Here is a 56,382-nt window from a genome sequence, read left to right on the forward strand (position 1 = left end):
AACGCAACAAGCGCGGGGCGTTGAACAGGATGGGGCTTTTGCAGAATATGCGGTGCTTGAGGCCCGCTTTGCCTGCGAAATCCCCGATCAGATCGACCCCATCACAGGCGCACCGCTGCTGTGCGCAGGGCTTACTGCATGGAGCGCGCTGAAACGCTCCAAGCTTGAGGCAGGCCAAAATGTTCTGATCATCGGGGCAGGGGGTTTGGGGCAATACGCTGTCCTGATCGCCAAAGCCCGTGGCGCGCGGGTGATCGTCGTGGATCAGGACCCTGCCAAGTTGCAGACGGCGCAAAACCTGGGGGCGGACTTGGGTATCCTTGCCGGTCCCGAAGCAGGCGCGGCTGTACGGCAGGCCGGAGGTGCCGATGTGACGCTGAACTTTGCGCCAACCCCTCGGGTCTGGCAGACAATCAAGGACGCTGTGAACCCGCTGAGCGATATTGTGGCTGTGGCTCTAGTGGATGATCCGGTTGATCTGTCGATGCTGTGGCTGATCGACGGGGGGCACAGGGTTTACGGTTCCTCTGTTGGGACACGGCAGGATTTGTTGGACTTTCTGAACTTTGCGGCGCAAAACCCTTTGGCAGTGAATGTTGAAACTGTACCGTTGGATCAGGTAAACCATGCGCTGGATCGGCTGCAAGCGGGGGATGTAGCCGGCCGTTTGTGCGTGGATTTCAGTCTGTAGCCAAGTATGTCACGACCCCGTTGCAGATCGTTGCCGCAATGGCAGTGTCGCCTGCGTTGCTGTCCGTCAGCATCCGGTCCAGCACCACTATATCAGCCAGCAAGCCGGGCGCCAGACGCCCAAAATGATCATCGCGGCGGCAGGCATAGGCCCCTTCGCTGGTATAGGCGGCAAGGGTGTCTTCAAAACTCAGACGCTCGTCCTTTTGATCGGCGTCCCAGACCTGCCGGGTCAAGGCGATGTCGATCCCGGTCAAAGGTGGCAGGGCTGCAATCGGCCAATCGCTTGAAAAACAGACACGCGCGCCCGTCTCTTTAAGCGTCCGCCACGTGTAGGCGTCGGGCCATTGGTCCCTGCCGATGATCGAGGCCAGAGGCTCCAGCGGGAAATCCCCGCATCCCGGCGGATGCGGCGGCATGAACGAGGCGACCACATCAAGCGCGGCAAAGCGGGGCCGGTCTGCAGGGTCTAGCAACTCGATATGTTCTATCCGGTGCCGATTGCCCTGCGGGCCGTTGGCAGAGCGGGCGGCCTCATAACCATCCAACACCGCGCGTACGGCCCCATCCCCAATGGCATGAACCGCGATCTGGAACCCGCGCTTGTCCAGTTCCACCGCCAGATCGGAAAATCGGGCCGGGTCATGCAGCGGCGCACTTTTGTGGCCGGCTGTATCGGGGTAGTCCCGCACCCGGTATCCGGTGTGCGCATCCAGCGTGCCGTCCATGAAAAATTTGACCCGGTTGCACCACAGCATCGGGCTGTCCAGCTTACGCCGCATCTGCTCGGCAATCTCGATGTTTTCGACGGGTTCGCCGGGCGTGAAGTGATAGGGAAGCTCAAGCCGGCAACACAGATCGCCCTCGGCCTCGATCTCTTGTAAAAGACTGGCCTGATAAAGGTTGCCGTCCATATTGATGATTGTCGTGATACCGTGCTGGGCGCAGTATTTCAGCCCTTCGCGCATCAATGCCTTGTCGGCCTCGCGCTGAGCTTGCGTCACTTCTTGGGCCGGTTCGACCCCCTCTAGCCCCAGAACCTCGCGCCCACCATGGGGGCCACGCGCCTGTATTGTGGCAACGGCCGGAGGCTCAATCAGCGTGCCAGTGGCCATCCCGTCCGCGTCCAGTTCAATATGCGAACCCGGCCCCAGATCGCGCCCCCGTAGCACATCAGCAGCCTGCAGCGCTGCGGTATTTGCCCAGCCGTTGTGAAAATCCGCGCTTTGCAGCAACAGCGGGCGATCGGGGCATATCGCGTCAAGAATATGCCGGTCCGGATTTTGGCCACCGTCAAAACTCGCATAGGCCAGACCCTGTGCCACAAGCAGGTTGTAATCAGGGTTTTGTGCGGCAAATTCCTGAATGGCGCGGGTCAGTGCTGCAGTGCCCGTGATCGCCTCAAGCCGCAATACCTTCAGGGAATAGGCGCCGAAAAACAGATGCATATGGCTTTCGACAAAGCCCGGCAGAACCGTTGCGCCCTCGGCGTCGACGACCCGAGTGTCGACGGTACATAATGCCTTGATCTCTTCCGTTGATCCAACCGCTGCGACCCGATCCCCCGACACGAATATCGCCTGCTGTCGCGGGCCACCGGGCTCCATCGTGCGCAGATCGGCATTCACGATTGCAAGCGAAGAGGTCATGCGCGCGGCTTTCGACTAAGGGTGGGCTAGATTCAGTGCCACGGTGTCTGACAAATAGGGGTTCTCGTCGCGCGATTGGGCATAGGCATCTGGATCAATCGAGGCCGAGATCACCTGTCCGCCCTCAGTGGCAAAACCCAGTTGCTGACCGTCTGGGGCCACGATCGAGGACATGCCCTGATAGGCATAGCTTTCGTCAGAGCCTGCGTGATTGGCATAGACAACAAAAACCTGATTTTCGAAGGCGCGCACCGGTACAACCTGTTGCGTGATGAACGCTCCGGCTGGGCCTTCGGCCATCGCTGTTGGCACAATGATCACTTGCGCCCCGGCATGCGCCAACCGACGCACGTTTTCAGGAAATTCGATATCGTAGCAAATCAGAAAACCAAAGGTCAGACCGGCCATTGTGGTCATCACCAAGGACCGCTCGGGCGTCTGGAATATACCTTTTTCATAGGGGCCATACAGACAGTTTTTGCGATAGATCAGCGGACTATCAGGGTCATCACGGTCGATGATCATGGCGCTAATATAGCGGGCGTCGCCCTCGGCCTCTGGGAAACCGGCGACTAGGCTGACGCCGCTGTCGCGTACGGCTTGGGTCAACCGTTGCACCCATGGCCCATCTTTCGGTTGCGCCAGATCGCGCAGAACTGCACCGCGCCCGTATCCGGTGATGGCCAGTTCGGGCGCAACCAGCAGATCGGCATCCGAATCGTGCAGGGCCTGTTCGATTTGGGCTAACCGATCCTCGGTGCTGCCTCCGGCTTGCATCTGAAATGCGGCGATCTTCATGGCACACGTCCCTATGTTCCGGCGCGGTTCGATCAAATTTTCAGCGCCTGCAGCTGTGACGGTATTCAGCACGCCAGAATTTGCAAATAGTGCGTTGCAAAACGATACATTTCTCTGGCTCAATGCAAGGATGAAAATCACAGGCTCAGATATCCATCTTTTGACTGTTTTTGACAGTGTTGTTCGGAACCGGGGATTCTCGGCGGCGCAGGTTGAGCTGGGCCTTAGCCAGCCCACGATCTCGAACCACATCACCGCGCTCGAGGAACGTCTGGGCGTGCGTCTGTGCCAGCGTGGACGGCGCGGGTTTTTGCTGACTGAAAAAGGGCGGATGGTGCATCAGATCGGTCTTGCGCTGATGGACTCTCTGGATCAGCACTCGACCCATCTGGCCGAGTTAAAGGGCAACCTGGTAGGACGGCTGAAACTGGCCGTCGTGGACGCCACCACAACCGATGAGGCATTCAAACTGCCCCAAGCAATCAAGCAGTTCACCGAGGCCGCTCCCGCCGTGCGCATCGACCTTGCGATTTCCGAGCCGCAAGATATTCAGCAAGGCGTATTGGACGGTACGTACCATATCGGATTCGGAAGTTTTGATAATGTGAGCAACGGCTTGCATATAACCGATCTGTATTGCGAACATCATGCGCTTTATTGCTCGGACACCCATCCGTTGTTTTCGGCACCCGCGGACGCCCTTGGTGACGATGCTATTTCTCAGCACGCTTGGGTTCATCGCGGGTATTGGAACCAGCAAAGGCAAAAGACCCAGCATTCCTCGGATCGAGACCTTTTTGTGCAAGAAATTGAAGCGCAACTGATCCTGATCCTCAGCGGGGCCTATATCGGGTTATTGCCGCTGCATCTGGCCGCTGACTGGGAAGGTCGGGGGCGGTTGCGTCGCTTGCCCAACAGCAGCCGCGACTACTCTTGCGACATGCAGATTGTCACGCGATCCGGTGCGGCACCCAAGGTAAACACGCTATTCATCCAGATCCTTCGGCAGATGTACCAAGAGGATTACATTGCAAAATGAAAATGTAAGAGTTTGTGGAACGCTATTTTTTTGACCCAATTGGGCGGCGTACGATCCAAGAGACCCTTGTATGACTTCAGCCGCAGGACCCTCAATGCCAGACACGACCGCGCCGCGATACAATCAGCCTTTGGGTGGCAACGACATGCCCCGTTTCGGAGGCGGCACGACAATGATGCGCCTGCCAGCGCAGGAAACCGCCGCCGGGCTGGACGCTTGTTTCGTGGGTATTCCGATGGATATCGGCACCTCGAACCGGACGGGTACGCGTCACGGGCCACGTGCGATCCGGGCCGAAAGCTGCATGTTGCGGCCCTTCAACATGGCCACGGGCGCGGCTCCTTTTGCCAACATGCAGGTTGCCGATATTGGCGATGTGGCGATCAACACGTTTGATCTGAAGAAAACCATGGACATCATCACCGGCGCCTATGATCAGATTCTCAGCCACGATGTCGTTCCGGTCACACTGGGCGGAGATCACACGCTGACCTACCCGGTGCTGCGCGCGATCGCCCGCAAACATGGCCCGGTGGCCTTGATCCATGTGGACGCGCATTCAGATACGAATGACGAAATGTTTGGCGAAAAAATTGCCCATGGCACTCCGTTCCGCCGTGCGGTCGAAGATGGGCTGCTGCAGAATGACAAGGTGTTCCAGATTGGCCTGCGCGGGACGGGTTATGCGCCTGACGATTTTGACTGGGGCCGCAATCAGGGCTTTACTGTCATTCAGGCCGAGGAGTGCTGGCACAAATCCCTGACCCCCCTAATGCAGGATATCCGCGCGCGGATCGGGGATATGCCGACCTACCTGACCTTTGATATCGACAGTCTGGACCCGGCCTATGCGCCCGGAACCGGGACGGTCGAAATGGGCGGGCTGACCAATATTCAGGCGCTCGAAATCGTGCGCGGTTGTGCCGGGCTGAACCTTGTCGGAACCGATCTGGTCGAGGTCTCGCCGCAATATGATGTCAGCGGCTGCACTGCGCTGATCGGGGCCAACTTGGCCTATGAAATGCTTTGCGTCCTGCCCAAGAACCGGGCCAACTGAACAAAACCAACAGGAGATCACAATGCCAACCACCCTTTCACGCCGCCGATTTTTAGGTACCGCTGCCGCAACCGGGGCTGCCGCGCTGGCCGCACCCGCCATCGTGCAAGCCGCCCAGTCACTTAAGGTTGGAACCTATGGCGGGTTCTTTGAAGACAGCTTCAAGCAGTTCATCTTCCCCGAATTCACCAAGGCCACCGGGATCGAGGTGAACTCGGTCGCCGTACCTACCGGCGAGACATGGCTGGTGCAGATCAAGAACGCTGCCCGCGCCAAAACCGCCCCGGCGGATGTGTCGCTGATGGCGGGTATCCCGCGCAGCCATGGGGCGGATCAGAAAGTGTTCAAGGCGCTGGACGACTCCAAAATCCCGAACCTGTCGAACATGCCTGACAGGTTCAAGGACCGCTATGACGACGGTACCCTGTACGGTGTCGGCGCGGTGTCGTGGTACATCACGCTGTGCACGAATTCGGACGAAATCCCCGAAGCCCCGGACAGCTGGGCCGCGCTGTGGGATGAGACCTATAAGGATCAAATCGGTCTGCTGGGACTCGCGTCGAACTCGCATATGCTCGAGGTAACGGCGGCCACTTTCTTTGGTGGTACAGATATTCTGGACACCAAGGACGGTATCCAGCAGGTGTTCGACAAGCTGTCTGAACTCGTCCCTAATGTGCGGCTTTGGTACAAGGACGAAGGCGCGTTCCAGCAGGCGCTACAAGATGGTGAGATTCCGATGGGTCAGTACTATCACGATGTGGCGGGTCTTGCCGCTGCCGAAGGTTTCCCGGTGGTCTCGACCTTCCCGAAAGAAGGCGCGGTTGTGGATTCGGGCTATTGGATCGTGCCCGAACACGCCCAGCCGGTGGATGAGATTCACGAGTTCATCAACTTTATCTCGGCGGCCGAAACGCAGGCCCTGTTGTCGCGCAACGTGGGCACCGCTCCGGTCGTCGACCCTGCGCTGACAGATTTGACCGAAGAAGAACTGGCGGCCGTCAGCAGCCCCAAAGCGCCGATCGTGCCGCGCTATGACATTTACAAGGATCACGCGGACTGGATTTCCGACACCTGGAATCAGATGATCGCGGGATAACACCACTCACGACACTGGCCCGTCCCGCGGAGGTGGGGAGGGCCGCTTCCTTTGTTGAAAGAATAGACCCTTATGCCCGGTTTAAGCATCGAAAACGTCACCAAGAAATTCGGCACCGTGACGGCCGTCAAAGATGTGAACCTTCAGTTCAATACCGGCGAGATGATCTGTTTTCTTGGCCCGTCTGGCTGTGGCAAGACCACTCTGCTGCGGATGATCGCCGGGCTGGACGAACCCACGCAAGGCACGATCCGGTTCGAGGATCAGGACCTGACCGGCGTGCCCGTACATCAGCGCAATATCGGCATGGTATTTCAGTCTTTTGCGCTGTTTCCGCATCTGAATGTGGGCGAAAACATCAGCTATGCGATGCGCATTCGGGGTCATTCCCGGTCGGAATGCGAAGACCGCGCGCGGCAGTTGCTGGATATGGTTCACCTTCCGGGGCTTGAGGATCGCAAGATCTCGCAATTGTCGGGGGGTCAACGTCAGCGCGTGGCCATCGCGCGCGCCTTGGCACTGAACCCGCAGGTGTTCCTGCTGGATGAGCCGATGTCAGCGCTGGATGCCAATCTGCGCGAGGTCATGCAGATCGAGCTGCGCAAGCTGCAGCAAGAGCTAGGGATCACTACCGTCGTCGTCACCCATGACCAGACCGAGGCGATGACGATGGCCGATCAGATAGTGGTCATGGGCAAGGCGCAGGTGCTGCAGACCGGCACCCCGATGGAGATTTACAAGACTCCGGTCGACAAGTTCGTGGCCGGGTTCATCGGCACCAGCAACCTGCTGCCTGCCAAGATGTCAGGGCCTGACAGCGTGCATGTGAACGGGGCCGCTCTGAACGTGGGCGGCAACACAGGTCATTTTGCCCAAGGCGATGACGTTCTTCTGATGACCCGCCCGGAAGAGGTGTTCGTGCATCACCCCTCAGATGTGGATGTGGCCAATTCGGTCACCGGCACAGTGACGTTCGTGCGCGATATCGGCGCCACGATCGAGATTTTGGTGGATTGCGCCGGGCACGAGGTGATTTCGGTCTTGACGCCAAAGGACTGGCCCAATGTGAAAGTGGGCGATCAGGTCCATGTTGAAATGCCCGCTGCGGCCTGCAGCGTGCTGGCGGTTTAGGAGGGAGAAGATGCAATCGAGCGCGCTTTCCCGCTATATTGGGCTGATCCCATCCTCGGTGATGATCGGGGCGTTTTTTGTGATCCCCTTCGTCCTGATCTTGCTGACCAGCGTGTCCACGCCAACCGATGACGGAGGCTATGCCACCGGCTTTGACCTGCAGCATTTTGAACGCTTCCTGACGTGGTTCTACATCGAACGGGCGCTGTTCTCGGCAGGTCTGTGCGCGCTGATCGCGGTTCTGAGCCTGTTGATCGCGTATCCCTTCACCTATTTCCTGACCACGTTCCCACCGCGCTCGCAGACCTTTTGGTTGATCTACATTCTGGCGCAGCTGTCCCTGTCCGAAGTGCTGATCGCGTTTAGCTGGCAAATTCTGCTGTCCCGCACCGCAGGCGTGGCCAATATCCTTGTCTGGTTTAGCGTGATTGAGAAAAGCTTTGCCATGACCCCCTCCGCAGGCGCAGTGGTGGCCGCGCTGGTCTACCTGACCGTGCCGTTTTCGGTCCTGCTGCTGTTTCCCGCGCTCAGCCGGTTGGACAAAAGCTTGATCGAGGCATCGCGCACGTTGGGGGCCTCGCCTTTGCGGACGTTTTTCACGGTGATCATTCCCGTTACGCGGCCTGCGATCATCTCGGGCGGGGTCACGGTATTTGTGCTGACGCTGGGGGCCATCATCGTGCCGCAGGTTCTGGGCAAGCCCGAACACTGGACGCTGTCAGTGCTGATTACGGATCAGGCGATATTCAATTTCAATATGCCCTTTGCCTCAGCGCTGGCGGTGGTGTTGCTGGTTCTCAGCGCGACGGTGATCTGGCTGGTCACGAAATTCTCGGGGAAAAAGGCATGAGAGCGCTGCGCAGTATCTATCTGGCGCTGTTTGCGCTGTATCTGATCGGACCGATCCTTGTGATCGCGGCCGTGTCTTTCAACGCCAAAAAGTTTCTGGCCTTCCCGCCGCGCGGCTTTTCCTTCCGCTGGTATGCCGAGGTTTTCGTGGCGAATGACTGGTTCACGGCTTTGAAAAACTCTTTGTTCATCGCCTTTGCCTCGGCCAGTCTGTCGGTTCTGATCGCGATGCCGGTGGCATATTGCGCGTGGCGCTATGGCCTGCGCTATGCCAAGGCGCTGCTGGCGCTTGGGGTGGCACCGTTCATCCTGCCGCCTGTGATCATGGCGCTAGCCTTCCTGCTGTTTTTCACCGGGATTGGGCTGAACGGGTTGATGATCAACGTCATCATTGCCCATGCGGTCTTCCTGCTGGCGCTGCCTTTGGTCACGATCTCACTGGGGTTGGAAAGCGTCGATCACGCGCTGATCGAGGCCAGCCAGACCATGGGCGCCTCGAACGCCGTCGTCTTCCGCACGGTGATCCTGCCGATTGCTGCCCCTTTTGCTTTTGCGGGGTTTGCGTTCTGCTTTGTCCTCAGCCTGAATGAATACATCATCGCGCTCATGACCGTGGGCTTCTCGGTCGAGACGCTGCCGATCAAGATTTTCAACGCCCTGCGCTATGGGTACACGCCGGTTATTGCGTCGATTGCGGTGATCTTCATGGTGATCAATATCGTGATTTTTGCCCTGATCGCGCGGTTCTCGAACCTCGCTCGTATTCTCGGCGCGATGGAGTAACCGAGCCATGCCCCATGATCACGATCCACTGGAAGAAGGCCCCGCCTTGCGCGTGCGCGCGTTGGAAGAGTTGATGGTGGCCAAAGGCCTGGTCAAAGCGGAAACGCTGGACAGTATCGTTGAATATTATGAGCGCGAAACCGGCCCGCGCAACGGCGCGGCTGTGGTGGCGCGGGCGTGGACGGACCCAGAGTACAAAGACTGGTTGCTGCGCGACAGTTCTGCGGCGATCAATGCGATGGGGTTCAGCGGGTTCCAGGGCGAACATATCCGCGTGGTCGAAAACACGGATGCGGTTCACAACGTCATCGTTTGCACCTTGTGTTCCTGCTATCCGTGGCCGGTTTTGGGCCTGCCGCCCACATGGTACAAAAGCCCCGCCTACCGGTCGCGTGTGGTGCGCGAACCCCGTGCGGTTCTGGCGGAATTTGGTGTCAGCCTGCCCGATGAGGTGCAGATCAAGGTTTGGGACAGTACGGCCGAGATCCGCTATCTGGTTCTGCCACGCCGCCCCGACGGGACCGAAGGGCTTTCCACCGAAGAACTGGCTGATCTTGTCACCCGCAACGGCATGATCGGCACGGCTTTGGTTTAGGGGCAGGGGATGGACGGCATTCATGATATGGGCGGGATGCACGGGTTTGGCCCGGTGCCCTGCGATCAGGACCGGGCGTTTGACCACGACTGGCAAAAGCGCGCTTTCGCCCTGACAGAGGCTTTGGCGTGGTCCGTACCTTTCTGCGCCGATGAACACCGCGCCGCGATTGAACGTATCGCGCCGGAAGACTACTTGCGGCTGGACTACTTCGAAAAATGGACCGTGGCCGCCACCGCGCTGGTACAGGCGGCAGGTCTGGTTGATCCGCAGGAAGTCGCATCGGGCCGCAAACGGTTCGACATTGCATTGGTCGACCACCCAGCGGTTGGCCCGGCTGACATACTGGCGGCCACCAAAGCAGGGGCTGAGATGACATTTCCCCCAACCACCGCCGCGCCACGCTTTACCGTTGGCCAGTCGGTGCGCGTTCTAGCCAATAGCCCCGCCGGCCATACGCGGGTGCCGCGCTATGTGCGCAACCACGTGGGACAGATCACCTTGAATGCCGGAGTTTTCCAGTTTGCCGACACCATGGCCGTAGGGCAGGGACCTAGCCCACAGCATTGCTACTGTGTTGAGTTCTTGGCGACCGACCTATGGGGCAATGACGCGGACCCGAAGGGTCGTGTCTGCCTGGATCTTTGGGAGAACTACCTTGAACCCGCTTGACGCGCATCAACAGGCAGCAGCCCAGCTACGCAGCTCTATTCCGGGGCTAAGTGAAGATAACCCGTTGTTCAGGGCTCCCTGGCAGACAAGGGTCTTCGCCCTTGTTGTGGCTCTGGTCCAACAGGGGCACTTTTCCTGGACCACTTTTCAATCCCGATTGGCAGCGTTGGTGACAAAGACCGAAAAGCAGAAACATGCAACCTCGGCCGCGGCGGTGGAAGGCCTCTATTTCAATTGCTGGCTGCAGGCGATTGAAGAAACGCTGGAAAGTCAGGGGATGTTGAGTGCCCGAGACATCGACCAAAGGATTGCAGTAGTGCGTGAAACCGTCAAAGAAATCAGAGCTGCGCAATCTGGATCCTAAGGCCCCAAGACAACCACACCTGCTCAATATCGAGGGTACCGGGGTAAACCGGTCGATTTCGGTACCCGCCTCAAAAGACCGGTTGGTAAAGTCACTAATTCCGGGCTAAAGCGCAGCTTCGGGTTTCGCCGAAATCTGCCCCTCCTGCACCACGAGTATCAGTGAAAATCTTTTCGCTATTGGTTTCAACTGAATGTCAGGTCACGGTTTCCGGCCAGCACGGACTGTAGAACCCGGGTGACTTGTGACCGCCGCATGACACGCGGAACGGCATAGGATGAGCGCGCTTCGGCCAGCGCATCGCTGGAAATTACACCGAAGTCCTTTGATTGGAGGTCGGTCAGGCTGGCGGGAATTCCAACGCGGTCCGCCAGGGCATCGACACGGGAAATGAACTGCTCGGCCAACAGATCTGTGTCGTTTGAAGCGCTGGCAGTCAGTATTTGTTCCAGCTGAGCAAACCGCGCGGCGCAGGTCTTTTTGTTGAACCGCAACACACGCGGCAGAATGACCGCGTTGGCCAGCCCATGGGGCGTTTTGTAGTGCGCACTGATCTGATGTGAGATTGCATGCACATACCCCAGGCTGGCCTTGGTAAAGGAAAAGCCAGCCAGGAACGATGCCAGCGCCACCATCTCACGCGCTTGTTCGTCATGACCATTTTCATAGGCAATCGGCAAATATTCAAACAGCAGCTTGATCGCCATTGCCGCATCGCGGTCGGTGTCGTCAAACCGATTGCGCGAGGTATATGCCTCGATCGCGTGGGTCGATGCGTCCATACCGGTGGCGGCAGTCATGGGCGCTGGAAGAGATTTCAGCAACCCGGTGTCAAAAGCGGCGGCAATCGGGATGTATTTCGGATCAACAAAGAACTTTTTCTTGTGCGTTTCGGTGTCCGATATCACCGCCGCGTTTGTCACCTCGGAGCCGGTGCCTGATGTGGTCGGTACCACATAGAACGGCAGCAGCGGCGCGTCGACTTTTAAAGTGCCGGTCAGCTTTTTCAGGGACTTACGACTGGTGCTTGCGGCCGCAATCACCTTTGCAGCGTCAATGGCTGAACCGCCACCCACAGCAAATACGGCATCGCATTTATTGTCGCGGCTGGCTTTCAGCCCCGCTTCAACTACGGCGAATGTGGGGTTCGGGATGATGCCGTCGAAGGTTGTCACGTGACAACTCCGGCCCTTCAGAAAGGTGATCAGGTCATCCAGCATTCCGTTTTGCAACAGAAAGCTGTCCGTAACGATCAAAGGACGCCTCTGCCCGTTAGTCACCATCAAGTCGGCCAGTTTGCGGGCTGCATCCGGGCCTGAAAACGTTAGTGGTTTTTGCGGCGTGTAGAACGTGGACAGCGCCCGCAATGCGATACGAATAGGAGCGTGAAGCATGACAATCACCTTCCGTTAGCAACTAGTTTTTGGGTGGCCCGACCCTCTGCACGGTTGGGGAGAGAGCGAAGGGATGCGCAGAGGATCGGAGCCAATTCTGCGGGTTCAAGGTTTCTGAACCGACGCAGGTGAAACTTGACGAGCAGTTTGAAGGTCTTGCTATCCCAAGATGAGCCAACGAACGTGTTGCCGTCCAATTTGCCTTCGCGGACAACATCATTGGCATTTGAGAAGCTCGGGCCTTTCTCTTTGCCGTGACAATACCCCACCCAAGATGACCTGACGCCGCCAAAGGGTATGTCATCAACGGTCACTTGGGTGACAACGTCGTTGATGCAGACACCGCCCGAGTGGGTCTCGTGGGACAAGGCAGGAACATTCCGGTAGGTCGCCTGCAGCTCGGCAGGGAGATCGGAATCTGCATGGTCAAGTTCAACGACGTTCCGAACAGACATGGGGGTGTCTCACTCACGACTTAATGGAACAAGCACTGGCTTGAAACGTGCTACTAACATGGGGATTGGTCGGGCTTGAAAACATGTTCCAAGAGGACAAGTTTCTATCAATTTCGGACATGCGATTCACTGTGTTTCAAACGTGAACAGACGGTAAGAAACGGAAAATGCCCAGCCAGCGGGTCGGGCATTCCTTTGATAGTGACACCTGTCTACGAGACGAAATACAACGTCAATTCGGGAATGAAGGTTACAAGCAACAAAGCGATCAACATCAGGATGATGAAGGGGATGGCCGACAGGCTTACCTCTGCGAACCGTTTCTTGAATGCCCCTGAAGCGACCAGAAGATTCAGCCCGATTGGCGGCGTCAGTAGGCCGATCTCTAGGTTGATGATCATGATGATACCCAGCTGAACCGGGTTGATCCCGAAATGCGCCGCAGCGGCCAGCAGAACCGGACCTAGCAGCAAAACGGCTGAAACAACGTCAATCAGGCACCCGACCAGCAGCAGCGCTGCGTTCAGTGCCAACAGGAAGGCCACCTTGCTGGTGAAAACGGTTTGCAGCCAGTCGGCAAAAGCCGCCGGAACCCCCTCGATCGCCAGAACCGACTTCAGCGAAAGCGCGACCGCGACGATCGGGAACAGAGTACCCAGCATTACCGCGGTCGAGACAAACTCTTCGAAGAAATCTTTGGATGACAGTTCGCGGTAGACGATGAGTTCAACGAGAATGGCGTAGCCCACGGCCACGGCTGCAGCTTCGGTTGGTGAGAAATAGCCCGAGTAAATCCCGCCGAGCAGGATCACGGGGGTCATCAGTGCAAAGATGCCCTTACGAACAGCATCCCACAGCCGCTTGACCGAGAACGTCCCGCGCGCGTTGTTCAGGTTTGTGCCCATCGAATACAGCGCGAAGATAGCGGTCAGCAGAATACCCGGTATGATCCCGGCTAGAAACAAGTCGGCCACATTGGTCTCGGTCACGATGCCATAGATGATCAGCGGGATCGACGGCGGGATCAGAATGCCCAGCGTCCCCGCCGAAGTGACAGCCCCAATTGAGAATTTTTCGGAATACCCTGCCTCTTTCAGGGCCGGGTACATCACCACACCAACGGCCAGCAAGGTCGCAGCGGAGGAGCCGGACACAGCCGCAAACAGTGCGCAGGACAGGACCGACGCCATGCCCAGACCGCCTGGCATCCAGTCGGTCGCGGCGCGGACCATGGCGATCAGGTCACGGGCAATCGAGCCGCGCGACATCAGCTTTCCCGCAATGATATACATGGGAATGGCCAGCAGAACCTTATTGTCCATCGACGACCACAGGTCCTCGATAACATAAAGAACGTCTCCCCCGGCCCAGACCAGCTGGATATAGGCCGTGACGATCAGCAGGATCAGCACAACGTTCTGGCGCAGTGCCAGCATCGCGATGACGATCCCCAGAAGAATGATGCCGTCCATGTCAGATCTTCCTCAGTTCGGTTTTCACCATCGGGTCCCAGGCAAACACCAGATGTTTCAAAGCCGAGGACGCCAGCGCGTATGGCACAATGATTTGAACCGGCCAGAGCAAGATGTTGACCACCGGGACACGGTCGGCGAATTCCTTCGATTCCATGACGAACTCGACCGCGAAATAGGCGAAGACGAGCAGCAAAATCCCCGAAATCAGATCACCCAGCCGGTCGACAAAGGCGAATTTCAGGATGCCGTCGGCAAACTCGGGTCGGAAATGGGCGCCGCGCCCGGTGGCAAGGGTCAGACCGACCATTGCCGCCAGAATGCTGCACAGAACCGCAGTTTGCTGCGCGCCCCACAGAGCTTGCGATAGAAACTCGCGCGCGATCACATCCGCCAGCAGAAGCAGGGTTGTGGCAGCATATGCTGAAGCTGCCACAATGGCTTCGATCCTCATCAGAAACCGAAGTAGACCCATTGGATTAAGAACCGCAGGCTTGCTTGGCGGCTTCGATCTGCTCAAGGATCGAAACAGCCTTGGGGCCTAGTTGTTCAGCCAGTTCCTCGCGCAGCCCATCGGATGCGGCGCGCCAAGCAGCGGCTTCTTCGTCTGTCAGGTGTGCAACCGGAACACCAGCTCCTTCAAGTTGACCCAACAGAGCGGTTTCAGCACCCAGGATCGTGGCCGACAGGCCGGTGCCGCCCTCTCTGAAAGCCGACAGCCATTCTTTCTCTTGATCGCTCAGCTTCTTGTAGCTCCGGCCCGACACAGCAACAGTGCCGATCAAACGGGTGTGGTTGCTGACAGTGACATGAGGGGCCACTTTGTGGGTCCCGATGGCGATGCCGAACACGCCGGGTAGGAATGCCGCCTTGACGTTTCCGGTCTGCAAGGCCGGGATCGTGTCAGAGGTGCCCATCGGCACACCTACCGCACCAAGTCTACGTGCAAACAGTTCATCCGCCGTGGTTGCAGCCACGCGGACTTTTTGACCTTCCAACGCATCAGGAGTTCTGGCCGGTTCCTGCGAGAAAACCAGGTAATTGCCAACCTCCATCCAGGTCAGCGGCTCAAGGCCCGAATCCTGCAGGCTTGTGCCCAAAATCTCGCTCAGATGATTGAAGGCGACACAGCTGCCCTGTTCAGTGCTGTCATAGAGAAATGGCGAAGACACAAGATCCAGTTCCTGTCCAATTAGGGACAGTGGAATGTTGGACACCATCACCAGATCCACACGACCCTTCATACCTTGCCGCAGGATTGTCTGTTCGTCGCCCAGCTGCGCATCGCCAATGACTTCGATTTTCAGTTCGCCACCTGACATCTCGGCGATCTGATCCGCAACACCCTGCGCCCATTGGCCCCAAGGCGATGACAGTGGCGCAACGGTTCCAAGTTTCAATACTGTTTCTGCCTGAGAGGCGGTACTGGTCAGGCTGGCTGCCAGTGCAATTCCGGCGACAAAAGATTTGAGTTTCATATTTTCCTCCTCACGTATTGGTCGCGGCGGTTGTCTTCCACCGAAACCGGGGTTTCCGCGTCAAGCCGACCCCGGCGTTTCCAATTCCGTTGATGAAAGATTTGGCTTTTTCAAAAAATGTCGCGACTGGCCAGATAGTTGTCCTAAGCGGACATCTCGTTTTTTGACGCTAGGTAATATTGGGAAATGTGTGTTTCACGCTGAATTGCTTTTGCTCCAGCTCACCTGAGCGGGAATGGCCTTGTTGTGCAGCACTGGCTTTGTCCGGCCTACATTGGATTAAGTACGTCCTAAGGTGTTCATGATTTTCGAAACGGACCTCCCTCCTGTCCCCAAGGAGGTAGTGGCATTCTTCCGTCCAAAACCGCACTCGCAACGATTGTCATGCACTGGCTATGAGGCCTGAACTTAGGGAGACAAAACTCAGACGGATCTCGGATCCGTTTTGATGAAAGAATTGGATGTTGCAGAGCAACCTTCCGAGCTATCCCTGCAGCCCGTGTTTCTTGATTTTGTTGTAAAGCGTGCGCGTGGTCATACCCAATTCTTCGGCGGTCTGCGCGCGACGGAAACCATTTCGCGTTAGGGCCTCGGCAATCCAGTCCCGCTCGGATACCGCGACCCGAACCGGAGCTTCCTCTCTCGGAGCTTTCGAAATCCCCGTCGTTCTTTGGCGAAGGAAGTCGATAGCCTTGAGGTCAATCGTGGACCCTCCGGATTTGCGAATTGCACGCTGGACCGCGTGCTGAAGCTCGCGCACATTCCCAGGCCAATCGTGTTCGAGCATCAACCGCAGCGCAGCGTTTGAAAACTTCGGAGGCTCGCCGCTCAATTGCCGCCCCAGATATATGGCCAGTTCAGGGATATCATCCACCCTCTCGCGCAAGGGCGGCAGGGTGATTTCGTGACCGGAGACTCGATAGTAAAGATCCTGACGAAACGCGCCCATCTCAATCAGGCCAGGGAGGTCTTGAGTGGTTGTCGAAATGATCCGCGCTTCGGCCCGCCTGAGTGTATGATCCCCAATCCTCTGCACAGACTTCTCGTCGGTGAATTTCAGGATTTTGCCCTGATGCGCAGGCTGCAAGGCGGAAATTTCGTCAAAGATGAGCGTGCCTCCAGACGCTAGCTCCAAAGCGCCACGCTGAGTGCCCGTCGTTCCCAATGCGCCGGGGGCCTTGCCCAAAAGATGCACACCGCCTTCTTCGTTGTCCAAGGCGGGGCAATCCACAACAACGGGCTGACGCCGCGCTGCGGGCCCTGCCTCGTGCAATTTGAGGGCAGCGCGGCTTTTGCCGGTTCCCGTTTCGCCGATCAACAGGATCGGGATATCCTCATAGGCAAGATCATCAAGCTCTTCTCGGATCAACTGCATGGAGTAGGAAGATCCAACCAGTTCATGTTCAGTGGTTGGCGCACCGGTTTCGATCTGTGACAAGCTGGGAATGGCGGTGAACCCCTTTGTCACCTCATTCAACGTCTGTTCCACTGGCAGCCGGTCCAGCGTCGAGCCGGCCACGAAACCCTGCACACCGCAAAGTCGCGTAATCGCCAATGCTTCTTCGGGCGAAGTGATGGGTCCGCCATGGCAAAGCTTGTCCACCGAGGTGGGAACTCCTTCGAGAACGCGGTCAATTTGGGCGGCAGCTTTCTCTAACGTCAGGTGTGTGTTGACCCCGGTGCCACCGCTTGTGAATCCGATATTTACGCAGATTGCCGTCGCCCCGGCGTCGACCATTTTACGGGCTTGAGCGTTAGTCTGGACGTAAGCGAACACCCCTAACCCAATATTTGTTGCTTTCTTGACCATTGTGATTTCCCGGTCCAGCCCCAAGCCTTCCCGCTCGATCGCGGCGCCCAGACGTCCGTCGATCAAAGTTGTCGACGGGAAGTTGCAGATGCCGGAAAACCCCAGCGCTTTGGTGCGCCGCACCAGTTCCGCAATGTCGAGATTAGGATCGCTGACCGAAAACCCGGCATAGATCGGCGCGGTACACCGCCCCAGCATTTCGCGTTCGGCAAATTCAATTACCCACTCATTGGCCGCGCGGACCGGAAGGAAGCTGGTCAGGGAGGATGCCCCTTGAACCCGAAACCGTCCAGCATTTAGGGCCAGCAGGTAATCGGCCCCCGCCTTGTCCGCTGCCTTTGCGGTCAGGCCAGACCCGACCACGGCGGCGAACAGAAAGTTCTTGTCGCGCGCGCTCATGCTGCGGCCTCGTGCCGGACCAGCCCGTCCACGTTCAGTGTACCAAGGGGGACCGATCGTTCATGCCAGTCCGAGGTATAGGCATAGATAGATACTTGCGGAACCTCAGCCCGGATCGTGTCGATGATGCGCTGCAGCGACCCGAGCACCAGCGCGCCGCTTTCCGCGGTTTCCACCTCAAGCAGTCCGGGATGTAGCACCAGATTATCCAGCCCTGCCTTCAAAGCGGCGCGGGCTTGCGCGAGCGAAAGGAAGAACGCCAAAGTTTGGAACCCGGCCCGTTGGGCACGGGCCAGAAAGTCATATTCGAACTCGGGCGAGGCCGGGATGGTCGACATGGATTGCCTCAACGACCCGTCCAGCAGGATAGAAGATGGCCAGTTGGTGATGCCGCGATAGCCCAGCTCATACAACTGAGCAAACAAAGCCGCCTCGGACCCGAACGGGTCGCTGGCCACCAGTGCGGCCCAACCGCCCTGACAGGGGGTTTCGCGGACGGCCCTGTTATGATCCAGCCGCGGCATCACAAATGCCAGATCAGCTTGCACGGCGGTCAGGCCGTTCAGAGCAGGGCAATAGATTCGGTTATCCGAAGGGGCAGCGGTAGACTGTGTACCGGTGAGCGTGAGAGTTGTCATGAACCTATTTAGGAAAGAATTTCCCTTATTGAGAAGTAATTTCTCATGTTTTCTCATGTTTCCCAAAATAAAAAATGAGAATTTGGAATAAGACATTGAAAAATAACATTTAAAAATTGATCTCCAAAACCTCTCGTTTCTGTTTTTACCCCGTTTTCTGCGCCATGCTGCCCCTCAACGGGAGGAACCATGACACTATTTCTGATCGTCACCTTGAACGGGTTGACGCTAGCAGCGCTCTACTTTTTGGCGGCCAGTGGCTTCAGCCTGATCTTCGGGCTGATGCGCACTGTGAACATGGCTCATGGGGCATTGCTGCTGCTGGGCGGCTATGTCGGATACAGCATTGTCGATGTTACCGGGTCGTGGGGACTGGGTGTCATCGGCGGTGGTTTGGCCGCAGGTCTGGCCGGTGCCATCGTGCAAGCGGGGATTCTGGGTTGGATGCAGGGGGATGAGCTGCGTCAGACTCTAGCCTCGATTGCGATTTCAATCATCATGGCCGATCTGATGCTGTGGTACTGGGGCGGGCTAACCTATCAAGTAGAGCTGCCTGATGCACTGGCCGGAGGGCAGCGTCTGCCGGTTCTGGGTGTGGGCTACGCCAATATCCGCTTGGCGCTGATGGGCTTTGCGCTGGTTGTGGGGATTGGACTGTGGTTCCTGATCCAGCGGACTCGTTTCGGTGCGGTGATCCGCGCAGGTGTGGATGATCAGGACATGCTGCGGGCGCTTGGCTATCCGATCAACCGCATCTTTGTCGTTGTGTTTGCCTTGGGCGGCATGTTGGCCGGAATGGCCGGGGTCGTCGCCGCCAGCGCGCTGTCGATTGCGCCGGGCACGGACCTGCAATTCCTGCTGTCTTCGCTGGTGGTGGTTATCGTTGGCGGTATGGGCTCGATCGGCGGGGCTGCGCTCGGTGCGCTGCTGGTCGGTCTGGCTGAACAATACGGTCTAGCCTACGCACCCACCTACGGCGTGGTGTTTACCTTTGCGATCATGGTGCTGGTGTTGGCGGTGCGGCCACAGGGCTTGCTGGGAAAGGCCGAGCAATGAAACAGGCGCTGATCCTTGTCCCACTGCTGATCCTGCCCTTCGTGTTGAACGATTTCTGGCTGACGCAAGTTGCCACACGATCACTGATCCTGGGCATCATGGCGCTGAGCCTGAGCTTTCTGGCCACCTATTTGGGCGTCGTGTCTTTTGCGCAGGCCACCATGGCTGGGATCGCGGGTTATACCATCGCCTTTTTCGGACCGAACAGCGTGGGGATCGGCGTGCAGTTACCGTTCTGGGTCTCGATCCCGCTTGCGCTGTTGCTGGCCGTGGTGTCCGGGGGTCTGATCGGCCTTATCGCTCGTCGGTCGCGGGGTATCTATGCCATCATGATCACGCTGGCGATTGGGGTCGCGTTCTTCTACTTTACCCGCCAGAACTATACGCTTTTCAATGGCTGGACCGGCTTCTCCGGCGTCCGCGCGCCGCAGATTGCTGGCCTCAGTCTGCGCGATCCGCTGCCCTTGTACTTATTGTCTCTGGGCGTCGCTGCGCTGGCGCTTGCACTGGTCAGCGGCTTTGTCCGTTCGCCGCTGGGCCTGACCATTCAAGCTGTGCGTGACGCGCCGGGACGGGTGCTGGCGCTGGGGATTTCCGTTACCACACCCATCGTTGCGGCTTTTGCCTTCTCGGGCCTGCTGGCCGGAGCAGGGGGCATCCTGAACGTCTGGTATCAGGAACGCATCTCATCCTTTTCAGTCGGCCTTGGGCCCATCATCGACATCCTCATCATCTCGGTCATCGGCGGCTTGCGCCATCCAGGCGGGGCGTTTGTGGGGGCGGTGGTCTTTGTCCTGCTGGACACCTTTGCCGTCGACCTGATCGACCGCGAGCGGTTCAACACACTGATCGGCGTCGTGCTGCTGCTCATCGTGATCGTAGCCCCCGGTGGGCTTCAACAACTGGCAAGCGACTGGATGGCGCGGCTGCGCCGTCCCGAGGCCCCAAAGAAATCAACTGTCTGAGCAAACTCATAGGGAGGAACCTAAAAAATGAATAAGCTCAAAATGGCTGCATCCGCGCTGGCGCTCTGCGCAATGGCGGTGCCTGCATCTGCCGAAGACGTCAAGATCGGCGTGATCTCAATTCTCGAAGGCGCGTTTGCTGCTTTGGGTCAGGATGGGATCCGCGGTGCGGAACTGGCGGTGCTGGAAACCGGTGGAGAGGTCGACGGCAATAAGATCGAAGTCATCACAATGTCGTCCGACGCCAGCCCCGACAGTGCTGTGAACGCAGCCCGCAAACTGATCGAGCAGGACGGCGTGGATATCATCGTTGGCCCGCTGTCGGGGTCCGAGGGTCTGGCCCTGCGCGATCTGTCGAAATCCTATCCCGGCGTGACCTTCCTGAACGGATCGTCGGCGGCACAGGATACAACCCTGCGCGACAGCTCTGACAACTTCTACCGCTTTGGCGGCGACGGCGCGCAGTGGATGGTTGGCGTGGGCGACTATGCCTTTAACGACATGGGCTACAAATCCGTGGCCGTGATCGCCGAGGATTACTCTTTCCCCTACACGCAGGTTCTGGGCTTCATGACCGAGTTCTGCGAAGCAGGCGGCAAAGTGCCCGAGAAGTTTTGGACGCCGATTGGCAACAAGGATTACTCCTCGGTCGTCTACTCGATCCCGCAGGATGTTGATGCGCTGTTCGTGGCGCTGGGTGGCGCGGATGCGGTGAACTTCCTGACCCAGTACAGTCAGGCGGGTGGCGACAAGCCAATCATCGGCGGCTCGATCACCATCGACCAGTCCATTCTGGACAGCAAAGGCCCGTTCAAAAAGCTGCTGGTAGGTGCGCCTGCGGGCACCCCGACCGTTGGTGATTATGACGGCGACGAATGGAAAGCCTTTACCGCCAGCTACACCGAAGCCTTCCCCGATGGCTTCTCGGCCCCCTCGATCTTTGCGCATCACTATTACATGAGCGCAAAGGCTGCGATGCTGGCGCTGGATGAGGTTGATGGCGACTTGTCCGACAATCAGGCGGCCTTCCGCGCGTCGCTGAACGATCTGACTTTCACCACCCCCACCGGCGGCACCATGCGGCTGGATAAGAACCGCAATGGCGTGATCGACAACTTTGTCACCGAGGTCTACGAGCGTGAGGATGGCACGCTTGGCAACCGCGTGGTCAAGGTGGTGCGCGATGTGGATCAGCTGCTGGGACAGGACGAAGAGGTATTTCTGGCCTCGGGTCCGGTCAGCCGGGACAACCCCTCGTGCCCGTAACCCCCTCGCATAACACCGCCAATGCCCTGGAGGTCCGGGGCATTGGCAAACGCTTTGGCGGGTTCTGGGCGGTGCAGGATATCGACCTGACCGTCCGCCCCGGCGAGCGGCGTGCGATCCTTGGGCCCAATGGTGCGGGCAAGACCAGCCTGTTCAACGTGCTGACCGGGGATACCAGCGCCACGACTGGCCAGATCACCCTGTTTGGCGATAGCGTGACCCGTGAGCCGATCAACAAGAGAATTCAACGTGGGCTGCGCCGAACGTACCAGCACGCCCATCTGTTCAACGGCCTGACCGTACGTGACACGCTGTTTCTGGCCGTGGCCGGGCTGCGGGGCAGTTGGCGGCAGGTATTGCCCCTGCGCGCCACTGACGCACGGCTTGCCGAGGCCGAACGTTTGGCCGAGATCGCAGGCGTGGCGGATGTGCTGGACCGCGAGACCTCGGAACTGAGCCACGGTCAGCGGCGACAGCTTGAGATTGGGATCGCGCTGGCCGAAAACCCGAAGATTTTGCTGCTGGACGAACCGGCGGCGGGGTTGTCGCCAGCCGAGCGGCCCAAGCTGAGCGCCTTGCTGATGTCACTGCCCAAGGATGTGACCGTGGTGCTGATCGAACACGATATGGATATCGCGCTGCAGACTTCGGAGAGTGTCTCGGTTCTCTATAACGGGCGGATGTTGGCCGAAGGGTCGCCCGACGACATCATGCGCAACGAGGATGTGCATCGCGTCTATATCGGAGGCGCCCATGGCCACTGATCTGCTGGAAATCCGCGGGCTGGACCTGCGCTATGGCTCAAGCCACGTCTTGCATGGCGTCGGCCTGAACGTCTCGGACCGCCCTTTGGGCATCCTCGGGCGCAACGGGATGGGCAAGACCAGCCTGTGCAATGCAATCATGGGTCTGCATCCGCATTCGGCCGGGGAAATCCGGTTCGATGGGGTGGATATGACCGGTCTGCCGCCCGAAAGACGTGCGCAGATGGGGATCGGCTATGTGCCGCAGGGGCGGCGCGTCTTCCGGTCTCTGACGGTCGAGGAACATCTGCGGATCGTCGAACGCAAGGGCGTTGCGTGGTCGATTGAACGGGTTTACCAGACGTTCCCGCGCCTGAAAGAACGCCGCCGCAATCTGGGCGACCGTCTATCTGGGGGCGAACAGCAGATGCTGGCGATTGGCCGTGCGCTGCTGTTGAACCCGCGCCTGATGGTGCTGGATGAGCCGACCGAGGGGCTGGCCCCCGCCATCGTCTCGGACGTGATTGATCTGATCGAGTTGATCGCAGGCGAAGGCATTGCGGTGTTGCTGGTCGAACAGAACATGCACGCGGCTTTGGCCGCCGTGCAGGATGTGGCCATCATGGTCGGCGGAGAAGTGGTCGAGCGGATGACGGCAGAGGCTCTGGAAAACGATCCGGCGATGCAAAAGCGCCATCTGGGGCTGGAACCCGGGCAGTCGGGCTAAGGGAGGGAAGGATGACAAAAAGAGCTTACGTGATCGGAACCGCCGACACCAAAGGGCCGGAATTGCGATACGTGCGCGATCTAATCGACGCAGCGGGGATGGAAACCGTCTTGGTCAACGTTGGCACCAAGGGCGGCGAGACCGGCATGGAAGTGACTGCTGCCAGTGTCGCCGCCTGCCATCCCGACGGGCCGGCGGCGGTTTTCGTGAATGATCGCGGGCAGGCCGTGACCGAGATGTCGCGGGCACTGACCGCCTTTGTCCTTGGCCGCGACGATCTGGGCGGCATCATCGGGCTGGGCGGCTCGGGCGGCTCGGGGATCATTGCTCCGGCCATGCAGGCTTTGCCGATTGGGGTACCCAAGGTGCTGGTTTCCACCCTCGCGTCGGGTGACGTCTCGGCCTATGTTGGTGCGTCGGATGTGAACATGTTCCACCCTGTAACAGATGTATCGGGGTTGAACCGCGTCTCGCGCCGATTGCTGGGCAATGCGGCGCACGCGCTGGCAGGGATGATGGCGAATGAAGTCCCCGAAAACACCGATGATCGCCCCGCGTTGGTTCTGTCGATGTTCGGTGTCACCACCCCCGCCGTCCAGGCCATCACCGAAGGACTGGCCGATGACTACGACTGCCTGGTCTTTCATGCCACCGGCAGCGGGGGCCGGTCGATGGAGCAACTGGTCGATCAGGGTGACGTTGCCGGGGTGCTGGACATCACCACCACCGAAATCTGCGACCTGATCGTGGGTGGGATGCTCAGTGCAGGTGAAGACCGGCTCGACAGCATTGCCCGCAGCAAACTCCCTTATGTTGGCTCGTGCGGCGCGTTGGATATGGCGAATTTCTGGGCACCCGATACGGTGCCCGCACAGTTCAAAGGGCGCAATTTCTATCACCACAACGCGCAGGTCACGCTGATGCGGTCCACAGCGGAAGAATGCGCACAGATAGGCGTGTGGATCGGCAACAAGCTGAACGCTTGTGACGGCCCGGTGCGCTTCCTGCTGCCCCTGCGGGGCGTCTCGGCGCTGGATATCGAAGGTGGAGCCTTCCACGACCCGGCAGCCAATGACGCACTGTTTCAGGCTCTGCGCGATACGGTGACACAGACCCCCGACCGACAACTGATCGAGTTGGACATGCACATCAACGATCCCGACTTTGCCGAGGCGGCGATCGCCAATTTCAAAGAAATCTACACCAAGAAGGATACCTGATATGGCAGTCACGGGACGCGCAGACATCCTCAGCCGCTTGCGGGCAAAGATAGCCGCTGGCCAAGTCATCATAGGTGGCGGTGCAGGCACCGGCCTGTCCGCCAAATGCGAAGAGGTCGGCGGCATCGACCTGATCGTCATCTACAACTCGGGTCGCTATCGCATGGCCGGGCGCGGATCTCTGGCGGGCTACATGTCTTACGGCAACGCGAATGAGATCGTTGTCGATATGGGGCGCGAAGTTCTGCCGGTCGTCAAGGACACCCCTGTTCTGGCAGGGGTAAACGCCACCGACCCATTCTGTCTAATGGACAAGTTTCTGGATGATTTGGGGGCAATGGGTTTCGCAGGTGTGCAGAATTTTCCCACGGTGGGCATCATCGACGGCCGCTTCCGGCGCGAACTTGAGGCCACCGGCATGTCCTATGACATGGAGGTCGAAATGATCGCCAAGGCCCATGAGCGCAACCTTCTGACCACGCCATACGTTTTCAGTGCTGACAACGCTGCCGAAATGGCGAAGGCGGGCGCGGATGTCATCGTCGCACATTTCGGTCTGACCACGGGCGGAACCATCGGGGCCGGGGACAGCGCACCGGATATAGCCGAATGCGCGCGGCTTTACGACGAATGGGCCGCAGTAGCGCGCACTTATCGCGACGACCTGATCTTTATCTGCCATGGCGGCCCATTAGCAGAACCCGAGGATGCACAGAAGTTCCTGGACCTCTGCCCGGACTGTCATGGCTTTTACGGAGCATCATCGATGGAGCGTCTGCCCACCGAACGGGCGATTACAGCTCAGACTGCAGAATTCGGAAAGCTGCGGCGGGGGGTTGAACGCTCTAAAGGGGTCGCATGACGACAAAACACCAATTTGCAGAACTAGTGCGCAATCAAAACACGACCGGAGAATAGGGATGATCGGAAAATTCATGCTTTCGGCGGATACGCCGCAGGAAACGCTTGATTGGGGTAAGTTGAAGTGGATGAGCAGTCCGCCCGCTACAGGCGCCGGACAGCTTACGGTGATTGAGGTCAGCCTGGCTCCGGGCCACGGCCACAATTTTCACAAACACCCCGATCAGGAGGAAGTTATCTACTGCGTCGCGGGTGAGGTCGAACAGTGGCTTGGCAAGGAAAAGCGGGTGATGGGACCAGGGGACTCGGTCTTTATTGGCGCGGATGTGGTCCACGCCACGTTTAACATTGGCGATCACGAAGCGACTCTTCTGGCAATTCTGGGACCATGTGTCGGAGATATGGGGTACGAGATCGAAGATGTCGCGGACAAGGTGCCTTGGAACGGTCTGCGTTAGATTGCAGAAAAAGCGCCTAGGATTTTCGCACAAGAGTGCAGCCTTATCACTTCTGGACTTGGTGAGCAGGTCCAGACGCTGGATGGTGAAGGCCCACAATGCGAGATCATGTTTGGCTGCGTTAGCGGCTGGCACCTGTCGCGAAGCGGTACGACGTTTTCCTCACAGCAACTGCCCTCGACGCTTTGATCGTCTGTTGACTGTGAGCCCTGAGCCTAGCGTCGTTCCTGCCCGGTCCCAAGCACCTTGACCTCCAGCCAGTGAAAGGCAACTGCGATCAGGCCTGCGACCAGAATATAGAATACCGCCAGCAACAGCAGTGGTTCATAGATGATGAACGTGTCCGAACGCACCCGCGATGAAACTGCATAAATGTCGACAACAGTGATGGTCGCCACCAGAGGTGTCGCCTTCATCTGCAAGATGGTTTCGCCGCCCAAAGTCGGCAACACATTGCGGATTGCCTGTGGCAACCAGATGCGGCGGAACATCGTCAGTCTGGGCATGCCGAACGACTTGGCGGCCTCTAGCTGCCCCTTGGCAACACCTTTGAAGGCCCCGCGCATAACCTCGCCCTCGTAGCCTGCATAGGACAGGGTCAACGCCAAAACCGCATAGGGCCAGGCCTGCCGCAGATACGGCCAGAGTTCAGACGAGCGTATCCACGGGAACTGAGGGAACAGTGACCCGAGACCGTAGTACAAAAGCCAAAGTTGAAGCAGCAAGGGCGTGCCGCGAATGATGGTGCAAAACGCTTTGGCCGGGGCAGCAAGATACCAAGGTCCAACAGCCTGCGCCAACCCAAGAGGAACCGCAAGACAGAACCCAAGTACGACCGTGACGACCAGCAGCCAAATTGTCGTCCAAATACCTTGCAAGGCCAGCGGAGCGTATTTCGGCAGCCAGTCCCATTGCAGCGAGACGGCACACCAGATGACGATCCCTGCGAAAATCAGCATCATTGCGACGCGATGCGGTTGCATCAGAGATCTAAGACTGATCATTTACTACCCCCTGTCAGAGAGGGCTGGCCACGGCGGGCCCATTTTTCAATCCGGCCGAAAATGACGCCCGAGCACAGGGTGACCATGAGGTACAGAAACCCGGCAGACAAGAAGAAGGTAAAATAGGCGCGGGTGCTGCTGGCGGCTTGTCGGGTTTCAAGGGTCAGTTCGTTGAAGCCAACGACTGCAAGCAGCGCGGTGTCCTTGGTGGCGATCAGCCATAGATTGGCCAGACCGGGCACGGCAAAGCTCATCATCGCTGGTATCGTTACGCGGCGCATGGTCATGAAGGCTGGCATGCCATAGGACTTGGCAGCTTCGATCTGGCCGGGCGGTACAGCCTGAATGGCCCCGCGCAGAATTTCGGTGGCATAAGCCCCCTGAACAACGCCCAGCACCCAGATGCCAGCGGCCACTCCGTTGATCTCGACCCGTCCGCCTCCTATGGCTGCGGATATCTTGTTAATAATATCCGACCCTACATAATACAGGATCAGGATCAGGACCAATTCCGGCACAGCCCGGATAACGGTCGTGTAGATGGCGAGAAGATCGCGTGTGACCTTCCCGCCGTATAGTTTGCCATAAGCTCCGAACAGTCCGATCACTAGGCCGAGCGCATAGGCACCAAAGGCGATTTGCAATGAATTGGACAAACCGCGCAGCAGATTGCCACCCCATCCTGGAGGCGAGAGCGACAGCAGCTCTGCGCTCTGCGCCAAACCTAGCGATTCCAGTAGTCCGGTCACGTTAATGGCTTAGTAGATGCTGGCGGAGAAGTAGTTCGAGGTGATCTTTTCATGTGTTCCATCCGCCAGGATGGCAGCGATACCCCTGTTCAACGCCTCTCTCAGATCATCTTGCCCTTTGCGGACACCGGCCCCTACGCCGCGCCCCAGAATGGCAGGATCATCTTTAACGGCCCCTTTGATTTCACAGCAGGCACCAGCGTCCGAATTCACAAAGTCCGCCATTGCGATGCTGTCGGCCTGTGTGGCGTCGATCCGGCCCGCAAACAGGTCCTGATTGGCTTCGTCCTGAGTTTGATAGACGCGCAGTTCCGCATCTTTGAAGTATTCTTGTGCATAGGCCTGGTGGATGGTCGAAGCCTGCACGCCAACAACTTTGCCCGCCAAGGATTCCGGAGTTGCATCGATATCGATCGACTTATCTGCGACGATGACCGCAGGAGTGTTGTAGTAGGGATCGCTGAAATCAATGGTTTTCAGACGTTCCTCGGTGATCGACATCGAGGCCATGATGGCGTCGATCTGCTGACCCGTCAGCGACGGGATGATACCGTCCCACGCAACTGGAGTGATGACGCAATCAAGTTCGGCCGCCGCGCAAACAGCGTTGATCACGTCGATCTCCCAGCCGACCCAGGTGCCGGAACTGTCAAGCGACGCGAATGGCGGATAGGGTTCGGCTGCGATACCAATCTTGACCTCTTCGGCACTGGCGACGCCAGCTGAAAGAAGTGCAGCAGCAAGGCTGGATGCAAAAATTTTACTGATTTTCATTATGTTACTCCCTGTTGGCTTTGTTTTGTTGGACTATGCGACCGAACTTAGAAACTGCTTCAATCGTTCAGACTTGGGGTTACCGAAAACCTCGGCAGGTGGTCCCTGCTCTTCAATTCGGCCTTGATACAGATAGACGACGTGATTGGCGACTTCGCGCGCAAACTTCATCTCATGGGTCACCAGCAGCATCGTCCGCCCTTCGGACGCAAGATCGCGGATCACGGTCAGCACTTCACCGACCAGTTCAGGATCCAGCGCCGAGGTCGGCTCGTCAAACAACATGACCGAAGGATCTACGGCCAGCGCTCGCGCAATTGCCGCGCGCTGCTGCTGTCCGCCGGATAGATATGCAGGGTAAGTGTCGGCCCGGTCGCCGAGCCCCACGCGCTCTAGCAACTCATGCGCACGCGCGATGGCCTGAGCTTTGGGAACCTTGAGTACGTGCACCGGCACTTCGATCACGTTCTCCAGAAGCGTACGATGGTTCCACAAATTGAACTGCTGGAAAACCATCGCCAGCCGGGTGCGTATACGCTCGATCTGTCGACGATTGGATGGGCTGCCATCGTCGTGCATCTCGACCTGCTCGCCACCTATCGTGATCTTGCCCGAACTCGGAGTTTCCAGGAAGTTGATGCAGCGCAACATTGTCGACTTGCCAGAGCCCGACCCCCCGATGATTGCGACGACATCGCCTTTATGCGCCGTCAAGGACACGCCTTTCAAAACCTCTAGCGGGCCGAAGGACTTGTGCAGGTCTTCAACCTTAATCGCTTCGTCATTCTCTGTCGTATGATTTACGGGTGTAGCGGCTTTGGCTGCGTCCATATCCAGGCATCTTCTGATTTCAGCTTGCAGTAAGCCCCGAATCTCGTGATTATGCAAGTGTATAATAACTTCATGTCATGGATATGCCCGCGGTGCAGGACAATAGCCGAAAATTTACGCGTGAGTCCGCCGAGCATCGGCGCGAGGCATTGATTTTGGCAACTCTGGACCTGATCGCCGAGATGGGGGTGCGTGGCGCAACTGTGCGTGAGATCGCGGCGCGTGCAAACGTGACTCAAGGTTTGATCCGACACTATTTCACCTCGAAAGACGAATTGGTGCACGCGGCCTACGAGCATCATATGAATACGCTGACCGTCAAAACGGCCGCCTATACCGGGGAAGGGACGGCGGTGTCTCGGTTGTCGAACTTTGTCGATGCGTCTTTGCGGCCACCAATTGTCGATCCCAAGGTCGTCGCCCTTTGGGCCGGATTTCTGAACAAGGTCCAGACGGACCCCAAAATGCAACATGTCCACCAGCGCACTTATGACTACTTCCGAGACCATCTCGAAGCGCTCATCGTCGCTGCGCTCAAGGAAACCCGGCGCGATGTGGAACCCTTCGAGGCGAAACAGTTGGCGATCGCGTGCAACGCGGTGATCGACGGCCTCTGGCTGGAAGGCGGTGCGCTTCCGGATGCGTTTGCCGAAGGCCAGTTGCCCCAGATCGGCCTAGACTCGGTCGGCGCAATTCTAGGTATCACGTTGAACAAAGAGGCAGCAGAGTCATGAGAACCTCAGCAGTAACAGCTCGGTTGGCGGGTTTGGGTGGCGCCAAATGGAGCGTACACCTGAAAGCCCGCGAACTTGTCAAAGCAGGTGCTGATATCGTCGAGATGACGATAGGTGAGCCGGATGTTCCTGTGCCCGCCTCTCTGATCGAGACTACGGTACATTCGCTGCATGCAGCGCGGACGGGATATTCCAATGGTCGTGGAGAAGAGGGCCTGTTGGATGCGTTGGCCGAGCGATACTCGCTCCGCCGGGGACGCAGTTTTAAATCTGAAAACATCCTCTGTTTTCCCGGCACGCAAACCGCCCTTTTCGCGGTTATGGCCGGGGTTGCTGAGGCTGGCGACGAGGTTCTGGTCGGCGATCCGATGTATGCCACCTACGAAGGTGTCGTGCGCGCGTCAGGAGCAGACATGGTGCCCGTTCCCTTGCGACCCGAGCATGGATTTCGCCTTCAGGCTGAAGACATCGCCAAACGGATCACGCCGCGCAGCCGTGCGATCTTGCTGACGACGCCGCACAACCCAACCGGTGCGATCCTGACTGCGCAAGAAATTGCGGAGATCGGGCAATTGGCAATCGCGCATGATTTGTGGATCATAACGGACGAGGTTTACGAAGACCTGGTCTTTGAAGGGTCACAATTTGTCTCGCCCCTTGCGTATACGGAATTTGCGGATCGCGTCATCGGAGTTTCATCCATTTCGAAGTCACACGCTGCGCCCGGCTTCCGCAGTGGCTGGTGTGTCGGTCCATCCGACTTCTGCGAGGCACTGCTGCCTTATTCTGAAACCTTGCTGTTCGGAAATCAGCCCTTCATCGCGGATATGACCGAGAAAGCGATCCGTGACGGGTCAGAGGTTGCCTCTGGCATGGCCAAACGGTTCGCGGGCCGGGCCAGTTTGCTGGCGGATCGCTTGGGGGCCGACACTGAACTTGTTGTGCACCGTCCCGAGGCTGGGATGTTCGCACTCATTGATGTTGCGAACACCGGTCTTGATGGTGAGGCCTACGCATGGCGCTTGTTGCAAGCCGGAGTTGCTGTCATGCCGGGCTCGGCCTTCGGCGACAGCCTGAAGAACTGGGTGCGTGTGGCATTGACGATCAGTGACGATGATTTCGCCACTGCCATCACCCGCATTGTTGATCATGCCAACAACATACCGCGTGAGGTCGCATGAGCGCTCTGACAGTTGGGGAAGCTTTGGTCGCAGAGCTTCGGCGCCGAGAAGTGGCCTGTGTGTTCGGTATTCCGGGTGTCCATACCATCGAGCTGTACCGCGGTCTTGCGGCATCGGGTATTCGACATGTTACCCCTCGGCACGAACAGGGCGCAGGGTTTATGGCGGATGGCTATGCACGTGTATCGGGTAAGCCGGGCGTAGCTTTTGTGATAACTGGGCCGGGTTTGACGAATACGCTGACCCCTATGGCCCAGGCACGGTCGGATTCAGTGCCCTTGTTGGTGGTGTCCGGTGTTAACCCGACGGCATCGCTTGGAAAGGGCATGGGGCATTTGCACGAGCTGCCCGATCAACTGAAACTTGCGCAAACAGTCGCATTGCTTTCTGAACAGGTTTCTGACGCCGATCAGCTGGACCCGGTCGTAGACCGCGCCTTTCAGCGCTTGACCACCGAGCGGCCCGGGCCTGTGCATATCGAGGTTCCCTTGGATGTGGCTGCCCATCCCTATGTCGCGGCGCCCATTGCCCTTTCCCACACCGAGTGTCAGGCAGGTACTGATCTGATCAGTGAGGCTGCAAGCCGACTGGCCGAGGCTGGGCGCGTCGTAATTGTCGCCGGTGGTGGTGCAAAGCGCGCAGAGGGTGCTTTGCAAGCGTTGGCCGAAGCGCTTGACGCGCCGGTTGTGCAAACCGTCAACGCCCGAGGCCTCATGCATGATCATCCACTGACTGTGCCTGCCAGCCCCAGCTTGCCGGCCGTGCGCTACTTGATTGAAGACGCAGATTGCGTGCTGGCATTGGGAACCGAACTTGGCCCCACCGATTTCGACATGTATGCAACCGGCCAGATGGCAGAGATGCACGGTCTGATCCGGGTGGACCGATGCCGTGATCAGCTGGCCCGCCATGCAGCCAAGGTTGCGATTCACGGAGATGTCGAACTGGTCGCACCTGTGCTGGCCGCGTCATTGCCAAAAACGGCAAAAAAGGGCGAAGGTGAAATGCGGGCCAAGCTTGCACGCACCGCTGCGTTGGACGAAATTGGCCCGGACTATCGCGAAATAGTTGATATTCTCAATGCGATCCGCGATGCGGTGCCCAATGCGCTTGTGATCGGGGACTCAACCCAACCGATTTATGCGGGTAACCTGTACTATGACCACGACCGTGCGGGTGGCTGGTTCAATGCTGCAACCGGATATGGTGCGCTTGGCTACGGAATTCCTGCGGCGGTCGGAGCTGCAATCGCCGCCCCTTCCACCCCTGTGGTGTGTATTGTCGGGGATGGTGGCGCCCAGTTTTCCCTTCCTGAAATCATGGCCGCGGTCGACGAAAACCTGCCTGTCATCTTCGTGATTTGGAACAATAGCGGGTACGGAGAAATTGCAACGTCGATGAGGGACGTCGGTGTAACAGTGATCGGTTGTAATCCTACGCCTCCCGATTTTGCGGCAACCGCAAAGTCTTTTGGCATTCCGTATTTTGAAGCTCGTGCGGAACCACAGGTGGTCGCGCGAAAGTTACGCGACGCTGTCGCCGTGAAAGGACCGTCCATGATCGAAATCACTGCCGCAAAACTTGTACCCACGAAAGACTGACCCATGACAGACCCCACTTTCGAGTTTTCACGCGCCATCACCCGTCGCCCTGCATCCACAATCGCAAACGGGCTGCGCGCTGAGGATGTCGGCGATCCAGATCTTGATGGGATGTTGGCAGCGCATCAGGCATATGTAGCCACCCTAAAGAGCACGGGTGCAGAGGTGATCGAGCTTGGTCCGCTCGATACCTTTCCAGACGCACAATTTGTCGAAGACACTGCTCTTTGCCTCCCTCAAGGCGTGGTTCTGATGCGGCCTGGTGCGCCATCGCGCATGGGCGAAGTCGCCGAAATGGCTCCGACCCTTCATGACTGCTACGATACGGTACGTGCGATCGAAGGCCCTGGTCATATCGAAGGCGGTGATATTATTGTAACCGGTCGGGAAATTCTGGTGGGCCGATCAGATCGTACCGACGCGGAAGGTGTCGCTGAACTGGCAAGGATAACTTCTGATTGGGGACACAAGCTGCGGGAAGTCTTCACGCCCAAAGGTGTGCTGCACTTCAAAACAGATTGTTCGCTGATGGATGCCGAGACCATCCTGTCCACCCACCGACTGGACGCATCAGGCTGTTTTGACGGCTACCGTGTGTTACATGTCGCCGAAGGAGAAGAAGCCGCTGCCAATGCCATCCGTTTCAACAATCTGGTGCTGATGGCCGCGGGCTTCCCTCGAACGGCCGATATGCTGGACCGCGCAGGCTATGAAGTTGTCGAGATAGACAATACCGATTGTGCCAAGTTGGACGGTGGTATGTCATGCCTGTCTCTAAGGCTTCCCTAGAGGTATCGCCAAGTAGTTCTGTCGCAAACTCTGGCCTATATGTATTGGGCATGCGTCTAAAGTAACGTCTGTCGACCCAGAAGATGCGTTGCGAATTTGTGTCTAAGCCGACCGGCCATTTCCCTGCGGCATCTTCCGGCGGGGGGTAAACCGGCAAGCCATCTGAATCGGGCCCGGCGGTGTTCCGCCCTAGGTTCGGTGAGAGGATGCCGCCGTCGCGCCGGACCTTCTCCAAAACGTGCCAAGAAAAGAAGCTTTGGTAGAAAGGTTGCGATCGTGGGCAAGAATCATATGACGACGACTGCAAAGATCTGGATCAGAATGAAGGGCATGACTTGGATTAATAGTGCGCCGATTACCAAAGTTCGAGCCATTGCCAAGCCAGGTTATCAGCTCGTGGCCCGCGCCAACTGACGGAACAGTTTGCCCGAGTTGAAGTCACACAACGGGCATCCGAATTGAGCAGATCCACATTGGATTTGTTGAAGCGTTAGTCGGGCGTTGCGCCGATTGAAATGATCTGCGTGCACAATGTGGTGGCCGCAGCAAGTGACCGAGCCGTGGTCTGGGCCATGGTCGGCAGGATCATCCATTCCAATGCCCACGCGCTGCCGGATCGTTCCTGTTCATGCACCATAGCATGGTGCATCCCGGACACCTGTACGGCGTTGAACCGCGCCAGTGTTACCAGCAGCTCAGCCAGAATGGGGTTCTGTTTATGTGGCATGGCCGAGGATGTTCCTCCACCGGACAGCCTGATCTCGTCCACACCTTGTTGGGCCATCAGGCAGATATCCTGCCCCATTTTTCCCAGTGACCCCGAGATGTGCGACAGCAGATCGGCATATTCCACCACCCTGTCGCGGGTGGTATGCCAGCTTTGATCCGTCACATACAGCCCAAGTGCATCGGCGATATGCTTCGCCAAATCGTGCAGCGAGGGCCCGATCGTCTGACCATCGCCAACAGGTCCGGCCAGTTGCACGCATTCCACGCGCGGGCGCAGGTCGGATAGGGTTTGGTGATAGCTGCGCAGCGGATCGCGCCAGGTTTCGATCCGGTGGCCGACCGAGACAGGCAGGGCAACCTGCATCCGCGTGCGTCCCATAATTTGGCGTCCACCAAATTTTTCACTGAGATCGCCCAGCACTTCCGACAACCGTGACAGGCGCGCTTGCAACAGGTTCGTGGTCTCACGCAAGGTCAACGCCAAGGCCGTGTCCATCACGTCTTGCGAGGTCGTTCCAGTGTGAATGGCTGGTGCCAGTGGTCCTGCATCCGATCTAAGGGCCTGAACCAGTGCTGGTACAGGCAGCCCGTCCGCGATGGTGCCCGCGCGCAAAGTATCCATACCGGGCGCGGATTGTTCAATCCATGCGGCAGCAGCGTCCGCTTGGTTGGCGGGGATTTTACCGATTGCACCCAAGCCGCGTGAATAGGCAGCCTCGAAGGCCAGCATATGGGTGAGCGACCGTTCTGCAGACCAGATGCCCTGCGCCTCGGCGTCGCCGAACAGGCCGGAAAACCAGGGGTGCGAGAACAGATCGGTCATCGTCGTTGTCCTTATCTTGGGTCGTCCGGACTGGCGTCAGGCCGCAGCCGAGCGCAGACCCAGAATGGCGCGCGCCTGGTCTACACTCGCAACCGGGCGTTCATGGGCATGGCACAGATCGACGGCCCGCTGCACCAGCGCTGCATTGGACGGGGCCAGCGTGTCGCGATCCAGACGCACGTTGTCCTCTAGCCCCGTGCGCACATGCCCGCCCGCCGCGATGGACCATTCGTTCAGCTTGATCTGCCCAGCCCCGATCCCGGCGGCGCACCACGGGACGTCTCCGAACAGGCGGTGCACGGTATTGACGTAGAAGTCGAATACATCTCGATCCACGGGCATCGCATTACGGACCCCCATGACGAATTGGATATAGGGCGTATCGGGCAATTGCCCCTCGCGGTGCATCCGGGCCGCTTGCAGTATATGTGACAAGTCAAAAGCCTCGATCTCGGGTTTGACGCCGTAGGTTGCCATCTCGCTGGCCAGCCAGTTCACCAGATCGGGCGGGTTTTCATAAACGCGCGTCGGAAAGTTGTTCGATCCCACCGAAAGCGAGGCCATATCCGGGGACAGCGGCAACATACCCCCGCGCGCTTTGCCCGCGCCGGACCGCCCCCCGGTTGAAAGCTGCACAATCATGCCGGGGCAGTGCGTTTCGATCCCCTCCTTCAGCGCTGCGAACAGGTCGGGGTCCGAGGTGGGTTTGCCCTCGGCGTCGCGCACATGGCAATGAGCGATGGAGGCTCCGGCCTCGAAAGCTTCATGAGTGCTTTCGATCTGCTCCGGCACGCTGATGGGAACGGCCGGGTTATCGGCCTTGGTCGGCACCGATCCGGTGATCGCCACACAGATGATGCAGGGGGTTTGTGAGACAGGATCAGACATCGAAAAACACCGTTTCTGAGGGGCCTTGTAATTGAATATCGAACCGGTAGCCGCCTTCCACCTGTTCCGCGATAAGAGTTTGCCTGCGCACGGGCTGCTCAATCAGGTTCAGCACCGGATCCGACGCATTTGCCGCCATTTCATCGGGGAAATAAAGCCGGGTGTTGAGGCCTACGTTGATCCCACGTGCAACGAGCCACAGGTTAATATGTGGGGCCATCACCGCGCCGGATTGGTCTGTCACGGGGCCCGGTTTGATCGTGTCGAACACCCATTCGCCCGTGTCGAAATCCGGTATCACACGGCCCCAGCCACGAAAGCCCGGATCAACAGTACCCAGACTGGGATAAACGCCATTTGCATCCGCCTGCCATGTTTCAATCAGTACATCCTTGACCGGCGCGCCGGTTCCGTCGCGCACCACACCGCGCACAGTGATCTTCGTCCCTGACGCATCTGGCCCCGCGATGTCACGGCCCAACTCGTGCCGGTAGATATCGAACCCGGCGTCTCCGGGGGCCAGCCCGATATGCACATAGGGCCCCGCAGTCTGTGAGGGCGTTTCCTTGAGATAGTCCAGCTTTTGCACCATGGTCAGTTCCCCTCGGGCCGGTTTTCAAAATAGGTCGACCGCTGCCCGCGCAGCACGATGTCGAATTTATAGGCAAGACAGTCGAAGGGAACGGAGGCGTTGATATCCAGCGCGGCCACCAGTTGGTCAATCGCGCGCGGGTCGGGGATCGTGTTGATGATCGGGCATTTTGCGATTAGCGGGTCGCCTTCAAAGTAAAGCTGCGTGATCAGGCGCTGCGCAAAGCTGGTTCCGAAGACTGACACGTGAATATGCGCAGGCCGCCAACTGCTGACCCAGTTGCGCCAAGGATAAGCGCCGGGTTTGACGGTGCGAAACTGGTAGTAACCCTGATCATCTGTCAGCGTTCGCCCGCAGCCGCCGAAATTCGGGTCGATGGCGGCCAGATAGGTGTCTTTCTTGTGGCGATACCGCCCGCCTGCATTTGCCTGCCAGATCTCGATCAGAGTATTGGGCACCGGGCGGGCGTTTTCATCCAGTACCCGTCCATGCAGCAGGATACGCTCGCCCACCGGATCGCCGGTTGTAGCGAAATTGCGCAGCAGGTCATTGTCCAACGGGTCGATGGCGCCATGGCCAAAGGTCGGGCCGGACAGCTCGCTTGTGGTTCCTTCCAGCGACAAAAGCGGCTGTTTCGGAGACCGTGTCACGCTGGTCTTGTAGTTGAGGTCCATGGTTTGCGGATGCCAGGCCCGGTCGCGGGGAAAAAGCTGGGTCATTCCGCCATGTCCTCCATCTCGGAAAAGGTTTGTTTGGCAAGGGCAATGGCCCGATTGGCGCAAGGAACGCCTGCATAGACGGCGGCGTGCAGGAAAGCCTGAAGGATATCGTCCTTCGAGGCCCCGGTATTGGCGCAGGCGCGCACATGCATGGGGATCTCGTCAAAGTTCCGCGTCGCGGCCAGCAGCGCCAGCGTGATCATGGAGCGTTCGCGCGGGGTGATCGTGTCATCCGCCCATAGCGTGCCCCACGCGGTTTCGGTGATCATGTCCTGAAACGGCGCGTCAAAGGCGGTTTTCCGGGCCTCGGCGCGATCCACATGGGCGTCGCCCAGAACCTTGCGGCGCACGGACATGCCGGTTGCATGGCGATCCATCACGTTCCCCTTTTCGTCGGTCATCTTCAATAGGGCAACCCTACATAGTTCTCGGCCATCGCCTTTTGCGCGGCTTCGTTGCTGCGCAGAAAGTCAATCTCGGCCCGTTGCATCTTGAGGTCAAATTCGGATTGGTCGGGAAAGCGGTGCAGAAGTGATGAAAACCACCAACTGAACCGCTCGGCCTTCCAAACCCGCGCCAGAGCGTTTTGTGAATAAGCGTCGATCCCGGCTTCAGACCCGTCGCGGAAATAGTCCTTCAAACCTTGAAAAAGGTAGTGCACGTCCGAGGCTGCCGTATTCAGCCCCTTGGCCCCGGTCGGGGGCACGATGTGCGCCGCATCCCCGCACAGAAACAGCCGCCCCCAGCGCATCGGCTCGGTCACGAAGGAACGCAGTGGCGCGATGGATTTTTCGATCGACGGGCCGGTTACAAGGCGATCGGCATATTCCTGTGGAATGCGGCGTTTCAGCTCGGCCCAAAAGGCGGCATCGGTCCAGTCTTCCGGGTGATCGGACAGAGAACACTGGATGTAATAGCGACTCAGCGCCTCGTTGCGCATCGAGCACAGCGCAAAGCCGCGATAGGACGAGGCATAGATCAGTTCGTGATGCACAGGCGGGGTTTCGGACAGAATGCCCAGCCAGCCAAAAGGATAGATCTTTTCGTATTCGCGCCGAACCGACAGCGGGATGGTTTGGCGGCTGACCCCGTGAAATCCGTCGCAGCCCGCGACGAATTCCGCGTCAATACGCTGATCTTGCCCATCGGCGGTGAAGGTCGCATAGGGGGCGTCGGTTTCGGCGTCATGAATGGTGACGTTTTCGGTGTTGAAGATCAGCGCGCCACCTGCGGCTTCGCGCGCGTCATAGAGGTCGCGGGTCACTTCGGTCTGGCCGTAAACCAGAACCGGGGTGCCGGTATGGTGCTGGAAGTCGACTCGGAAGCAATCCTCTTCGACCGCGATCAATGTGCCGCTATGTTCAATTGCCTCAGCGTGCAGGCGCGCGCTGACGCCTGCCTGATCCATCAGGTCGACAAAGCCCTGTTCCAGCACACCGGCGCGGATGCGTCCCAGCACATAGTCCTTTGTTCGACGTTCCAGAACGATGCTGTCGATTCCCTGCGTTGCGAGAAGCTGTGACAACAGCAAACCTGACGGCCCGCCGCCGATCACAAGAACTTGTGTCCGCATCTGATCCTCCTGTCCCCGCTGCGCAGGATTGCATTGCAGACAGGGTTTCGCAACGCATGGATGCCAGCATACCGTTGCGATTAAAGCATAAGGGGGCCATACATGACCCTATGCGATTGCCGGATACGGACCGTGCAGGTTCAAAAGCTTTGACCTTGCGACAAAAACAGCGACAAAAAAGTTGCGATATTATGCATGTTATGCATTAAACTGCATCATGGCGCACCGCGCAGAGGAGGAGGAACCAATGAAGATCAAACGCGCGCTCATCGGGGCGTTGGGGGCTTTGGCCCTTGGCATGGGAACGGCGGCAAACGCGGCCGAGTATGAATTCAACCTGCAAAGCTTCTTGCCTGCGCAGGCGACGATTCCATCGAAAATCATCGACGTCTGGGCCGACAAGATCGAAGAGGATTCGGGCGGACGCATCGAAATCACCCGCTATCCCTCGATGCAACTGGGCGGCAAGCCGCCGGAACTTCTGGATCAGGTGATCGACGGCGTGATTGACATGACCTGGAACGTCATCGGTTATACGCCGGGCCGCTTCCCGTCGACCGAAGTGTTCGAATTGCCCTTCCTGGTGAATGACGCCAAGCCCGCTTCGGCCGCGTTCTGGACCTTGCTGGAAGAAGACATCGCTGCGCGTGAGTTCTCGGACGTGAAGGTTCTGGGTGGCTGGGTCCACGGCCCCGGCATGATCCACGCTAACAAGGAGGTTCTGACGCCAGACGATTTCAACGGCATGAAAATCCGTGGCGCCTCGCGTCAGGTCAATGCCTTGCTCAGCACATTGGGCGCGACCCCGGTAGGTATGCCTGTGCCCGCGGTGCCCGAGGCGCTGTCCAAGGGTGTGATCGACGGCACGACCATTCCGTGGGAAGTGACCAAGGCGCTGAAAGTGCCGGAACTGGTGGAGAATCACACCGAATTCACCGGGCCGATGATGTATACCGTTACCTTCGTTCTTGCCATGAACAAGGACAAGTACGCCGCACTGCCGGATGATCTGAAGGCCGTCATCGACGACAACTCGGGTTTGGAATTTTCCATGTTCGCAGGCGAAGTCCAGCAGGCCTATGATGAGCCCGCACGTGAAATCGCGCTGGATCGCGGGAATAACGTGGTGACTCTGGACGCTGAACAATCCGCCGCCTGGGCCGAGGCCGCACAGCCTGTCTATGACACCTGGCTGTCCGAGATGAACGAAAAGGGCATTGACGGTCAGGCCCTGATCGATCGGGCCAAAGCGTTGATGAACGAGTACGGCAGCTAAGCCGGACCTTCCGCGCGGCGTATTCCGAACGCCGCGCGGCAATTATTCCAAAATCTGCATCGGCACCGTTGGTGGAGGGGACATGCACCAAACGATAGAAAAGCTGGCGCGCGGCATGGCATTGCTGGGCGGGGCGGTTCTGACGGCTTTGATCTTGTTGATCTGTATCTCGGTTCTGGGCCGGTCCCTCAACACATTGCTGCATGGGTGGCTCGGGCAGGTTGCGCCGGGCTTTTCCGAATGGGCGCTAGGGTTGGGCGTCGGGCCCATCAATGGCGATTTTGAGATTGTCGAGGCGGGCGTGGCCTTTGCAATCTTTGCTTTTCTGCCGCTCTGCCAGTTGAATTCGGGTCATGCGGTCGTGGATATTTTTACCTCGAAACTATCGCCTCGGGTTGACCGTATCTTGCGGATGTTGGCCGAGGTGGTCTTTGCCGCCGTTTTGGTACTGATAGCGGTGCAGTTGTTTGGGGGCATGATGGCGAAGCTACGGTTTGGCGAGAATACGTTTATCCTGCAATTCCCCGTCTGGTGGGGTTACGCCGCCAGCTTTTGCGCAGCCGTAGTGGCGGCGGTCGTTGGTCTTTATATGGCGGGCATCCGCATCCGCGAATGCGCGACAGGAAAGGAACTCCTGCCGTGAGCGATCTCGCCATCGGGTTGCTGTCCTTTCCGGCTCTGCTTTTGTTGATTTTTGCCCGGGTGCCGATTGGGTTGGCAATGTTCGTCACCGGTCTGGTCGGCATCGTGACCGTCACCGGAAACCTGAACATTCCGCTGGGTCGTTTGAAATCCGAGACCTACACGACCTTCTCAAGCTATTCGCTGTCGATTGTGCCGATGTTCCTGCTGATGGGGTATTTTGCGACACTGGGCGGGATGTCTACGGCCTTGTTTAAGGCTGCCGAGGGCTTTCTGGGTCACCGCAGGGGCGGTGTGGCCATGGCCGCGATCGGAGCTTGCGCGGGGTTCGGGGCGATCTGCGGATCGTCGCTGGCCACGGCGGCCACGATGGGGCGCGTGGCGCTGCCTGAGTTACGTCGGTATGGCTATGCCGGTGGCTTTTCTACCGCCACGCTGGCCGCAGGGGGGACGTTGGGCATTCTAATCCCGCCTTCGGTCGTGTTGGTGATCTACGCGATCCTGACCGAACAGAATATTGCCAAGCTGTTTCTGGCCGCATTTATCCCCGGCGTTCTGGCGGCTTTGGGTTATGTGATTGCCGTCTCGGTCTATGTGCGCCTTTACCCAGACAGCGCCGGAACCCGTCCCGCCGTGCCCTACCGCGAACGGTTTCGGTTGCTGCTGGACGTCTGGCCCGTGCTGGTTGTCTTTGGCGGCGTCGTCGGCGGCATCTATGCGGGGTGGTTCACGCCCACGGAAGGCGCTGCTGTAGGGGCGGCTGGAACTGGCTTGATCGCGCTTGCGAATGGGGGGCTGACATGGTCGACGCTGAAAGACAGTTTCACCACCACAGCCAAATCCACCGCGATGATCTTTTTCATCATTCTGGGCGCGGGGTTTTATAACGGGTTTCTGGCGCTGACGAATGTGCCGCAGGAACTGGCGAATTTCGTGTTGAGTCAGGGCTTCAGCCCCTGGGCAATTCTGGCGCTGATCCTGGTGTTTTACCTGATCCTGGGCTGCGTAATGGATAGCCTCAGCATGATCCTGTTGACGATTCCCATCTTTTACCCGGTCATATCTGTGCTGGATTTCGGTTTGGTTGACCTGATCGCGATGCAACATGATGCAGCCCGCGCTGCTCTGGCCGGAGCCGCCGACATTGCTCCAGACATCCGGGCCGAGATCGAATCTCTGATTGCCTCGGGGGCCGAGATCAGTCGCGATTTGCAGAAAGAGATTGATATCCGCGTCACACAAGGCATGGCAGACCGCATCGCCGAAGAGCGCACAGCCATCTGGTTCGGTATCCTCGTGCTGATCGTAGTCGAGGTCGGGTTGATCACGCCTCCGGTTGGGATGAATCTGTTTGTGATCAACACGATGGACCGTGAAACCCGCATGACCGAGACCTACAAGGCCGTGCTGTTCTTTGTCGGATCCGACATCCTGCGGGTTGTCCTTTTGGTGCTGTTCCCGGCGATCACTCTATTCCTTATCCCATTTGGCTGACCTTTGCTGAGTTGTGCAAGAAAATGCACAAACGCGAAAAACACTGTTGCAAACATATCCGGGAGATGTGCATTATAACGCATATTTCAGGCGTCGGGGCGAAATTTTCTGAAACCCCGGTTCGAATGATCCCCCAACGAGACGACCCATAGGGGAGATGGGTCGCGCAGCAGGGTGATTGTTTTTCCGGCAAGCAGCCGCTGGCCTGTCGAGGGGAGGAGGAACCCGTGTCAGAAAACCAGAATGCAGCCCTTTGGTTTGTGGATCGTCACCTGCGCGAAGGGCGCGGCGACAAAGTGGCATTTCACGAGGCCGACGGACAGCAACGCACCCTGACCTATCGCGCCTTGGCCGAGGAAAGCGCACGGTTTGCGGGCGCGCTGGCGCGCCATGACGTGCGCCGGGAAGAGCGTGTTGCGATGGTCGTGCTGGACCAGATCGAATTTCCGATCCTGTTCTGGGGCGCGATAAAGGCCGGGGCCATTCCCGTGCCGATCAACACATTGCTATCCGCGCCGGTTTACGCCGCGACCCTGAACGACAGCCGCGCGACGGTTCTGATCGTATCGGCCGAGATGTGGGCCACGGTCGCACCTGCGATCCAAGGCAATACAAATCTGCGGCAGGTTATCGTTATAGGCGACGCGCCCGATGGCACCACCAGCCTTGAGGCGTTTCTGGATGGGGCCACGCCAGTGGAAACCGTCACCTCGGACAGTGATGAGGCCGCGTTCTGGCTCTATTCCTCGGGCTCGACGGGTCTGCCGAAAGGTGTGCGCCATGTGCAGTCCAGCCTTCGGGCAACGGCTGATACATTCGGGGCGCAGGTGCTGGGTATCCGGGAAGAGGACGTGGTGTTCTCGGTCGCCAAGCTGTTTTTTGCCTATGGGTTGGGCAACGGGCTGACCTTTCCGCTGTCGGTTGGGGCAACGACGATCCTGCTGGGTGGCCGCCCAACGCCGGATGTGGCGTTTCAGATCATCGCCGCGCACAAGCCGACGCTGTTTTGCGGCGTGCCCACCTTCTTTGCCGCGATGAATGCGCGGTTCGAGGCGGGCGATCTACAAAGCGAACCTAATCTGCGCCTGTGTACATCGGCTGGCGAGGCGCTGCCGCGTGAGGTGGGCGAAGCATGGGAGAAGAATATGGGCGCGCAGATCGTAGATGGCGTGGGCTCTACCGAGATGCTGCATATCTTCCTGTCAAACCGGCCCGGCGACATTGTCTATGGAACCTCTGGCACGGCAGTGCCGGGCTATGACGTGCGTCTGGTCGACGAAGCCGATCACGAGGTGGGCGATGGCGAAGTGGGCGAGCTGCTGGTGCGGGGTCCTTCCTCTGCCGAAAGCTATTGGAACCGGCGCGAGAAATCGCGCGCGACTTTCGAAGGGCATTGGACCCGGACCGGCGACAAGTATGAGCGCACAGCCGAGGGTCGCTATATCTATTGCGGGCGCACGGATGACATGTTCAAGGTGTCCGGCATATGGGTCAGCCCGTTCGAGATTGAACAGACGCTGATCGAACATCCCGCCATTCTGGAGGCCGCGATTGTGGCCCATGCCGACGAGCAAGGCTTGGACAAGCCCCGCGCCTTTGTCGTTCTGAAAGATGGTCAAAGCGCGGATGCGATCGGGGATCTGAAGGACTTTGTCAAAGACCGGATCGGCAAGTGGAAATATCCGCGCTGGGTCGAGGTGGTGGACGATCTGCCCAAAACCGCAACCGGCAAAATCCAACGTTTCAAACTGAGGGAAACCGCATGATCTGGCAGGATGGCGGCTCGGGCCGCATGGATGTGAACGGCAAGGAATTGGAATACGGCATCTGGGGCCCTGCGCCACAGGATGCGCCGACCATCGTGATGCTGCACGAAGGGCTGGGGTGTTTAGCGATGTGGCGGGATTTCCCGGTCGAGATTTCGGCGGCAACCGGTTTTGGTGTTCTGGCCTATTCCCGTGCTGGCTATGGCCAATCCGATCCAGCAGAATTGCCGCGCCCGCTGGACTACATGACCGTCGAAGCGCAGCAGGTTCTGGGTCCCGTTCTGGATCAGGCTGGCATTCGGCGGGCAGTTCTGCTGGGCCATTCCGACGGTGCGACGATCGCGGCGATCTATGCGGGTTCGGTCTCGGACCAGCGGGTGCGGGGGCTAATCCTGATGGCGCCGCATTTCTTTACCGAAGAGATGGGGTTGGCTTCGATTGCCGCCGCGCGGGAAGCGTTTGATACCGGCGACCTAGCAGGGCGGCTGGCGTCTTATCACCGCGACCCGGCGGCGACATTTAATGGCTGGTGTGATGCGTGGCTGGACCCCGGTTTCCGCACCTGGAACGTGGCGGATGTTATCGACTACCTGCGCATTCCGACGCTTGCGATTCAGGGGCGTGAAGATCAGTATGGAACACTGGCTCAGATTGCCGAGGTTGAAACCCGCAGCTATGCCCCGGTCGAAACAGCGATACTGGACAATTGTCGACACGCCCCTCAGTTTGATCAACCCACAGCAACCCTGACAGCAATCGCAGAGTTCACCGCCCGGCTTGAGCGGTTGGAACACGCAATGCCTGAAATGGCATGACCAGCGACTGTTGGCCTCCGCACGCTTACGTACCGGGTCAGACAGCGCGTCACCCCGAAGGTCTGTTTGACCCGCTGAAAACCGGCCTGTCGGATGTTGCGCCGTCGGATCTGCAGAATACATCGGCCTGGACCAGCGGTTTGGCCTTTCTGAGCGAAGGGTATTTTTGGGAGGCGCATGAGGTGCTCGAGGCCGTTTGGCTGGCCTGCCCGCCCAATTCGCCAGAACGTCTGATGGTGCAGGCGGTTATTCAATACGCAAACGCCTGTCTGAAAGGCCGGATGGGGCAGCCTCGCGCGATGGCGCGTCTAATGACCTTATCCGACGATCTGGCTCGCGAGGCGATGGACCGGGCAGGAGGGGCTGTTCTGGGTTTGCATGGTGAAAAGTGCAATATAATACACAAAATAGTAGAATTGGGGGATGAAGATGGCAAAAAATGTATCTAGAAGATGCGTTATTTTGCACTCATTCCTTTACTCGATACATGCAGCGCACTATTCTGCATGACTGAACTTAGGAGTTGCACATGACCAAGGTCATCAATTTTCAGACCGATCCATCGCAATATCGCCATTGGCGGGTGGAATATGATGGGCCGGTTGCGAACCTGTTTATGGATGTCGACGAAGATCAGGGATTGTTCGAGGGGTATCAACTCAAGCTGAACTCTTACGATCTGGGCGTCGATATCGAACTGGCCGATATCGTGCAACGGATGCGCTTTGAGCACCCCGAGGTGAAAGTGGTTGTCATGCAATCCGGTAAGGACCGGGTGTTCTGCGCGGGCGCGAATATCCGCATGCTCGGGGGGGCTGCCCACAGCCACAAGGTGAACTTCTGCAAATTCACCAATGAGACGCGCAACACCTACGAAGCCGCCGAAAAAGACAGTGGCCAGAAATATATTGCTGCCGTCAAAGGCGCCTGCGCCGGGGGCGGTTATGAGCTGGCGCTAGCCTGCAACCACATCATGCTGACCGATGACAGCACATCCTCGGTCGCGCTGCCCGAGGTGCCTCTGTTGGCGGTTCTACCCGGAACTGGTGGGCTGACGCGGGTGACGGATAAACGCAAGGTGCGGCGCGATCTGGCCGATGTGTTCTGCTCGACCGAAGAAGGGGTCAAAGGTAAGCGGGCACTGGATTGGCGTCTGGTGGATGAGGTCGTGCCGAACTCCAAGTTCGACGCCACCGTGCAAGAACGTGCCCGCGAATTCGCAGCTGCGATGCCCAAGCCGGATGCTGCCGGGGTTGTTCTGGGTCCGTTGGACAAGACGGTCGGCGAAGATGGCTCGGTCACGTATAGCCTGATTGAAGTGGCTGTTGATCGGGATGTCCGCAAGGCGACCGTAACGATCAGCGGCCCGGATGCCGACGCGCCGCAGGACATGGCCGCGTTCACGGCGCAAGGGGATCAGGCCTATCTGTTGCGGCTGGCACGCGAACTGGACGATGCCATCTTGCATCTGCGCCTGAACGAAATGGAGTTGGGCCTGCTGGTCTTCCGCACCCAAGGCGACCCCGAGCTGTTTCAGGCGCATGAGGCGCTGTTGCTGGCCAATCGCGATCACTGGTTGGCTAATGAGGTGCTGCAATATTGGAAGCGCCTACTGAAACGGATCGACGTCACTTCGCGGTCGATGTCCGCGCTGGTCGAACATGGCTCGTGCTTTACGGGTATTCTGGCCGAAATCCTGTGGGCGGTGGATCGTACGTATATGATGGAAGACGAGTTCGAGGGCGACAATCGTCCCTTGGCGACGGTCACTTTGACCGATGCCAATTTCGGACCTTTGCCTATGGGCAATGATCTGACCCGGCTTGAAACCCGGTTCTATGGCACGCCCGATGCGGCTGGCCAGATGGAAGACCATAAAAACACCGCGCTGGATGCCGAAGCCGCCGACGAGTTGGGCCTTGTGACGATGATCCTGGATGACATCGACTGGGAAGACGAGATCCGCATCTTCGAGGAAGAGCGCGCCTCGTTCAGCCCTGATGCGATGACCGGGATGGAGGCGAACCTGCGTTTCGCCGGTCCCGAAACCATGGAAACTCGCATCTTTGGCCGCCTGACCGCGTGGCAGAACTGGATTTTCAACCGTCCCAATGCGGTGGGTCCCGATGGCGCGTTGCAACGGTACGGCACCGGGTTGCGCGGCGAATATGACATGGAACGTGTGTGACAGGTTCCCCCCGAGCTTCATCAGGAGAAAGACATGCTAGACGTCATCAACGTAAGTTACGACACTCAGATCCCCAACAATGTCGGCCTGAGCCAGGACCGCAAGGTTCTGAAAGCGCTTGAGAAATGGCATCCCGGCTATATCGACTGGTGGAACAAGCTGATCCCGCAGAATTTTCAGGACTCGATGGTTTACCTGCGGACCGCCGTCAGTGTTGACCCCAAAGGCTGGGCCAAGTTCGACTATGTGAAAATGCCGGAATACCGCTGGGGCGTTCTGCTGGCTCCGCAGGTCGAAGAGCGCATCATTCCAATGGGTGAGCATAAGGGTGAGAAAGCATGGCAAGAGGTGCCGGGCGAATACCGCAACATGCTAAAACGTCTGATTGTCATTCAGGGCGATACCGAGCCGGGCTCGGTCGAGCAGCAGCGGTTCTTGGGTCTGACCGCGCCATCGCTTTATGACATGCGGAACCTGTTTCAGGTCAACGTGGAAGAAGGCCGCCACCTGTGGGCGATGGTCTATCTGCTGCAGAAGTACTTTGGCAAGGATGGCCGGGAAGAGGCCGATGACCTGCTGATCCGGTCCTCGGGCTCCGAAGAAGCGCCGCGGATGCTGGGCGCCTTTAACGAAGAAACACCCGATTGGCTATCCTTCTTTATGTTCACCTATTTCACTGACCGAGACGGCAAGATGCAGCTGGAAAGCCTTGCGCAATCTGGGTTTGACCCGCTCAGCCGGACCTGTCGCTTTATGCTGACCGAAGAGGCCCACCATATGTTTGTGGGCGAAACCGGCGTCAGCCGTATCGTGCAACGCACCTGCGAGGCGATGAACGAGGCCGGTTTGACCGACCCCTACGATATCGGCAAGGTCCGCGATCTGGGCGTGATCGACCTGCCGACGATCCAGAAAAAGCTGAACCTGCACTATTCGCTGTCGCTGGACCTGTTCGGACAAGAGGTTTCGACCAATGCCGCCAACGCTTTCAATGCGGGTATCAAGGGCCGGTATATGGAGAACCGTATCGACGACGACCACATGCTGCAAAGCGACACTTATGCAGTGAAATCCATTGTTGATGGGGCGATCGTGACGCTGGATGTGCCCGCGCTGACGGCGATCAACATGCGGTTGCGGGACGACTATGTCCGCGATGCCTCGGGCGGCGTCGGGCGTTGGAACAAGATCATTCAGAAAGCCGGGATCGAGTTCAATCTGGCCCTGCCAGACGAGGCGTTCCACCGTCAGATCGGCGTCTTTGCCGCGATCAAGGCCAATCCCGAAGGTGATATCATCTCTGAAGTGGAATGGGCCGCGAATGCCGACAAATGGCTGCCGTCCAAGGAAGATGGGGCCTATATCCAGTCGCTTATGGTGCCGTGCTATGAGCCCGGCAAATACGCAGGCTGGATCTCGGCCCCGAAGGTCGGGATCGACAATAAGCCCGGCGATTTCGAATATGTGAAACTGCACATGGCTTGATCTTGGGCCTGTTTGGCAGGGTAGTGGGGACCCCCTCTGCCCGCCGCATCTTGCCAGCCAACGCGGGAAGGACATGGATGATGGCAGCGGAACGTTCCGCACTCAGCGCAGACAAGGCCGAGATACAGCCCAATCACTCGGTGATCCGGGGGCGTTGTCTTGGCTGTGACACCTGCACCGGAATCTGCGCTGCACTTATCGACGCCATGACCCTTCCCGCCCTTATCCAGCGACGGCATAAATCATGAACAAACCCATCAAACAGCACCTGATCGACCCGGAAATCTGTATCCGTTGTTACACGTGCGAGATGACCTGCCCCGAACAGGCCATCGAACATGACGACAACAACGTGGTTGTGAATGCGGACCTGTGCAATTTCTGCATGGATTGCATCCCAGTCTGCCCGACCGGATCAATCGACGAATGGCGCGTGGTGACCGAACCCTACAGCCTGGAAAAGCAATATGAGTGGGAGGAGTTGCCGGAACAGGAGGATCTGGGCTCGGATGACGCCGACACCGGGATTGAAGCGCTTGATGATGCGATGGCCGCGTTGCTGTCGGATGCGCACAAGGGTGCGGGGGGCAAGTCCAAGGCCCCGGCCACGGCTTCGAAACCCACGATCAATCTGTACAACTTGGGCAAGCCTGTTCAAGCCGTTGTGCAGGGCAATTACCGCCTGACCGAGGCGTCCTCGGACAGTGACGTGCGCCATATCATTCTGGATTTTCAAGGTCACCCGATGCCGGTTCTGGAAGGCCAGTCGATCGGGATCATTCCGCCCGGCAGCACAGGCGAGGGGCAACCGCATCTGCCGCGGCTCTATTCCGTGTCCAGCCCGCGGGATGGCGAACGGCCCGGTTTCAACAATGTCTCACTAACCGTCAAACGCGAAGAGGGCGGCGTTTGCTCGAACTATATCTGTGATCTGAAAAAGGGTGATGCGGTCAATGTCACAGGTCCATTCGGGTCGACCTTTCTGCTGCCTGATGATCCCGACGCACGTATCCTGATGATTTGTACCGGGACCGGCTCGGCCCCGATGCGCGCCTTTACCATGCGCCGTCAGCGCAAGGTGGGCACGATCCACGGTGGCATGACGATGTTCTTCGGGGCGAGAGCGCCCGACAGTTTGCCCTATTTCGGGCCGTTGCAGAAAGTGCCCAAGACGCTGTTGGATCAGCACCTGGTATTCAGCCGGCAAGAAGGTCAGGACAAGGAATATGTTCAGGACAGGATGCTGGCCAAACGGGACATCGTCGCCGACTTACTGCAAGACTCCAACAGCTATGTCTATATCTGCGGCCTGAGGGATATGGAGGACGGGGTTGAGCAGGCCCTGACCGAAATTGCGGCGGGCGTAGGGCAGGACTGGACCGCACTACGGGACCAGATGCGCGACGCCGGTCGGTACCACGTGGAGACCTATTGATGTCGGCCCGGCCAGCCTCGGCCTATCGACATGATATACGGGTGACATGGGGCGATTGCGACCCAGCCCGCATCGCTTATACCGGGCGCCTGCCATGGTTCACGCTGGATGCGATCAACGCCTGGTGGGAAGAGCATCTGGGTCAGGGCTGGTACCAGCTGGAACTGGACCGCAATGTCGGCACGCCCTTCGTCCGGCTTGAGATGGACTTCAAAGCGCCGGTCACGCCCCGGCACACGCTGGCCTGTCACGTATGGCCCAGTCGGTTGGGCACATCCTCCATCACGTTTCGCGTCGATGGCGAACAGGACAGCCAAATATGCTTTTCGGCCCAAACGGTCAGTGTCTTCATCGTGGCGGACGCGTTTGAAAAACGCCAACCGCCGCAGGATATCCAAGACCTGTTGGCTCCGTTTTTGCGTGACGCCGGGCAGACCGGGACATAACCGTTTTCCTTTTTGGTCCGGCGAACGTATTGTGCATTATTATACACATTCGGAATTGCGGAACATGGCGGAAATTACAACCTTCAGCGGGGTGTCGACCCAGATCGACACGGAATCCGAGATCGAACGCAGCATCTCGGCGCTGATGGTGCAGGTGGGCGAACGGGTCCGGAGCGCGCGTGAACGCAAGGGCATTTCTCGTCGGGTTCTGTCCGAAAGCTCGGGCGTGTCACAGCGCTATCTGGCGCAGCTTGAATCCGGGACGGGGAATATATCGATCGGGTTGCTGCAACGTGTGGCGCATTCGTTGGATCACCGGATCGAGTGGTTCGTGGGTGCCGAAGACCCGTGGAACTCCACCAGCCTGCGCGTGGCCGAATTGTTCTCTGCCGCCGACAGCGAAACGCGTGATCAGGTGTTGCAGGCCCTTTCACCCGACAGTGATCAGGCGGGTCGGGCACAGCGCGTCTGTCTGATCGGGTTGCGTGGTGCCGGGAAATCGACGCTGGGCAAACGGGCCGCTGAACAACTGGATGCGCCGTTTCTGGAGCTGAACAAGGAAATCGCCCTGCACGGCGGAATGCCGATTGATGAAATCCTCGCCCTTTACGGGCAAGAAGGGTACCGCAAGCTTGAGGCTGGATCGCTGGACCGAGTGATCGAAAACTATGACCGCGTGATCTTGGCCGTGGCCGGTGGCATCGTGTCCGAGCCCGAAACGCTCAACAAGTTGCTATCCAGTTTCCATACGATCTGGCTGAAGGCCTCGCCGCAGGAGCATATGGACCGGGTGCGCGCGCAGGGTGATGAGCGGCCCATGGCGGGCAATGCCGACGCGATGGAGCAGCTGACTTCAATTCTGGCCAGCCGCGAGGTTCTCTATGCGCGGGCGCGGTTCATGCTGGACACGTCGGGGCGGGCGCTGGACCAGTCGCTGGATGAATTGGTGACGATGATCCGGACGCAAAAGCTGTTGGATGCGTGACCTAGGACTATATCCACACAAAAGTGAACTATAACGCAGAAGGAGCCGATGATGGCCGTGGATGTCTGGCGTCAGGGGGCCGTCGGGTTTGTCAGGCTGAACAACCCGCCTGTGAATGCCATCGGTCTCAGCGTTCGGCAGGGCCTGTGGGATGCGTTGGCTTGGGTTCAGGCACAGAAAGGTCTGTCGCGGGTGGTACTGCATGGATCGCAACGCGTATTTGCTGCGGGCGCGGATGCGCGAGAGTTTGACGCGCCGCCGGTTGCGCCGCATTTGCCGGAGATTTTGAATGGGATCGAGGCCTCGGACGTGCCGTGGGTTGCGGCGATAACGGGGGTTGCGTTGGGTGGTGGGTGTGAGCTGGCGCTGGCTTGCCGCTATCGGATCGCGGCGCCGGGTGTCCGGATTGGCCTGCCCGAGGTGACGCTGGGCGTGGTGCCCGGCGCGGGCGGCACGCAACGCTTGCCGCGCCTGATCGGGATTGCGGCGGCGGTTGATTTGATTGCAACCGGCAAGCTTGTCCCCGCTGAACAGGCCGAAGCCTTGGGGCTGGTGGACAGTATCGCAGAGGACCCGGTGGATGTTGCGCGGCTTCTGGATGTAGGCACGCTGGAGCTGTCTGTGCCACCCGGATTGCGGGACTGGCCTGCCGCAGATGACACGGCGATTGCGGCCGCGCGCGCCGATGTCGTGCAGCGGATGCCCCACCAGATCGCGCCGCCTCGGGCGATTGATCTGGTGGCCCTGTGCGCCACGACCCCTTTGTCGGACGCAATGGCCCAAGAACGCGCCGCGTTTCTGGACTTGCGGCAAGGCGCACAAGCCCGCGCCCTGCGCCATATCTTCTTTGCCGAACGCGCTGTGAGGGGGCAGGACACTCCCAGCACTAGCCATATCGCAAATCGTATTCTCGCCCGGTACCACGAAGCGGCGGATACGGTGCTGATGGATGGCTCGACCCCGTGGGAGGTGGACGAGGCCATGGTCGAATTCGGCTATACCATGGGTCCCTACGAGGCGCAGGACCTGTCCGGTGTGGACGTCGCTCTTGCCAATCGCCGCGAAAACGCCCCGCGCGACCCGAACCGGCGATATATTCCCATCGCCGACCGGATGATCGAATTGGGAAAACTGGGCAAAAAGGTCGGTGCAGGCTGGTATCGCTATCCCGGCGGAGGAGGCAAGGTTGAGGACCCGATTGTGGCCGACCTCGCGCTTGAAGAGGCGCATTTTGCCAAGATCACCCGCTGCGACTACGCCGTGGATGAGATCATGGACAGGCTGCTTAGCGCCATGATCAACGAAGCGGTCGCCCTGTTGGACGAAGGCATCGCAACCTCGGCCCGCGAAATCGATTGTGCCAGCGTGACAGAACTTGGCTTTCCACGCTGGCGCGGCGGGTTGATGCATTATGCAGACACAATCGGGGCCAAGACCCTTCTGGCGCGATTGGAGACCTACGCGCAAGAAGACAGCCTGGCCTGGGCGGTCAGCCCATCCCTGTGGCGGTGCGCCGAACAGGGTATTTCCCTGTCCGACCGCTTTCCCGGCTAAGGCCTAGCCGATCAGGATATCCGCCATCCGTTCGCCAATGATCACGGTGGGCGCCATCGTGTTGCCGGTTGAAACGCGCGGCATGACCGAGGCATCGGCGATGGACAACCCCTCAAGCCCATGAACAGAGAGGTTACCGTCGACGACGGACATCTCATCCCGACCCATTTTGCAGGTGCAGCTTTGGTGGAAATAGGTGCCTGCCGCGTTGCGGGCGAAATCCTTCAGGCTGGCCTTGTCCAGCGGCCCCGGCATGACCTCGCGCTTGGCGTATTCGGCCAGTGGCGCGGCGTTGCCAATTTCACGGCACAGCTCGATACAGGTGGTCAGAGCGGTCAGGTCGACCTCTTCCCGCAAGAACCCGCCGTCGATGGCAAGGGGAGCGGTCACATCAGCGCTGGTCAGGCGCACGCTGCCGCGGCTTTGCGGGCGCACCAGACCCGGCGCAATGGTCCATGCACCGGGCGGAACCTCGGTCTGCGCGCCGGTGACTTCTGATGCATAGGGCACCTCGATGTGGAACGGTTGCAGGTCGGGCGTGTCCAATGACGCGTCGGATTTCCAGAAAAACGTGGCCTCGGCGGCGCTGTTGGCGGGGGGCAGGGGGGTGTTGTATTCCCAGATGCACCCGGCGGCCAGAATGTGGTCCTGAAAATTCTGACCGACGCCTTGCAGGTCGTGTTTGACCTCGACCCCAAGTGGTTTCAAATCCTGCGCCCGGCCGATCCCTGATTGCATCAGGATGCGCGGTGAGTTGATGGCCCCCGCCGACAGGATCACCTGTGATCCGGCGGTGATAGACTGAACCTGACCATCCTTTTCGAAGGTAACACCCGTCACCTTGGTGCCATCCATCGTCAGCGCATGCACGGTCGCCCCGGTCAACAGCGTGATATTGGGCTGGGCCAATGTCTCCCACAGGTAAGAGGCGGGCAGGTTCAGGCGTTGACCGTCGCGGATGCGCACATTGGCCAGTGCCGCGCCGCCGTCGCCCTCCATCATCGCGCCGTTCATGTCCTCGAATGCGGGGATGCCCACGGTCCCGCAGGCCTCGACAAAAGACTGGGCCGAGGGGTTGATGTTGCGCACCTGATCCACGTAAAGGCGCCCTCCGGTTCCGCGTCGGTCGGGGTCGGGCGCGCCTTGCCAGTCCTCGATCCGTTTGTAGATCTCCAGCACCGAGGCATAGTTCCACGCGTCGTCTCCGGTTTCAGCGGCCCAGAAATCGAAGTCATTCTTGTGCCCGCGCGCCCAGATCATCACATTGATCGAGGACCCGCCGCCGACAACTTTTCCCATCGGCAGGATCAGAGAGCGGCCATTCACGGCATCGCTGGGGTCAGCCGAGTAACCCCAATCCCGCTCGGACCGGATGTTTGTCGGCCAGAGCAGCGGGTTTAGCACCGCGTCGATCTGGTCGGTATCTCCGGCCTCAAGCACCAGAACGCTGGCGTCGGTTTCAGCGGCCAACCGGCCTGCAACGACGGCCCCGCCCGAGCCTGATCCGATGACGATATAGTCATATTGCGGGGCCAGTGCCTGTGCGTTGTAGCGCTGAGTGATCGCCGCATCGCCCAGGGTTTGCGCCGTAGCCTGAACCGCCAATGCGCTTGCCCCTGTTGCAAGGGCCAGTTGAACAAACCGGCGGCGGCTGATCCGGCCATGCAGCAGACCCGCCTGTAGCGCGTTGAACATATCTCCGGCCAGCAGGTCCAAAGTTGGCTTCAATTTCATCTGTCTCTCCCTGTTTTCAAACGGTCCGTTGCTGCGCAACGGTCATGTCTTTTGGTCCGGCCAAAGGGCCGGTTTGGAACGGGGCGAACCCCATCTGGGTCGGAAACTCCTTCAGTGCGGCGACAGGACCCCGAGGGTCACGCGCATCGCATCCGGTAGTCGCGGGGCGTCATTCCGTATTGCGCTCTGAAGTTCCGGGTCAGGCTTTGGTGATGTCCAAACCCCCAACGCAGAGCGATTTCGTTGATCGACATGCGCGCGCAGCGCGGGTTTCGCAGGTCGTCGGCGATCCGGGCAAGCCGCATTTTTCGGATAGTGGACGAGATCGACCGGTTGTCTCGTCCATAAATCTCAGTCAGCCGCCGAACCGACATGCCCATCCCGGCCGCCAGCATGTTCCGGTCAAAAGACGGATCGCGCAGGTTGGCTTGAATGGCGGCATCGGAGCGCAACAGAATCTGCTGTTCGGGCTTGGACAGCTCGAACGCTGTTTCCCCGAGCGAGGCCAAGCCGGTCACGAACAGGTCAAGGATGGTCGTCTGCATTGCGTGTTGCACGGCCTCACCTGCGGTATCTGCGGCCTCGACCAGTTGCACCACGCTGGACCCCGCAACGCGCCCGATGGCGCTGTTCCCGGACACTGTGATCCCGGTGAACTGATCCGCATTGGGCAGATGGGCCAGCAGGTCTTCGCGCGGGATTTGCACGACCAACTGACGGAACCCGTCCTGCAGGTCGATGCTGTAGCGATCCGTGCTGCTGTAGAGTGTGAAATCGCCGGGCCGCAGATGCGCCGCCCGCCCGCATTGACTGATTGTGCCTTCCTTGGCGATTTGCAGGCTGATCAGAAAGCTTTCCTCGCTGGCGCGTGAGACGTCCTTTTGACGGCGGCGCACCAGTTGCTGGCTGCCGGTCACAAAGGATGTAGACAGGCGCGACATACGGTTGAGTGAGATCTCGCCGTCGAAGGCCTCGGGGCGGTCGCAGTGGCAATCGAGCATGACGTAAGCGTCGCAAACCGCCTCGCGCCAGAATGCAAACCTGTCTTTCCGCCGAACGCTATTGGTGCTGAGCAAAGACGTCATGTTGGAAACCCCATCTCCCGTCAGTTTTCTATCATGAAAACGTTGTTTCAAGAAACCTTGCCGGTATGTCGCCCATTCTGACCCGTCTTTCCGCCCAGATTGAGAAATCGGCCACCCGCAGATGTGCCACAGTACGGATCAGACCCGACCGATACTGAAGGAGATTGCCATGACTGCCCCGTTTAAAGCCGCCGCCGTTCAGGCCGCTCCCGCCTTTCTTGATCTGGATGCCGGTGTCGACAAGGCGATCAAACTGATCGAAGAGGCCGCCGCACAGGACGTCAAGATCATCGCTTTCCCTGAAACATGGTTGCCCGGTTATCCGTGGTACATCTGGCTGGATGCGACTGCGCTTTACATGCCGTTGGTGCCGAAATACGCGGCAAACTCAATCGTGGCGGGCAGTCCTCAGGATAAACGTCTGGCGCAGGCCGCACGTGACAACAACATGCATGTGGTGATGGGGCTGTCATGGAACGTGAACGGTACGCTTTATATGGGTCAATGGCATTACGGGCCGGATGGAGAGGTGATCTCGCGCCGGCGCAAGCTGAAGCCCACTCATGTTGAGCGCACGGTTTACGGCGAAGGCGATGGCAGCGATATGGTGGTCTATGACACCGATCTTGGCCGGGTCGGGGCCTTGTGCTGCTGGGAGCATATTCAGCCTTTGAACAAATACGCGATGTTTGCGCAGAACGAACAAATTCACATCGCCGCCTGGCCCAGCTTTTCGGTCTATGAAGGTGGGGCCTATGCCCTGGGCCCCGAGGTCAATACCGCCGCCAGTCAGGTCTACGCGGTCGAGGGGCAGTGCTTCGT

General features: G+C 58.8%; 57 protein-coding genes (2 of these 57 only partly in view). 36 read left to right on the forward strand and 21 right to left on the reverse strand.

The genetic code is table 11. The features are described from left to right. A protein-coding gene (locus tag GOV79_RS08075) for an alcohol dehydrogenase catalytic domain-containing protein (RefSeq protein WP_170789369.1) crosses the window boundary here: on the forward strand, positions 1-691 show its 3' portion. It extends 311 nt beyond the left edge of the window; only the last 691 of its 1,002 coding nucleotides appear in the window; its start codon lies off the left edge, out of view; the stop codon is at positions 689-691. Here GOV79_RS08075 and GOV79_RS08080 read toward each other — a convergent pair. Both GOV79_RS08080 and GOV79_RS08085 read right to left on the reverse strand, forming a co-directional pair. Beyond that, the gene (locus GOV79_RS08080) at positions 681-2,339 is read right to left on the reverse strand and encodes an amidohydrolase (protein WP_170789370.1); all 1,659 of its coding nucleotides are present in this window, start codon (positions 2,337-2,339) and stop codon (positions 681-683) included. The two genes, GOV79_RS08075 and GOV79_RS08080, sit on opposite strands and share 11 nt — an antisense overlap. Before the next feature lie 15 nt (positions 2,340-2,354). After that, complete coding sequence (locus tag GOV79_RS08085) at positions 2,355-3,137, reverse strand: carbon-nitrogen hydrolase family protein (protein ID WP_170789371.1); 783 nt, start codon at positions 3,135-3,137, stop codon at positions 2,355-2,357. Between the two features lie 160 nt (positions 3,138-3,297). Here GOV79_RS08085 and GOV79_RS08090 point away from each other — a divergent pair, with 160 nt between their 5' ends. The 9 genes from GOV79_RS08090 (at position 3,298) to GOV79_RS08130 (ending at position 10,726) form a co-directional block, all read left to right on the forward strand. After that, entirely contained in the window at positions 3,298-4,176 is an 879-nt protein-coding gene (locus GOV79_RS08090) for a LysR family transcriptional regulator (protein WP_170789372.1), read from the forward strand. 94 nt (positions 4,177-4,270) lie between these two features. Then, positions 4,271-5,233, forward strand: a complete 963-nt coding sequence (speB, locus tag GOV79_RS08095) for an agmatinase (RefSeq protein WP_170789373.1) — start codon at positions 4,271-4,273, stop codon at positions 5,231-5,233. A gap of 22 nt (positions 5,234-5,255) precedes the next feature. Continuing rightward, the gene (locus tag GOV79_RS08100; protein ID WP_170755829.1) at positions 5,256-6,332 is read left to right on the forward strand and encodes an ABC transporter substrate-binding protein; all 1,077 of its coding nucleotides are present in this window, start codon (positions 5,256-5,258) and stop codon (positions 6,330-6,332) included. Positions 6,333-6,404: 72 nt separating this feature from the next. Continuing rightward, on the forward strand, positions 6,405-7,463 hold the full coding sequence (locus GOV79_RS08105) for an ABC transporter ATP-binding protein (RefSeq protein WP_170771725.1): 1,059 nt from the start codon (positions 6,405-6,407) through the stop codon (positions 7,461-7,463). A 10-nt stretch (positions 7,464-7,473) separates the two neighbouring features. Then, positions 7,474-8,313 carry an ABC transporter permease gene (locus tag GOV79_RS08110; protein WP_170789374.1) on the forward strand — a complete coding sequence of 280 codons (840 nt, stop codon included), beginning with the start codon at positions 7,474-7,476 and terminating at the stop codon, positions 8,311-8,313. Beyond that, the gene (locus GOV79_RS08115; protein WP_170789375.1) at positions 8,310-9,095 is read left to right on the forward strand and encodes an ABC transporter permease; all 786 of its coding nucleotides are present in this window, start codon (positions 8,310-8,312) and stop codon (positions 9,093-9,095) included. Before GOV79_RS08110 ends, GOV79_RS08115 begins: the two co-directional genes overlap by 4 nt. 7 nt (positions 9,096-9,102) lie before the next feature. Next, entirely contained in the window at positions 9,103-9,690 is a 588-nt protein-coding gene (nthA, locus tag GOV79_RS08120) for a nitrile hydratase subunit alpha (protein ID WP_170789376.1), read from the forward strand. A 9-nt stretch (positions 9,691-9,699) separates the two neighbouring features. Beyond that, positions 9,700-10,362: a nitrile hydratase subunit beta gene (gene nthB, locus GOV79_RS08125; RefSeq protein ID WP_170771719.1), complete on the forward strand. Its 663-nt coding sequence runs from the start codon at positions 9,700-9,702 to the stop codon at positions 10,360-10,362. Next, positions 10,349-10,726 carry a nitrile hydratase accessory protein gene (locus tag GOV79_RS08130; RefSeq protein ID WP_170789377.1) on the forward strand — a complete coding sequence of 126 codons (378 nt, stop codon included), beginning with the start codon at positions 10,349-10,351 and terminating at the stop codon, positions 10,724-10,726. Before nthB ends, GOV79_RS08130 begins: the two co-directional genes overlap by 14 nt. Positions 10,727-10,911: 185 nt before the next feature. Here GOV79_RS08130 and GOV79_RS08135 read toward each other — a convergent pair whose 3' ends face one another. The 7 genes from GOV79_RS08135 to GOV79_RS08165 form a co-directional block, all read right to left on the reverse strand. Further along, positions 10,912-12,120: an iron-containing alcohol dehydrogenase gene (locus GOV79_RS08135; protein ID WP_170789378.1), complete on the reverse strand. Its 1,209-nt coding sequence runs from the start codon at positions 12,118-12,120 to the stop codon at positions 10,912-10,914. A 5-nt stretch (positions 12,121-12,125) separates the two neighbouring features. Further along, positions 12,126-12,575, reverse strand: coding sequence for a hypothetical protein (locus GOV79_RS08140; protein ID WP_170789379.1), 450 nt, complete (start codon positions 12,573-12,575; stop codon positions 12,126-12,128). Positions 12,576-12,787: 212 nt separating this feature from the next. Beyond that, positions 12,788-14,047: a TRAP transporter large permease gene (locus tag GOV79_RS08145; protein ID WP_170789380.1), complete on the reverse strand. Its 1,260-nt coding sequence runs from the start codon at positions 14,045-14,047 to the stop codon at positions 12,788-12,790. A gap of 1 nt (position 14,048) precedes the next feature. After that, on the reverse strand, positions 14,049-14,483 hold the full coding sequence (locus GOV79_RS08150; protein WP_170789381.1) for a TRAP transporter small permease: 435 nt from the start codon (positions 14,481-14,483) through the stop codon (positions 14,049-14,051). A gap of 43 nt (positions 14,484-14,526) precedes the next feature. Further along, positions 14,527-15,525 (reverse strand): TRAP transporter substrate-binding protein, encoded by a 999-nt coding sequence (locus tag GOV79_RS08155; protein ID WP_170789382.1) that lies wholly within the window; start codon positions 15,523-15,525, stop codon positions 14,527-14,529. Between the two features lie 484 nt (positions 15,526-16,009). After that, complete coding sequence (locus tag GOV79_RS08160; protein WP_170789383.1) at positions 16,010-17,734, reverse strand: phosphoenolpyruvate hydrolase family protein; 1,725 nt, start codon at positions 17,732-17,734, stop codon at positions 16,010-16,012. Continuing rightward, positions 17,731-18,372: a phosphoenolpyruvate hydrolase family protein gene (locus GOV79_RS08165; protein ID WP_170789384.1), complete on the reverse strand. Its 642-nt coding sequence runs from the start codon at positions 18,370-18,372 to the stop codon at positions 17,731-17,733. The genes GOV79_RS08160 and GOV79_RS08165 overlap by 4 nt, the downstream gene beginning before the upstream one ends. Before the next feature lie 189 nt (positions 18,373-18,561). Between GOV79_RS08165 and GOV79_RS08170 the strand changes: the two genes are divergently transcribed. The 8 genes from GOV79_RS08170 to GOV79_RS08205 are packed head-to-tail and all read left to right on the forward strand — an operon-like array spanning position 18,562 to position 25,668. Continuing rightward, complete coding sequence (locus GOV79_RS08170; protein WP_170783204.1) at positions 18,562-19,428, forward strand: branched-chain amino acid ABC transporter permease; 867 nt, start codon at positions 18,562-18,564, stop codon at positions 19,426-19,428. Next, complete coding sequence (locus GOV79_RS08175; RefSeq protein ID WP_170789385.1) at positions 19,425-20,393, forward strand: branched-chain amino acid ABC transporter permease; 969 nt, start codon at positions 19,425-19,427, stop codon at positions 20,391-20,393. The genes GOV79_RS08170 and GOV79_RS08175 overlap by 4 nt, the downstream gene beginning before the upstream one ends. A gap of 27 nt (positions 20,394-20,420) precedes the next feature. Then, positions 20,421-21,659, forward strand: coding sequence for an ABC transporter substrate-binding protein (locus tag GOV79_RS08180; RefSeq protein WP_170789386.1), 1,239 nt, complete (start codon positions 20,421-20,423; stop codon positions 21,657-21,659). Then, positions 21,650-22,423, forward strand: coding sequence for an ABC transporter ATP-binding protein (locus GOV79_RS08185; protein ID WP_170789387.1), 774 nt, complete (start codon positions 21,650-21,652; stop codon positions 22,421-22,423). Before GOV79_RS08180 ends, GOV79_RS08185 begins: the two co-directional genes overlap by 10 nt. After that, complete coding sequence (locus tag GOV79_RS08190; protein WP_170789388.1) at positions 22,413-23,129, forward strand: ABC transporter ATP-binding protein; 717 nt, start codon at positions 22,413-22,415, stop codon at positions 23,127-23,129. Before GOV79_RS08185 ends, GOV79_RS08190 begins: the two co-directional genes overlap by 11 nt. 11 nt (positions 23,130-23,140) lie before the next feature. Next, a complete protein-coding gene (locus GOV79_RS08195; protein ID WP_170789389.1) occupies positions 23,141-24,349 on the forward strand; it encodes a Tm-1-like ATP-binding domain-containing protein in 1,209 nt (402 codons plus the stop codon). 1 nt (position 24,350) lies between these two features. Next, a complete protein-coding gene (locus tag GOV79_RS08200) occupies positions 24,351-25,211 on the forward strand; it encodes a phosphoenolpyruvate hydrolase family protein (RefSeq protein WP_170789390.1) in 861 nt (286 codons plus the stop codon). Between the two features lie 58 nt (positions 25,212-25,269). After that, entirely contained in the window at positions 25,270-25,668 is a 399-nt protein-coding gene (locus GOV79_RS08205) for a cupin domain-containing protein (RefSeq protein WP_170783197.1), read from the forward strand. Between the two features lie 215 nt (positions 25,669-25,883). Here the strand turns inward: GOV79_RS08205 and GOV79_RS08210 are convergent, their stop codons facing one another. Genes GOV79_RS08210 through GOV79_RS08225 form a run of 4 tightly spaced genes read right to left on the reverse strand, consistent with a single transcriptional unit; the run spans position 25,884 to position 29,026 of the window. Beyond that, positions 25,884-26,672 (reverse strand): ABC transporter permease, encoded by a 789-nt coding sequence (locus GOV79_RS08210; RefSeq protein ID WP_170789391.1) that lies wholly within the window; start codon positions 26,670-26,672, stop codon positions 25,884-25,886. Continuing rightward, complete coding sequence (locus tag GOV79_RS08215; protein WP_170771707.1) at positions 26,669-27,421, reverse strand: ABC transporter permease; 753 nt, start codon at positions 27,419-27,421, stop codon at positions 26,669-26,671. Before GOV79_RS08215 ends, GOV79_RS08210 begins: the two co-directional genes overlap by 4 nt. A gap of 9 nt (positions 27,422-27,430) precedes the next feature. Continuing rightward, positions 27,431-28,195 (reverse strand): transporter substrate-binding domain-containing protein, encoded by a 765-nt coding sequence (locus GOV79_RS08220; protein WP_170771705.1) that lies wholly within the window; start codon positions 28,193-28,195, stop codon positions 27,431-27,433. 33 nt (positions 28,196-28,228) lie between these two features. After that, complete coding sequence (locus GOV79_RS08225; RefSeq protein WP_170789392.1) at positions 28,229-29,026, reverse strand: ABC transporter ATP-binding protein; 798 nt, start codon at positions 29,024-29,026, stop codon at positions 28,229-28,231. A 77-nt stretch (positions 29,027-29,103) separates the two neighbouring features. Here GOV79_RS08225 and GOV79_RS08230 point away from each other — a divergent pair, with 77 nt between their 5' ends. Genes GOV79_RS08230 through GOV79_RS08245 form a run of 4 tightly spaced genes read left to right on the forward strand, consistent with a single transcriptional unit; the run spans position 29,104 to position 33,331 of the window. Then, positions 29,104-29,760 carry a TetR/AcrR family transcriptional regulator gene (locus tag GOV79_RS08230; RefSeq protein WP_170789393.1) on the forward strand — a complete coding sequence of 219 codons (657 nt, stop codon included), beginning with the start codon at positions 29,104-29,106 and terminating at the stop codon, positions 29,758-29,760. After that, on the forward strand, positions 29,757-30,941 hold the full coding sequence (locus GOV79_RS08235; protein ID WP_170789394.1) for a pyridoxal phosphate-dependent aminotransferase: 1,185 nt from the start codon (positions 29,757-29,759) through the stop codon (positions 30,939-30,941). Before GOV79_RS08230 ends, GOV79_RS08235 begins: the two co-directional genes overlap by 4 nt. Continuing rightward, on the forward strand, positions 30,938-32,542 hold the full coding sequence (locus GOV79_RS08240; protein ID WP_170789395.1) for a 5-guanidino-2-oxopentanoate decarboxylase: 1,605 nt from the start codon (positions 30,938-30,940) through the stop codon (positions 32,540-32,542). Before GOV79_RS08235 ends, GOV79_RS08240 begins: the two co-directional genes overlap by 4 nt. A gap of 3 nt (positions 32,543-32,545) precedes the next feature. Beyond that, positions 32,546-33,331 (forward strand): arginine deiminase family protein, encoded by a 786-nt coding sequence (locus GOV79_RS08245; RefSeq protein WP_170771697.1) that lies wholly within the window; start codon positions 32,546-32,548, stop codon positions 33,329-33,331. A gap of 490 nt (positions 33,332-33,821) precedes the next feature. Here the strand turns inward: GOV79_RS08245 and GOV79_RS08250 are convergent, their stop codons facing one another. Genes GOV79_RS08250 through pobA form a run of 6 tightly spaced genes read right to left on the reverse strand, consistent with a single transcriptional unit; the run spans position 33,822 to position 38,655 of the window. Continuing rightward, positions 33,822-34,883 (reverse strand): 3-carboxy-cis,cis-muconate cycloisomerase, encoded by a 1,062-nt coding sequence (locus tag GOV79_RS08250; RefSeq protein ID WP_170789396.1) that lies wholly within the window; start codon positions 34,881-34,883, stop codon positions 33,822-33,824. A gap of 36 nt (positions 34,884-34,919) precedes the next feature. Next, on the reverse strand, positions 34,920-35,771 hold the full coding sequence (locus GOV79_RS08255; RefSeq protein ID WP_170789397.1) for a 3-oxoadipate:acetyl-CoA acetyltransferase: 852 nt from the start codon (positions 35,769-35,771) through the stop codon (positions 34,920-34,922). Continuing rightward, entirely contained in the window at positions 35,764-36,363 is a 600-nt protein-coding gene (gene pcaG, locus GOV79_RS08260) for a protocatechuate 3,4-dioxygenase subunit alpha (RefSeq protein ID WP_170789398.1), read from the reverse strand. The genes GOV79_RS08255 and pcaG overlap by 8 nt, the downstream gene beginning before the upstream one ends. A 2-nt stretch (positions 36,364-36,365) precedes the next feature. Beyond that, the gene (gene pcaH, locus GOV79_RS08265) at positions 36,366-37,082 is read right to left on the reverse strand and encodes a protocatechuate 3,4-dioxygenase subunit beta (RefSeq protein WP_170789399.1); all 717 of its coding nucleotides are present in this window, start codon (positions 37,080-37,082) and stop codon (positions 36,366-36,368) included. After that, the gene (gene pcaC, locus GOV79_RS08270) at positions 37,079-37,459 is read right to left on the reverse strand and encodes a 4-carboxymuconolactone decarboxylase (RefSeq protein ID WP_408015514.1); all 381 of its coding nucleotides are present in this window, start codon (positions 37,457-37,459) and stop codon (positions 37,079-37,081) included. Before pcaC ends, pcaH begins: the two co-directional genes overlap by 4 nt. Before the next feature lie 26 nt (positions 37,460-37,485). After that, complete coding sequence (gene pobA / locus GOV79_RS08275) at positions 37,486-38,655, reverse strand: 4-hydroxybenzoate 3-monooxygenase (protein WP_170789400.1); 1,170 nt, start codon at positions 38,653-38,655, stop codon at positions 37,486-37,488. A gap of 247 nt (positions 38,656-38,902) precedes the next feature. Between pobA and GOV79_RS08280 the strand changes: the two genes are divergently transcribed. From GOV79_RS08280 to GOV79_RS08340, 13 genes are all read left to right on the forward strand, one after another. Then, positions 38,903-39,931: a TRAP transporter substrate-binding protein gene (locus GOV79_RS08280; protein ID WP_170789401.1), complete on the forward strand. Its 1,029-nt coding sequence runs from the start codon at positions 38,903-38,905 to the stop codon at positions 39,929-39,931. Positions 39,932-40,013: 82 nt separating this feature from the next. Then, complete coding sequence (locus tag GOV79_RS08285) at positions 40,014-40,574, forward strand: TRAP transporter small permease (RefSeq protein ID WP_170771681.1); 561 nt, start codon at positions 40,014-40,016, stop codon at positions 40,572-40,574. After that, positions 40,571-42,067 carry a TRAP transporter large permease gene (locus GOV79_RS08290; protein WP_170789402.1) on the forward strand — a complete coding sequence of 499 codons (1,497 nt, stop codon included), beginning with the start codon at positions 40,571-40,573 and terminating at the stop codon, positions 42,065-42,067. The genes GOV79_RS08285 and GOV79_RS08290 overlap by 4 nt, the downstream gene beginning before the upstream one ends. A 227-nt stretch (positions 42,068-42,294) precedes the next feature. Beyond that, positions 42,295-43,833 (forward strand): benzoate-CoA ligase family protein, encoded by a 1,539-nt coding sequence (locus GOV79_RS08295; protein ID WP_170789403.1) that lies wholly within the window; start codon positions 42,295-42,297, stop codon positions 43,831-43,833. Further along, positions 43,830-44,648: an alpha/beta fold hydrolase gene (locus GOV79_RS08300; protein WP_170771675.1), complete on the forward strand. Its 819-nt coding sequence runs from the start codon at positions 43,830-43,832 to the stop codon at positions 44,646-44,648. The genes GOV79_RS08295 and GOV79_RS08300 overlap by 4 nt, the downstream gene beginning before the upstream one ends. After that, the gene (locus GOV79_RS08305) at positions 44,645-45,097 is read left to right on the forward strand and encodes a DUF309 domain-containing protein (RefSeq protein WP_170789404.1); all 453 of its coding nucleotides are present in this window, start codon (positions 44,645-44,647) and stop codon (positions 45,095-45,097) included. The genes GOV79_RS08300 and GOV79_RS08305 overlap by 4 nt, the downstream gene beginning before the upstream one ends. An 80-nt stretch (positions 45,098-45,177) precedes the next feature. Then, positions 45,178-46,836, forward strand: coding sequence for a 2,3-epoxybenzoyl-CoA dihydrolase (boxC, locus tag GOV79_RS08310; RefSeq protein ID WP_170789405.1), 1,659 nt, complete (start codon positions 45,178-45,180; stop codon positions 46,834-46,836). A gap of 33 nt (positions 46,837-46,869) precedes the next feature. After that, on the forward strand, positions 46,870-48,321 hold the full coding sequence (gene boxB / locus GOV79_RS08315; protein ID WP_170789406.1) for a benzoyl-CoA 2,3-epoxidase subunit BoxB: 1,452 nt from the start codon (positions 46,870-46,872) through the stop codon (positions 48,319-48,321). A gap of 80 nt (positions 48,322-48,401) precedes the next feature. Continuing rightward, the gene (locus tag GOV79_RS08320) at positions 48,402-48,569 is read left to right on the forward strand and encodes a hypothetical protein (protein WP_170783010.1); all 168 of its coding nucleotides are present in this window, start codon (positions 48,402-48,404) and stop codon (positions 48,567-48,569) included. After that, positions 48,566-49,756 carry a benzoyl-CoA 2,3-epoxidase subunit BoxA gene (gene boxA / locus GOV79_RS08325; RefSeq protein ID WP_170789407.1) on the forward strand — a complete coding sequence of 397 codons (1,191 nt, stop codon included), beginning with the start codon at positions 48,566-48,568 and terminating at the stop codon, positions 49,754-49,756. The genes GOV79_RS08320 and boxA overlap by 4 nt, the downstream gene beginning before the upstream one ends. Beyond that, positions 49,756-50,202: an acyl-CoA thioesterase gene (locus GOV79_RS08330; protein ID WP_170789408.1), complete on the forward strand. Its 447-nt coding sequence runs from the start codon at positions 49,756-49,758 to the stop codon at positions 50,200-50,202. The genes boxA and GOV79_RS08330 overlap by 1 nt, the downstream gene beginning before the upstream one ends. A 64-nt stretch (positions 50,203-50,266) precedes the next feature. After that, positions 50,267-51,187 carry a helix-turn-helix transcriptional regulator gene (locus GOV79_RS08335; protein WP_170789409.1) on the forward strand — a complete coding sequence of 307 codons (921 nt, stop codon included), beginning with the start codon at positions 50,267-50,269 and terminating at the stop codon, positions 51,185-51,187. A 51-nt stretch (positions 51,188-51,238) separates the two neighbouring features. After that, positions 51,239-52,741: an enoyl-CoA hydratase-related protein gene (locus GOV79_RS08340; protein ID WP_170789410.1), complete on the forward strand. Its 1,503-nt coding sequence runs from the start codon at positions 51,239-51,241 to the stop codon at positions 52,739-52,741. Between the two features lie 3 nt (positions 52,742-52,744). On the opposite strand, the gene GOV79_RS08345 is transcribed toward GOV79_RS08340, so the two are convergent. Continuing rightward, on the reverse strand, positions 52,745-54,475 hold the full coding sequence (locus tag GOV79_RS08345; protein WP_170789411.1) for a GMC family oxidoreductase: 1,731 nt from the start codon (positions 54,473-54,475) through the stop codon (positions 52,745-52,747). A gap of 137 nt (positions 54,476-54,612) precedes the next feature. Continuing rightward, on the reverse strand, positions 54,613-55,560 hold the full coding sequence (locus GOV79_RS08350; RefSeq protein ID WP_170789412.1) for an AraC-like ligand-binding domain-containing protein: 948 nt from the start codon (positions 55,558-55,560) through the stop codon (positions 54,613-54,615). Between the two features lie 169 nt (positions 55,561-55,729). Between GOV79_RS08350 and GOV79_RS08355 the strand changes: the two genes are divergently transcribed. Then, positions 55,730-56,382, forward strand: partial view of a carbon-nitrogen hydrolase family protein gene (locus tag GOV79_RS08355; RefSeq protein ID WP_170789413.1) — the 5' portion only. 379 nt of this gene lie beyond the right edge of the window; only the first 653 of its 1,032 coding nucleotides appear in the window; its start codon is at positions 55,730-55,732; its stop codon lies off the right edge, out of view.

Origin of the sequence: Ruegeria lacuscaerulensis, from assembly GCF_013034745.1 — a bacterium.
Taxonomy (GTDB): domain Bacteria; phylum Pseudomonadota; class Alphaproteobacteria; order Rhodobacterales; family Rhodobacteraceae; genus Ruegeria; species Ruegeria lacuscaerulensis_B.

Excerpts from the sequence above, each read along its gene's own strand:
- GOV79_RS08100 (WP_170755829.1), top strand. The coding sequence starts at position 5,256 with ATGCCAACCACCCTTTCACGCCGCCGATTTTTAGGTACCGCTGCCGCA.
- GOV79_RS08245 (WP_170771697.1), top strand. The coding sequence starts at position 32,546 with ATGACAGACCCCACTTTCGAGTTTTCACGCGCCATCACCCGTCGCCCT.
- GOV79_RS08160 (WP_170789383.1), bottom strand. The coding sequence starts at position 17,734 with ATGAGCGCGCGCGACAAGAACTTTCTGTTCGCCGCCGTGGTCGGGTCT.
- pcaG (WP_170789398.1), bottom strand. The coding sequence starts at position 36,363 with ATGGTGCAAAAGCTGGACTATCTCAAGGAAACGCCCTCACAGACTGCG.
- GOV79_RS08155 (WP_170789382.1), bottom strand. The coding sequence starts at position 15,525 with ATGAAACTCAAATCTTTTGTCGCCGGAATTGCACTGGCAGCCAGCCTG.
- GOV79_RS08330 (WP_170789408.1), top strand. The coding sequence starts at position 49,756 with ATGTCGGCCCGGCCAGCCTCGGCCTATCGACATGATATACGGGTGACA.
- GOV79_RS08110 (WP_170789374.1), top strand. The coding sequence starts at position 7,474 with ATGCAATCGAGCGCGCTTTCCCGCTATATTGGGCTGATCCCATCCTCG.
- GOV79_RS08140 (WP_170789379.1), bottom strand. The coding sequence starts at position 12,575 with ATGTCTGTTCGGAACGTCGTTGAACTTGACCATGCAGATTCCGATCTC.
- GOV79_RS08220 (WP_170771705.1), bottom strand. The coding sequence starts at position 28,195 with ATGAAAATCAGTAAAATTTTTGCATCCAGCCTTGCTGCTGCACTTCTT.
- pcaC (WP_408015514.1), bottom strand. The coding sequence starts at position 37,459 with ATGGATCGCCATGCAACCGGCATGTCCGTGCGCCGCAAGGTTCTGGGC.
- GOV79_RS08080 (WP_170789370.1), bottom strand. The coding sequence starts at position 2,339 with ATGACCTCTTCGCTTGCAATCGTGAATGCCGATCTGCGCACGATGGAG.
- boxC (WP_170789405.1), top strand. The coding sequence starts at position 45,178 with ATGACCAAGGTCATCAATTTTCAGACCGATCCATCGCAATATCGCCAT.
- GOV79_RS08135 (WP_170789378.1), bottom strand. The coding sequence starts at position 12,120 with ATGCTTCACGCTCCTATTCGTATCGCATTGCGGGCGCTGTCCACGTTC.
- GOV79_RS08210 (WP_170789391.1), bottom strand. The coding sequence starts at position 26,672 with ATGATCAGTCTTAGATCTCTGATGCAACCGCATCGCGTCGCAATGATG.
- GOV79_RS08235 (WP_170789394.1), top strand. The coding sequence starts at position 29,757 with ATGAGAACCTCAGCAGTAACAGCTCGGTTGGCGGGTTTGGGTGGCGCC.
- GOV79_RS08115 (WP_170789375.1), top strand. The coding sequence starts at position 8,310 with ATGAGAGCGCTGCGCAGTATCTATCTGGCGCTGTTTGCGCTGTATCTG.
- GOV79_RS08345 (WP_170789411.1), bottom strand. The coding sequence starts at position 54,475 with ATGAAATTGAAGCCAACTTTGGACCTGCTGGCCGGAGATATGTTCAAC.
- GOV79_RS08340 (WP_170789410.1), top strand. The coding sequence starts at position 51,239 with ATGGCCGTGGATGTCTGGCGTCAGGGGGCCGTCGGGTTTGTCAGGCTG.
- GOV79_RS08175 (WP_170789385.1), top strand. The coding sequence starts at position 19,425 with ATGAAACAGGCGCTGATCCTTGTCCCACTGCTGATCCTGCCCTTCGTG.
- GOV79_RS08305 (WP_170789404.1), top strand. The coding sequence starts at position 44,645 with ATGACCAGCGACTGTTGGCCTCCGCACGCTTACGTACCGGGTCAGACA.
- GOV79_RS08170 (WP_170783204.1), top strand. The coding sequence starts at position 18,562 with ATGACACTATTTCTGATCGTCACCTTGAACGGGTTGACGCTAGCAGCG.
- GOV79_RS08350 (WP_170789412.1), bottom strand. The coding sequence starts at position 55,560 with ATGACGTCTTTGCTCAGCACCAATAGCGTTCGGCGGAAAGACAGGTTT.
- nthB (WP_170771719.1), top strand. The coding sequence starts at position 9,700 with ATGGACGGCATTCATGATATGGGCGGGATGCACGGGTTTGGCCCGGTG.
- GOV79_RS08280 (WP_170789401.1), top strand. The coding sequence starts at position 38,903 with ATGAAGATCAAACGCGCGCTCATCGGGGCGTTGGGGGCTTTGGCCCTT.
- GOV79_RS08205 (WP_170783197.1), top strand. The coding sequence starts at position 25,270 with ATGATCGGAAAATTCATGCTTTCGGCGGATACGCCGCAGGAAACGCTT.
- GOV79_RS08285 (WP_170771681.1), top strand. The coding sequence starts at position 40,014 with ATGCACCAAACGATAGAAAAGCTGGCGCGCGGCATGGCATTGCTGGGC.
- speB (WP_170789373.1), top strand. The coding sequence starts at position 4,271 with ATGCCAGACACGACCGCGCCGCGATACAATCAGCCTTTGGGTGGCAAC.
- GOV79_RS08190 (WP_170789388.1), top strand. The coding sequence starts at position 22,413 with ATGGCCACTGATCTGCTGGAAATCCGCGGGCTGGACCTGCGCTATGGC.
- GOV79_RS08335 (WP_170789409.1), top strand. The coding sequence starts at position 50,267 with ATGGCGGAAATTACAACCTTCAGCGGGGTGTCGACCCAGATCGACACG.
- pcaH (WP_170789399.1), bottom strand. The coding sequence starts at position 37,082 with ATGACCCAGCTTTTTCCCCGCGACCGGGCCTGGCATCCGCAAACCATG.
- GOV79_RS08145 (WP_170789380.1), bottom strand. The coding sequence starts at position 14,047 with ATGGACGGCATCATTCTTCTGGGGATCGTCATCGCGATGCTGGCACTG.
- GOV79_RS08165 (WP_170789384.1), bottom strand. The coding sequence starts at position 18,372 with ATGACAACTCTCACGCTCACCGGTACACAGTCTACCGCTGCCCCTTCG.
- GOV79_RS08300 (WP_170771675.1), top strand. The coding sequence starts at position 43,830 with ATGATCTGGCAGGATGGCGGCTCGGGCCGCATGGATGTGAACGGCAAG.
- GOV79_RS08225 (WP_170789392.1), bottom strand. The coding sequence starts at position 29,026 with ATGGACGCAGCCAAAGCCGCTACACCCGTAAATCATACGACAGAGAAT.
- nthA (WP_170789376.1), top strand. The coding sequence starts at position 9,103 with ATGCCCCATGATCACGATCCACTGGAAGAAGGCCCCGCCTTGCGCGTG.
- GOV79_RS08230 (WP_170789393.1), top strand. The coding sequence starts at position 29,104 with ATGGATATGCCCGCGGTGCAGGACAATAGCCGAAAATTTACGCGTGAG.
- GOV79_RS08240 (WP_170789395.1), top strand. The coding sequence starts at position 30,938 with ATGAGCGCTCTGACAGTTGGGGAAGCTTTGGTCGCAGAGCTTCGGCGC.
- boxA (WP_170789407.1), top strand. The coding sequence starts at position 48,566 with ATGAACAAACCCATCAAACAGCACCTGATCGACCCGGAAATCTGTATC.
- pobA (WP_170789400.1), bottom strand. The coding sequence starts at position 38,655 with ATGCGGACACAAGTTCTTGTGATCGGCGGCGGGCCGTCAGGTTTGCTG.
- GOV79_RS08105 (WP_170771725.1), top strand. The coding sequence starts at position 6,405 with ATGCCCGGTTTAAGCATCGAAAACGTCACCAAGAAATTCGGCACCGTG.
- GOV79_RS08250 (WP_170789396.1), bottom strand. The coding sequence starts at position 34,883 with ATGACCGATCTGTTCTCGCACCCCTGGTTTTCCGGCCTGTTCGGCGAC.
- GOV79_RS08200 (WP_170789390.1), top strand. The coding sequence starts at position 24,351 with ATGGCAGTCACGGGACGCGCAGACATCCTCAGCCGCTTGCGGGCAAAG.
- GOV79_RS08195 (WP_170789389.1), top strand. The coding sequence starts at position 23,141 with ATGACAAAAAGAGCTTACGTGATCGGAACCGCCGACACCAAAGGGCCG.
- GOV79_RS08320 (WP_170783010.1), top strand. The coding sequence starts at position 48,402 with ATGGCAGCGGAACGTTCCGCACTCAGCGCAGACAAGGCCGAGATACAG.
- boxB (WP_170789406.1), top strand. The coding sequence starts at position 46,870 with ATGCTAGACGTCATCAACGTAAGTTACGACACTCAGATCCCCAACAAT.
- GOV79_RS08255 (WP_170789397.1), bottom strand. The coding sequence starts at position 35,771 with ATGTCTGATCCTGTCTCACAAACCCCCTGCATCATCTGTGTGGCGATC.
- GOV79_RS08180 (WP_170789386.1), top strand. The coding sequence starts at position 20,421 with ATGAATAAGCTCAAAATGGCTGCATCCGCGCTGGCGCTCTGCGCAATG.
- GOV79_RS08085 (WP_170789371.1), bottom strand. The coding sequence starts at position 3,137 with ATGAAGATCGCCGCATTTCAGATGCAAGCCGGAGGCAGCACCGAGGAT.